The organism is Mumia zhuanghuii, assembly GCF_042681565.1.
GTDB lineage: Bacteria > Actinomycetota > Actinomycetes > Propionibacteriales > Nocardioidaceae > Mumia.
This window is the reverse complement of sequence record NZ_JBHUFT010000008.1, coordinates 1,789,470-1,839,836: the sequence shown is the minus strand read 5'-3', so window position 1 is coordinate 1,839,836 and position 50,367 is coordinate 1,789,470. Positions and strand designations below refer to the sequence as shown.

Annotated in this window: 53 protein-coding genes (1 of these 53 cut by a window edge); 11 read left to right on the top strand and 42 right to left on the bottom strand. The window is 70.0% G+C overall.

All coding sequences use genetic code 11. From position 1 onward, the window contains the following. Positions 1 to 68: 68 nt before the first annotated feature. The 4 genes from infB to ACFSDF_RS17300 all read right to left on the bottom strand — a co-directional run bounded on the left by infB (position 69) and on the right by ACFSDF_RS17300 (position 5,060). Entirely contained in the window at positions 69 to 3,044 is a 2,976-nt protein-coding gene (infB, locus tag ACFSDF_RS17315; RefSeq protein ID WP_167250468.1) for a translation initiation factor IF-2, read from the bottom strand. Positions 3,045 to 3,159: 115 nt separating this feature from the next. Further along, positions 3,160 to 3,522, bottom strand: coding sequence for a YlxR family protein (locus ACFSDF_RS17310; protein ID WP_167003490.1), 363 nt, complete (start codon positions 3,520 to 3,522; stop codon positions 3,160 to 3,162). Between the two features lie 81 nt (positions 3,523 to 3,603). Beyond that, positions 3,604 to 4,602, bottom strand: coding sequence for a transcription termination factor NusA (gene nusA, locus ACFSDF_RS17305; protein ID WP_167003492.1), 999 nt, complete (start codon positions 4,600 to 4,602; stop codon positions 3,604 to 3,606). Beyond that, positions 4,602 to 5,060, bottom strand: a complete 459-nt coding sequence (locus ACFSDF_RS17300; RefSeq protein WP_167003494.1) for a ribosome maturation factor RimP — start codon at positions 5,058 to 5,060, stop codon at positions 4,602 to 4,604. Before ACFSDF_RS17300 ends, nusA begins: the two co-directional genes overlap by 1 nt. A 155-nt stretch (positions 5,061 to 5,215) precedes the next feature. Here ACFSDF_RS17300 and ACFSDF_RS17295 point away from each other — a divergent pair, with 155 nt between their 5' ends. From ACFSDF_RS17295 to ACFSDF_RS17285, 3 genes are read left to right on the top strand one after another with little or no spacing between them, the layout of a single operon-like run. Further along, the gene (locus ACFSDF_RS17295; protein ID WP_377158471.1) at positions 5,216 to 5,770 is read left to right on the top strand and encodes a hypothetical protein; all 555 of its coding nucleotides are present in this window, start codon (positions 5,216 to 5,218) and stop codon (positions 5,768 to 5,770) included. Next, positions 5,767 to 6,213, top strand: a complete 447-nt coding sequence (locus ACFSDF_RS17290; protein WP_377158469.1) for a ferritin-like domain-containing protein — start codon at positions 5,767 to 5,769, stop codon at positions 6,211 to 6,213. Before ACFSDF_RS17295 ends, ACFSDF_RS17290 begins: the two co-directional genes overlap by 4 nt. A 52-nt stretch (positions 6,214 to 6,265) precedes the next feature. Then, positions 6,266 to 7,411: a GNAT family N-acetyltransferase gene (locus tag ACFSDF_RS17285; protein ID WP_377158467.1), complete on the top strand. Its 1,146-nt coding sequence runs from the start codon at positions 6,266 to 6,268 to the stop codon at positions 7,409 to 7,411. A gap of 75 nt (positions 7,412 to 7,486) precedes the next feature. On the opposite strand, the gene ACFSDF_RS17280 is transcribed toward ACFSDF_RS17285, so the two are convergent. The 6 genes from ACFSDF_RS17280 to ACFSDF_RS17255 all read right to left on the bottom strand — a co-directional run bounded on the left by ACFSDF_RS17280 (position 7,487) and on the right by ACFSDF_RS17255 (position 12,551). Continuing rightward, positions 7,487 to 9,247 (bottom strand): proline--tRNA ligase, encoded by a 1,761-nt coding sequence (locus ACFSDF_RS17280; RefSeq protein WP_377158465.1) that lies wholly within the window; start codon positions 9,245 to 9,247, stop codon positions 7,487 to 7,489. Positions 9,248 to 9,310: 63 nt separating this feature from the next. Then, positions 9,311 to 9,874 carry a hypothetical protein gene (locus tag ACFSDF_RS17275; protein WP_377158463.1) on the bottom strand — a complete coding sequence of 188 codons (564 nt, stop codon included), beginning with the start codon at positions 9,872 to 9,874 and terminating at the stop codon, positions 9,311 to 9,313. Continuing rightward, complete coding sequence (locus ACFSDF_RS17270; protein ID WP_167003506.1) at positions 9,871 to 10,437, bottom strand: hypothetical protein; 567 nt, start codon at positions 10,435 to 10,437, stop codon at positions 9,871 to 9,873. Before ACFSDF_RS17270 ends, ACFSDF_RS17275 begins: the two co-directional genes overlap by 4 nt. Then, on the bottom strand, positions 10,434 to 11,009 hold the full coding sequence (locus ACFSDF_RS17265) for a hypothetical protein (RefSeq protein ID WP_377158461.1): 576 nt from the start codon (positions 11,007 to 11,009) through the stop codon (positions 10,434 to 10,436). Before ACFSDF_RS17265 ends, ACFSDF_RS17270 begins: the two co-directional genes overlap by 4 nt. A gap of 124 nt (positions 11,010 to 11,133) precedes the next feature. Then, complete coding sequence (locus ACFSDF_RS17260; protein WP_377158459.1) at positions 11,134 to 11,709, bottom strand: hypothetical protein; 576 nt, start codon at positions 11,707 to 11,709, stop codon at positions 11,134 to 11,136. Then, a complete protein-coding gene (locus ACFSDF_RS17255) occupies positions 11,709 to 12,551 on the bottom strand; it encodes a GNAT family N-acetyltransferase (RefSeq protein ID WP_377158457.1) in 843 nt (280 codons plus the stop codon). The genes ACFSDF_RS17260 and ACFSDF_RS17255 overlap by 1 nt, the downstream gene beginning before the upstream one ends. Positions 12,552 to 12,636: 85 nt before the next feature. Here ACFSDF_RS17255 and ACFSDF_RS17250 point away from each other — a divergent pair, with 85 nt between their 5' ends. Then, on the top strand, positions 12,637 to 13,149 hold the full coding sequence (locus ACFSDF_RS17250; RefSeq protein ID WP_377158455.1) for a DinB family protein: 513 nt from the start codon (positions 12,637 to 12,639) through the stop codon (positions 13,147 to 13,149). On the opposite strand, the gene ispG is transcribed toward ACFSDF_RS17250, so the two are convergent. The 5 genes from ispG to ACFSDF_RS17225 form a co-directional block, all read right to left on the bottom strand. Beyond that, complete coding sequence (gene ispG, locus ACFSDF_RS17245) at positions 13,146 to 14,294, bottom strand: flavodoxin-dependent (E)-4-hydroxy-3-methylbut-2-enyl-diphosphate synthase (RefSeq protein WP_167003516.1); 1,149 nt, start codon at positions 14,292 to 14,294, stop codon at positions 13,146 to 13,148. The genes ACFSDF_RS17250 and ispG overlap by 4 nt on opposite strands. A 62-nt stretch (positions 14,295 to 14,356) precedes the next feature. Further along, positions 14,357 to 15,658: a M50 family metallopeptidase gene (locus ACFSDF_RS17240; protein ID WP_377158453.1), complete on the bottom strand. Its 1,302-nt coding sequence runs from the start codon at positions 15,656 to 15,658 to the stop codon at positions 14,357 to 14,359. Further along, the gene (gene dxr / locus ACFSDF_RS17235) at positions 15,655 to 16,917 is read right to left on the bottom strand and encodes a 1-deoxy-D-xylulose-5-phosphate reductoisomerase (protein ID WP_167003518.1); all 1,263 of its coding nucleotides are present in this window, start codon (positions 16,915 to 16,917) and stop codon (positions 15,655 to 15,657) included. The genes ACFSDF_RS17240 and dxr overlap by 4 nt, the downstream gene beginning before the upstream one ends. Before the next feature lie 109 nt (positions 16,918 to 17,026). Next, positions 17,027 to 17,827, bottom strand: coding sequence for an ABC transporter permease (locus ACFSDF_RS17230; RefSeq protein ID WP_377158451.1), 801 nt, complete (start codon positions 17,825 to 17,827; stop codon positions 17,027 to 17,029). Further along, positions 17,824 to 18,771: an ABC transporter ATP-binding protein gene (locus tag ACFSDF_RS17225; RefSeq protein ID WP_377158449.1), complete on the bottom strand. Its 948-nt coding sequence runs from the start codon at positions 18,769 to 18,771 to the stop codon at positions 17,824 to 17,826. Before ACFSDF_RS17225 ends, ACFSDF_RS17230 begins: the two co-directional genes overlap by 4 nt. Positions 18,772 to 18,911: 140 nt before the next feature. Between ACFSDF_RS17225 and ACFSDF_RS17220 the strand changes: the two genes are divergently transcribed. Beyond that, positions 18,912 to 20,069: a sensor histidine kinase gene (locus tag ACFSDF_RS17220; RefSeq protein WP_377158447.1), complete on the top strand. Its 1,158-nt coding sequence runs from the start codon at positions 18,912 to 18,914 to the stop codon at positions 20,067 to 20,069. Next, positions 20,066 to 20,710 carry a response regulator transcription factor gene (locus ACFSDF_RS17215; protein WP_377158445.1) on the top strand — a complete coding sequence of 215 codons (645 nt, stop codon included), beginning with the start codon at positions 20,066 to 20,068 and terminating at the stop codon, positions 20,708 to 20,710. The genes ACFSDF_RS17220 and ACFSDF_RS17215 overlap by 4 nt, the downstream gene beginning before the upstream one ends. 126 nt (positions 20,711 to 20,836) lie before the next feature. Here ACFSDF_RS17215 and ACFSDF_RS17210 read toward each other — a convergent pair whose 3' ends face one another. Then, positions 20,837 to 22,279, bottom strand: a complete 1,443-nt coding sequence (locus ACFSDF_RS17210; protein WP_167250443.1) for a gamma-aminobutyraldehyde dehydrogenase — start codon at positions 22,277 to 22,279, stop codon at positions 20,837 to 20,839. Between the two features lie 142 nt (positions 22,280 to 22,421). Here ACFSDF_RS17210 and ACFSDF_RS17205 point away from each other — a divergent pair, with 142 nt between their 5' ends. Then, on the top strand, positions 22,422 to 23,798 hold the full coding sequence (locus ACFSDF_RS17205) for an aspartate aminotransferase family protein (protein ID WP_167250441.1): 1,377 nt from the start codon (positions 22,422 to 22,424) through the stop codon (positions 23,796 to 23,798). A 199-nt stretch (positions 23,799 to 23,997) separates the two neighbouring features. Here the strand turns inward: ACFSDF_RS17205 and ACFSDF_RS17200 are convergent, their stop codons facing one another. Genes ACFSDF_RS17200 through ACFSDF_RS17185 form a run of 4 tightly spaced genes read right to left on the bottom strand, consistent with a single transcriptional unit; the run spans position 23,998 to position 27,971 of the window. Continuing rightward, positions 23,998 to 24,816, bottom strand: a complete 819-nt coding sequence (locus tag ACFSDF_RS17200) for an ABC transporter permease (RefSeq protein ID WP_377158443.1) — start codon at positions 24,814 to 24,816, stop codon at positions 23,998 to 24,000. Next, on the bottom strand, positions 24,813 to 25,673 hold the full coding sequence (locus tag ACFSDF_RS17195; RefSeq protein ID WP_377158441.1) for an ABC transporter permease: 861 nt from the start codon (positions 25,671 to 25,673) through the stop codon (positions 24,813 to 24,815). Before ACFSDF_RS17195 ends, ACFSDF_RS17200 begins: the two co-directional genes overlap by 4 nt. Continuing rightward, positions 25,673 to 26,839: an ABC transporter ATP-binding protein gene (locus tag ACFSDF_RS17190; RefSeq protein WP_167003536.1), complete on the bottom strand. Its 1,167-nt coding sequence runs from the start codon at positions 26,837 to 26,839 to the stop codon at positions 25,673 to 25,675. The genes ACFSDF_RS17195 and ACFSDF_RS17190 overlap by 1 nt, the downstream gene beginning before the upstream one ends. Beyond that, positions 26,823 to 27,971: a polyamine ABC transporter substrate-binding protein gene (locus ACFSDF_RS17185; RefSeq protein ID WP_167250435.1), complete on the bottom strand. Its 1,149-nt coding sequence runs from the start codon at positions 27,969 to 27,971 to the stop codon at positions 26,823 to 26,825. Before ACFSDF_RS17185 ends, ACFSDF_RS17190 begins: the two co-directional genes overlap by 17 nt. 234 nt (positions 27,972 to 28,205) lie before the next feature. Between ACFSDF_RS17185 and ACFSDF_RS17180 the strand changes: the two genes are divergently transcribed. After that, positions 28,206 to 28,679 (top strand): Lrp/AsnC family transcriptional regulator, encoded by a 474-nt coding sequence (locus ACFSDF_RS17180; RefSeq protein WP_167003540.1) that lies wholly within the window; start codon positions 28,206 to 28,208, stop codon positions 28,677 to 28,679. A gap of 52 nt (positions 28,680 to 28,731) precedes the next feature. On the opposite strand, the gene ACFSDF_RS17175 is transcribed toward ACFSDF_RS17180, so the two are convergent. Next, a complete protein-coding gene (locus tag ACFSDF_RS17175; RefSeq protein WP_167003542.1) occupies positions 28,732 to 29,208 on the bottom strand; it encodes a MarR family transcriptional regulator in 477 nt (158 codons plus the stop codon). Positions 29,209 to 29,277: 69 nt separating this feature from the next. On the opposite strand from ACFSDF_RS17175, the gene ACFSDF_RS17170 reads away from it, so the two are divergent. Next, positions 29,278 to 29,796: a hypothetical protein gene (locus tag ACFSDF_RS17170; RefSeq protein ID WP_377158438.1), complete on the top strand. Its 519-nt coding sequence runs from the start codon at positions 29,278 to 29,280 to the stop codon at positions 29,794 to 29,796. On the opposite strand, the gene ACFSDF_RS17165 is transcribed toward ACFSDF_RS17170, so the two are convergent. The 11 genes from ACFSDF_RS17165 to ACFSDF_RS17115 all read right to left on the bottom strand — a co-directional run bounded on the left by ACFSDF_RS17165 (position 29,759) and on the right by ACFSDF_RS17115 (position 38,583). After that, a complete protein-coding gene (locus tag ACFSDF_RS17165) occupies positions 29,759 to 30,472 on the bottom strand; it encodes an AMP-binding protein (RefSeq protein ID WP_167250429.1) in 714 nt (237 codons plus the stop codon). The genes ACFSDF_RS17170 and ACFSDF_RS17165 overlap by 38 nt on opposite strands. Further along, positions 30,469 to 30,876 (bottom strand): thiol-disulfide oxidoreductase DCC family protein, encoded by a 408-nt coding sequence (locus ACFSDF_RS17160; RefSeq protein ID WP_377158436.1) that lies wholly within the window; start codon positions 30,874 to 30,876, stop codon positions 30,469 to 30,471. The genes ACFSDF_RS17165 and ACFSDF_RS17160 overlap by 4 nt, the downstream gene beginning before the upstream one ends. Then, the gene (locus ACFSDF_RS17155; RefSeq protein ID WP_167003550.1) at positions 30,876 to 31,604 is read right to left on the bottom strand and encodes an enoyl-CoA hydratase; all 729 of its coding nucleotides are present in this window, start codon (positions 31,602 to 31,604) and stop codon (positions 30,876 to 30,878) included. The genes ACFSDF_RS17160 and ACFSDF_RS17155 overlap by 1 nt, the downstream gene beginning before the upstream one ends. Then, positions 31,601 to 32,473 (bottom strand): HAD-IIB family hydrolase, encoded by an 873-nt coding sequence (locus ACFSDF_RS17150; protein ID WP_377158434.1) that lies wholly within the window; start codon positions 32,471 to 32,473, stop codon positions 31,601 to 31,603. Before ACFSDF_RS17150 ends, ACFSDF_RS17155 begins: the two co-directional genes overlap by 4 nt. Continuing rightward, the gene (rlmN, locus tag ACFSDF_RS17145; protein WP_167003554.1) at positions 32,466 to 33,596 is read right to left on the bottom strand and encodes a dual-specificity RNA methyltransferase RlmN; all 1,131 of its coding nucleotides are present in this window, start codon (positions 33,594 to 33,596) and stop codon (positions 32,466 to 32,468) included. The genes ACFSDF_RS17150 and rlmN overlap by 8 nt, the downstream gene beginning before the upstream one ends. Positions 33,597 to 33,728: 132 nt before the next feature. Further along, positions 33,729 to 34,571 (bottom strand): phosphatidate cytidylyltransferase, encoded by an 843-nt coding sequence (locus ACFSDF_RS17140; protein ID WP_167250423.1) that lies wholly within the window; start codon positions 34,569 to 34,571, stop codon positions 33,729 to 33,731. Further along, positions 34,571 to 35,125, bottom strand: a complete 555-nt coding sequence (gene frr / locus ACFSDF_RS17135) for a ribosome recycling factor (protein ID WP_182397194.1) — start codon at positions 35,123 to 35,125, stop codon at positions 34,571 to 34,573. The genes ACFSDF_RS17140 and frr overlap by 1 nt, the downstream gene beginning before the upstream one ends. Before the next feature lie 36 nt (positions 35,126 to 35,161). After that, entirely contained in the window at positions 35,162 to 35,857 is a 696-nt protein-coding gene (gene pyrH, locus ACFSDF_RS17130) for a UMP kinase (RefSeq protein ID WP_370465448.1), read from the bottom strand. Between the two features lie 113 nt (positions 35,858 to 35,970). Beyond that, positions 35,971 to 36,795 (bottom strand): translation elongation factor Ts, encoded by an 825-nt coding sequence (gene tsf / locus ACFSDF_RS17125; RefSeq protein ID WP_167003562.1) that lies wholly within the window; start codon positions 36,793 to 36,795, stop codon positions 35,971 to 35,973. Between the two features lie 97 nt (positions 36,796 to 36,892). Then, on the bottom strand, positions 36,893 to 37,807 hold the full coding sequence (rpsB, locus tag ACFSDF_RS17120; RefSeq protein WP_167003564.1) for a 30S ribosomal protein S2: 915 nt from the start codon (positions 37,805 to 37,807) through the stop codon (positions 36,893 to 36,895). A 254-nt stretch (positions 37,808 to 38,061) separates the two neighbouring features. Beyond that, complete coding sequence (locus ACFSDF_RS17115) at positions 38,062 to 38,583, bottom strand: CAP domain-containing protein (RefSeq protein ID WP_377158431.1); 522 nt, start codon at positions 38,581 to 38,583, stop codon at positions 38,062 to 38,064. A 122-nt stretch (positions 38,584 to 38,705) separates the two neighbouring features. Here ACFSDF_RS17115 and ACFSDF_RS17110 point away from each other — a divergent pair, with 122 nt between their 5' ends. Continuing rightward, entirely contained in the window at positions 38,706 to 39,638 is a 933-nt protein-coding gene (locus ACFSDF_RS17110; RefSeq protein WP_167003567.1) for a M23 family metallopeptidase, read from the top strand. Between the two features lie 78 nt (positions 39,639 to 39,716). Here the strand turns inward: ACFSDF_RS17110 and ACFSDF_RS17105 are convergent, their stop codons facing one another. From ACFSDF_RS17105 to rplS, 10 genes are all read right to left on the bottom strand, one after another. Then, positions 39,717 to 41,933, bottom strand: coding sequence for an NADP-dependent isocitrate dehydrogenase (locus ACFSDF_RS17105; protein WP_377158429.1), 2,217 nt, complete (start codon positions 41,931 to 41,933; stop codon positions 39,717 to 39,719). A 205-nt stretch (positions 41,934 to 42,138) separates the two neighbouring features. Then, positions 42,139 to 43,059: a tyrosine recombinase XerC gene (locus tag ACFSDF_RS17100; protein ID WP_243842968.1), complete on the bottom strand. Its 921-nt coding sequence runs from the start codon at positions 43,057 to 43,059 to the stop codon at positions 42,139 to 42,141. Between the two features lie 53 nt (positions 43,060 to 43,112). Continuing rightward, positions 43,113 to 44,315, bottom strand: a complete 1,203-nt coding sequence (gene dprA, locus ACFSDF_RS17095) for a DNA-processing protein DprA (RefSeq protein WP_208322889.1) — start codon at positions 44,313 to 44,315, stop codon at positions 43,113 to 43,115. Further along, entirely contained in the window at positions 44,312 to 45,880 is a 1,569-nt protein-coding gene (locus tag ACFSDF_RS17090) for a YifB family Mg chelatase-like AAA ATPase (RefSeq protein ID WP_167003571.1), read from the bottom strand. Before ACFSDF_RS17090 ends, dprA begins: the two co-directional genes overlap by 4 nt. Then, entirely contained in the window at positions 45,880 to 46,248 is a 369-nt protein-coding gene (locus ACFSDF_RS17085; protein ID WP_167003573.1) for a YraN family protein, read from the bottom strand. Before ACFSDF_RS17085 ends, ACFSDF_RS17090 begins: the two co-directional genes overlap by 1 nt. A gap of 137 nt (positions 46,249 to 46,385) precedes the next feature. After that, positions 46,386 to 46,694 (bottom strand): DUF2469 domain-containing protein, encoded by a 309-nt coding sequence (locus tag ACFSDF_RS17080; protein ID WP_167003575.1) that lies wholly within the window; start codon positions 46,692 to 46,694, stop codon positions 46,386 to 46,388. Beyond that, complete coding sequence (locus ACFSDF_RS17075; RefSeq protein ID WP_167003577.1) at positions 46,691 to 47,383, bottom strand: ribonuclease HII; 693 nt, start codon at positions 47,381 to 47,383, stop codon at positions 46,691 to 46,693. The genes ACFSDF_RS17080 and ACFSDF_RS17075 overlap by 4 nt, the downstream gene beginning before the upstream one ends. 11 nt (positions 47,384 to 47,394) lie before the next feature. After that, on the bottom strand, positions 47,395 to 48,108 hold the full coding sequence (gene lepB, locus ACFSDF_RS17070; RefSeq protein WP_167003579.1) for a signal peptidase I: 714 nt from the start codon (positions 48,106 to 48,108) through the stop codon (positions 47,395 to 47,397). 52 nt (positions 48,109 to 48,160) lie between these two features. After that, on the bottom strand, positions 48,161 to 48,859 hold the full coding sequence (gene lepB, locus ACFSDF_RS17065; protein WP_167003581.1) for a signal peptidase I: 699 nt from the start codon (positions 48,857 to 48,859) through the stop codon (positions 48,161 to 48,163). A gap of 106 nt (positions 48,860 to 48,965) precedes the next feature. Next, positions 48,966 to 49,316, bottom strand: coding sequence for a 50S ribosomal protein L19 (rplS, locus tag ACFSDF_RS17060; protein ID WP_167003583.1), 351 nt, complete (start codon positions 49,314 to 49,316; stop codon positions 48,966 to 48,968). 413 nt (positions 49,317 to 49,729) lie between these two features. Between rplS and ACFSDF_RS17055 the strand changes: the two genes are divergently transcribed. Continuing rightward, positions 49,730 to 50,367, top strand: partial view of a helix-turn-helix transcriptional regulator gene (locus ACFSDF_RS17055; RefSeq protein ID WP_208322357.1) — the 5' portion only. The gene runs 199 nt beyond the window's last position; the window shows 638 of its 837 coding nt (coding positions 1-638); its start codon is at positions 49,730 to 49,732; its stop codon lies off the right edge, out of view.

Sequence of the window (50,367 nt, the reverse complement as noted above, 5' to 3'; positions counted from 1 at the left end):
TTCTTACGTGGAGACGGGGTGCCGCACGCGTGCGGCACCCCGTCTCACTCAGCGTTGACCGTACGGTCTCAGCTCCGCGGAATCTCCCGCATCTCGAACGTCTCGACGATGTCGCCGATCTTGATGTCGTTGAATCCCTTGAGCGTCAGACCGCATTCGAAGCCCTCGCGGACCTCGGTGACGTCATCCCTCTCACGCCGCAGGCTCGCGAGGTCGAGGTTGTCCGCGACGACCGCGCCGTCACGCAGCAAACGCGCCTTGGAGTTCCGCTTGATCGACCCGGAGATGACCATGCAGCCTGCGATGTTGCCGATCTTGGAGGAGCGGAAGATCTCGCGGATCTCCGCACGGCCCAGCTGGGCCTCCTCGAACTCCGGCTTGAGCATGCCCTTGAGGGCAGCCTCGATCTCCTCGATCGCCTGGTAGATGACCGAGTAGTAGCGGATCTCGACACCCTCGCGGTCAGCGACCTCGGTGGCCTTGCCCTGCGGACGGACGTTGAAGCCGATGATGACGGCGTTCGACGCGGCAGCGAGCATGACGTTGGTCTCGGTGATCGCACCGACACCGCGGTCGATGACCCGCAGCGCGACGTCTTCGCCGACGTCGATCTTGCTGAGTGCGTCCTCGAGCGCCTCGACCGAACCTGAACCGTCACCCTTGAGGATGAGGAGCAGCTCGTCGGTCTCGCCCTTCTCCATGTGCTGCATGAAGTCCTCGAGCGTCCGGCGGCCGGCACGCTGCGCGAGAGCGGCGTTGCGCTCGCGCGCCTCGCGCTTCTCGGCGATCTGCCGGGCCATCCGGTCGTCGGGGACGACCATGAAGTTGTCACCGGCGCCCGGCACGGCCGTGAGGCCGAGCACGAGGACGGGACGGGAGGGGTCAGCCTGGTCGACGTTGTCGCCGTGCTCGTCGAGCATGGCGCGCACGCGGCCGTGGGCAGGACCCGCGACCATCGAGTCGCCGACCTTGAGCGTGCCGCGCTGGACCAGCACCGTGGCGACCGGACCGCGTCCACGGTCGAGGTGTGCCTCGATCGCGATGCCCTCCGCCGCCTGGTGCGGGTTGGCCCGCAGGTCGAGCGAGGCGTCGGCGGTCAGCACGATGGACTCGAGGAGCCCGCCGATGTTGAGCTGCGACTTGGCCGAGACGTCGACGAACATCGTGTCGCCGCCGTACTCCTCGGGCACGAGTCCGTACTCGGTGAGCTGGCCGCGCACCTTGGTCGGGTCCGCGTCGGGCTTGTCGATCTTGTTGACCGCGACCACGATCGGCACGTTGGCCGCCTTGGCGTGGTTGAGCGCCTCGACCGTCTGCGGCATCACGCCGTCGTCGGCCGCGACCACCAGCACCGCGATGTCGGTCGCCTGGGCACCACGGGCTCGCATGGCGGTGAACGCCTCGTGACCCGGGGTGTCGATGAAGGTGATGCGACGCTCGGTGCCGTCGACGTCCGTCGCCACCTGGTAGGCACCGATGTGCTGGGTGATCCCACCGGCCTCCTTGTCGACCACGTTGGCCTGACGGATGGCGTCGAGCAGCTTGGTCTTGCCGTGGTCGACGTGACCCATGACGGTGACCACCGGCGGACGCGCGGCGAGGTCATCCTCGTCACCCTCGTCCGAGCCGAACTCGATCTGGAACGACTCGAGCAGCTCGCGGTCCTCGTCTTCGGGCGAGACGACCTGGACGTCGTAGTTGAGCTCGTCGCCGAGGATCTGCAGGACCTCGTCGTTGACCGACTGCGTCGCGGTCACCATCTCGCCCAGCGCGAACAGCACCTGGACGAGCGAGGCCGCGTCGACGCCGATCTTCTCGGCGAAGTCGGTCAGCGACGCACCACGCGGCAGGCGGATGGCCTGACCGTCGCCCTTGCGGACGCGGACGCCACCGACGGCCGGTGCCTGCATCTGGTCGAACTCTTGACGCTTCGCGCGCTTGCTCTTGCGTCCGCGGCGAGCGGGACCGCCCGGGCGACCGAACGCGCCCTGCGTGCCACCGCGGCCACCGCGACCCGGACCGGGACGGCCACCGCCGCCAGCGAAACCACCGGGACGAGGACCGCCGCCACCGGCACCGGCACCTGCACCGCCACCGCCGGGACGGCCACCGCCGCCACCGGGACGACCGGCACCTGCCGGGGCGCCACCGCGACCACGACCGCCACCACCGGGACCGCCGCGTGCGGGACCGATGGAGCTCTGCTTGGGCATCATCGCCGGGTTGGGGCGCGGCATGCCCGGACGGGGCGCGGGTGCGCCACCCTCACGAGAGGCAGGCGGACGCGGCGGCATGCCGGGACGAGGAGCGCCCTCGCGCTGGCCGTCGCGCGGAGCACCCTCACGGGTGCCGCCGTCACGGGCGCCACCGTCGCGAGGGGCACCGTCGCCACCGCGACCCGGGCGCTGCATGCCTTGGGTCGACGAGAACGGGTTGTTGCCCGGGCGAGGGCCACCACCGGGGCGACCGCCGCCGGTGCCGCCTGGACGCGGGCCGGGACGGCCCGCCCCACCCGGACGCGGACCCGACGCACCCGGACGCGGAGCGTCCGAGCGTGCGGCGGGCGTCTCGGGGCGAGGCGCGGGGCGTGGTGCCGGACGGGGTCCGGACGGCTTCGGCGCAGGCGCCTCCGTGGGCGGGGCCTGCGGTGCGGACTCCGCCACGGGTGCCTCCGGCGCTGCCGCCACCGGCTCCGGAGCGGGCTCCGGCTCGGGGACGGGCTCTGCCTTGGGGGGCGCCGGCTTCTTGCGGGGCCCGGGCATCGGCGCACCCGGGGTCGGGGTTGCCGTCGCTGTGCCCTCAGCGGGCGCGGCGTCAGCGGGCGCGGCAGACTGTGCAGCCCCCGCGGGCTTCCTCGACGTCTTCTTCGCGCCCTGGGCGCGGAACTGGTCGCCGTACTTCTCGGTGAGCCGGCGGATGACCGGCGCCTCGATCGTGGACGACGCGGAACGTACGTACTCGCCCATGTCGTTCAGCGCTGACAGCACGTCCTTGCTGGTGACGCCGAACTCCTTGGCGAGTTCGTGGACTCGGACCTTGGCCACTGTTCTCCTCTTCAGGGGCGATCCGAGCCCCTGAAAGGGCGCAGACCGCTAGTTGATGTGCATGCTCATCGAACGGAAATCATCGACTGCTCATGAGCGTGTGCTCCACTTCTGTCTACGCACCGCCTGTTGACGGTGCCGGCTGCGTCTGCCTGGTCGATCCTCGTACGTAGGCGTCGAGCGGTCCGATGTCCAACGGCCCCTCCAGGCGGAGGGCCCGTGCGAACGCCTTGCGCTGCGTCGCTCGTTCGAGGCACGCGACGTCGAGGTGCAGGTGCGCCCCACGTCCCGGTGCTGCGCCGCGAAGATCAGGCGTGACGAAGGTAATCGCCTCGCCGTGGATCGCCACGACCCGAACCAGATCGGATTTGTCGCCTCGCTCCCGGCAGCCGATGCACGTACGAACGGGCCGTACACGTACCGGAGCCTCCGGAGCCTCGTCGTGTGACGCGCCACCGGCTGGAGTCGAGTGATTCACCGTCTGTCAGTCTAGCGGGTCGCTCCTGGCGCTGTCGCCCACCCTGCTCGACATCCGTCGCAGCAGGGCGGACGACACCTCTCAGCGCCTCGCCGAGTCCTGCACGACCTCGGTGTCAGGCCGGATGTCGATGCGCCAGCCGGTCAGACGCGCGGCGAGGCGGGCGTTCTGCCCCTCCTTGCCGATCGCCAGCGACAGCTGGAAGTCGGGCACGATCACCCGGGCCGCCTTGGCGTCCGGGTCCACGACCGTGACCGAGCTCACCTGCGCCGGCGAGAGCGCGTGCGCGATGTACTCGGTTGGCTCCTCGGAGAAGTCGACGATGTCGATCTTCTCTCCGTGCAGCTCGGACATCACGTTGCGGACCCGCTGGCCCATCGGACCGATCGAGGCACCCTTCGCGTTCACGCCCGGCGCGGTCGAGCGTACGGCGATCTTGGTCCGGTGACCGGCCTCCCGGGCGATCCCGGCGATCTCAACAGTGCCGTCCTCGATCTCGGGGACCTCGAGGGCGAACAGCTTCTTGACGAGGTTGGGATGGGTGCGCGAGACCTGGACCTGCGGACCACGCGGTCCACGGCGCACGCTGGTCACTAGCGCCTTGATCCGCTCGCCGTGCTCGTACGACTCCCCCGGCACGCGCTCGGCGACCGGCAGCAGCGCCTCGACACGACCCAGATCGACGAGGACGTCACCGGGCTCGCGGCCCTGCTGGATCACGCCGGACACGATGTCGCCCTCGCGTGCGGCGAACTCCCCGAAGCGCTGCTCGTCCTCGGCGTCGCGCAGCCGCTGCAGGATGATCTGCTTGGCAGTCGTCGCCGCGATCCGTCCGAAGTCGTCGGGGGTGTCTTCGAACTCCTCGGTGAGGGTGAAGCCGTCCTCGGTCTCCACCCGGTCGCGCGCCCAGACCACCACGTGGCCGGACCGGCGGTCGAGCTCGACCCGCGCGTTGCTGCGGGCACCCGGCGTGCGGTGGTACGCGACCAGGAGCGCCTGCTCGATCGCCGTCACGACGACGCCGAGAGGCAGGTCCTTCTCGTGCTCCAGAGTGCGCAGCACCGCCATGTCGATGTCCATCAGACGTCCTTCCGCTTCAGCTCGGGCTCGATCTTTGCCTTCTTCACGTCCTCGTACGCCACGTCCCGCTCCCCAGTCTCGGTGCGGATCACAGCACCCGCATCGTCGGCGGAGAGGATGCGGCCCTCGAACACGTCGCCCTCTGCAGGCGTCACCTTGACCCAGCGGTCGACGTTGCGCGACCAGTGGCGAGGCAGGGTCAGCGGGCGGCTCGTGCCACGCGTGGAGACCTCCAGCGTGTACGGAGCCGACCCCAGGTCGTTGTTGTCGTCGAGGGCCGTCGAGACGGCCCGGGTGACCTCGGCGATGTCGTCGAGGTTCAGGGCGTTCTCGGCGTCGACGACGACGCGCAGGACTCGCCCCCCAGTGAGCTCGACGGCGTCGAGGTCCAAGCCGCGCGAGGTCACGACCTCGTCCAGCGCCTGCCGGAGGGTGTCGGGGACCGGTGTCGTTGCCATGGCACGCCTCCGTTTTCTGTTGTACCGCGCGTACGTCGTACGCACGGGGCGCTTCCGAGCCAGGGACAAGTCTAGGGCGTCGCCGAGAACGTCACGCGGCGGCCGACCCGGGTCGCGCAGGACCGTGTTCACGGCGCCTCCGATAGCGTGAGGGCGTGACCATTCTCGGTGCGGCGCCCCGCCACGGGGTCGGCCGCCGAACGCTCCTGCTCGGCTCCGGCGCGGTGGCGCTGTCGGCCGTCGCAGGGTGCTCGTGGCTCGACCGTACGCCCGCGGATCCTGCCGCTGAGGTCCACCCGGACCGCGAGCGCCTGGTCTCCGCGCGCGACGAACAGGAAGCCCTCCTCGCCGCGGTCCGCGCGACCGCGGCGGCCCACGCAGGGCTCGCCGGGTCGCTCGCCGCGTTGGCCGCACGCAGCGAGGAGCGCCTCGCTGCACTCGACGAGGCCCTCGGCGACGACTCCTCCCCTGCGACCGACACCCCGCCATCCCCGGGCGCCACCGCACCAGAACCCACCTCACCCGCTGTCCCGCCCCGTCCGGCGGCCGCGATGAGCGCGCTGATCACCCAGACCCGCACCGCCGAGACCGCCCGCAGCGGCGACTGCGGCACGGCGGTCGACGGCGGGGTCGCGCGCCTCCTCGGCGCGCTGGCGGCCGGCTACGCCCAGGACGTGGTGGTCCTTCGCCGTCAGCGAGGCGCCGCGTGAGGCGCGACGGCGACCATGGCGCCGGCGCCGAGACCGATCCGACGGATGCCTGGCAGAACGCCCTCGCCGGCGAGCACGCCGCGGTCTACGCGTACGGGCTGATCGCGGGTCGGCTCGCGGAGGGCTCTGCCGTGCAGCGCCAGGCCGCGTCCGCGTTCGCCCTGCACCGCAAGCGCCGCGACGACGTGATGGCGCGCCTGGTCCGCGACGGCCAGACGCCCGTGGAGGCACAGCCCGCGTACGAGACCGGGGCGGTCGACAACACGGCGGGCGCCCGGCGCGTCGCGCAGGCGGTCGAAGCCGGGCTGTGCCGCAGCTGGCTCGTAGTGGTCGGGGTGACGACGGGCGCGGCACGCACCTACGCGGCCACCGCGCTCACGGAGTCGGCCGCGACGCTGCTCGCATGGGGCGGGCAGCCCAGCGCGCTCCCCGGCGTCTCCTGAGCCGGGCGAAACCGACGAGACGTCCGCGGACCGGTGTGCGAAGGTGCGGTCCATGACCTTCCCGACAGCGGCCTTCCCTGACGACGTCCCCGTGCTGCGGGACGGCGACGTGGAGCTGCGCGCCCACCGCGAGGACGACCTCGACGCCCTCGTCGAGCAGTGCCTCGACCCGCAGAGCGTGGCGTGGACGATGATCCCCCGCGGGTACGACGCGGCGATGGGCCTCGAGTTCCTGACGACGACCGTCCCGCAGGGATGGCGTACGGGGTCCGAGCGGGCGTTCGCGGTCGTGGCCACCCACCCCGACGGGCGCCGGCGCTACGCAGGCACCGTCTCGTTGCGCGACCTCGGGTCCGGCAGGGCTGACGTCGGCTTCGTCGCCCACCCCGCCGTACGTGGCCTCGGCGTGATGACCCAGGCGCTCGACCTGCTCCTCGACTACGCGTTCGACACGCTCGCGACCCAGACGGTCATCTGGTGGGCGGTACGCGGCAACTGGGGGTCGCGCAAGCTCGCGTGGCGCTGCGGGTTCACCTTCGGCGGCACGGTGCACCGCTGGCTCGCGGAGCACGGCGGCTACCAGGACGCCTGGGTGGCGACGCTGCACCGCGACGACGAGCGGGCACCGCTCGGCCACTGGTGGTCGCTGCCGACGCTGGAGGGTGAGGACGTGGTCGTACGACCGCTGCGCGCGGACGACGACGCACGGATCGTCGAAGGCGGCAACGACCCGGCCGTCCAGCGCTGGATGCCGACGTTCCCCACCCCGTACCGGCTCGAGGACGCCGCGGCGTTCCGCGCGCTGGTGACCGACGCGGCGGCGACCGGTTCGTCCTTCTCGTGGGCGGTCGCCGACCCGCGGACCGACCGCCTGCTCGGAGCGGTGGGCATCCCGCGCCGTACCGACACGAGCGTCGAGATCGGCTACTGGCTGCACCCGGACGCCCGAGGGCACGGGTATGCGCAGGCGGCGACCGAGACCCTCGTCGCGCACGCGTTCACGCCGCGCGACATGGGCGGGATGGGAGCGCTTCGGGCGTACGTGCGCGTCGACGAGCTCAACCGCGACTCGCTCGCGGTGGCGAGAGCATGCGGGTTCGAGATGTCGGGGACCGAGCGGGCCGGTCAGGTGCGGCGCAACGGCACGTTCGCCGACATGCTCGTGCTCGAGCGCATCAACCCCCTGATCGAGTTCTGAGGCACGGGCGCAGGAGCGCGGTCCATCAGTGCCAGGATGTGGCACCGATGGACCGCACAGTGCCCACGACAGGCGTCAGCGCGAGGCGAGCTGCTCGACGACGAGGTCCAGAGGGACGTTCTCGCGGACGCCGGTCTTGCGGTCCTTGACCTCGACGACGCCCTCGGCGAGCCCACGGCCGACCACGACGATCGTCGGGACACCGATGAGCTCGGCATCCTTGAACTTCACGCCGGGCGAGACCTTGGGACGGTCGTCGTACAGCACCTCGACGCCGGCCGCCTCGAGCTCCTCGGCAAGGCGCGCCGCGGTGTCGAAGACCTCGGCGTCCTTGCCGGTGGCGACGACGTGCACGTCGTACGGGGCGACCTCGGCGGGCCACACGATGCCGGACTCGTCGTGGCTGTTCTCGATGATGGCCGCGACCGCGCGCGAGACGCCGATGCCGTACGAGCCCATGGTGACCGTGACGAGCTTGCCGTTCTCGTCGAGCACCTTCAGCCCAAGCGCGTCGGCATACTTGCGGCCGAGCTGGAAGATGTGGCCCATCTCGATGCCGCGCGCGAGCTCGAGCGGACCCGAGCCGTCCGGAGCGGGATCGCCGGGGCGGACCTCGGCGGCCTCGATCGTGCCGTCGGGCGTGAAGTCTCGTCCGCACACGAGGTCGAAGACGTGCTTGCCGGGCTCGTCGGCGCCGGTCAGCCACGCCGTGCCGCGCGCGACGCGAGGGTCGACGAGATAGCGGATGCCGGAGTCGGACTCCTCCCCGAGCGTCTGCGGGCCGATGTAGCCGCGGACCAGTGCGGGCTGCTTGGCGAAGTCGCCGTCCTCGAACGCGTCGATCTCACCCGGGGCGACCTGGGCCTCGAGCCGCTTGAGGTCGACCTCGCGGTCGCCGGGGAGCCCGACGACGAGGACCTCGCGGGAACCGTCGGGCTGGCGGACCCAGAGGACGACGTTCTTGAGGGTGTCGGCCGCGGTCCAAGGACGGTCGTCGCGCGGGAAGCGCGCGTTCGCCAGCGCCACCAGGGTCTCGATCGTGGGCGTGTCCGGGGTGTCCTCGACGTGGGCCGCGGGGAGCGACGCGATCTGCTCGTCGCTCAGCGGCTCCGGCGCAACGGTGGTCACCGCCTCGACGTTCGCCGCGTATCCCCCCGGCGAGCGGACGTAGGTGTCCTCGCCGTTGACGGCGGTCGCGAGGAACTCCTCGCTCGCCGAGCCGCCCATCGCTCCGGAGACGGCCTGGACGATGACGTAGTCGAGACCGAGCCGGTCGAAGATCCGGATGTAGGCCTCGCGGTGCTCTTCGTACGCACGCTTGAGGCCGTCGTCGTCGACGTCGAAGGAGTAGGAGTCCTTCATGATGAACTCGCGCCCGCGCAGCAGGCCCGCGCGGGGTCGCGCCTCGTCGCGGTACTTCGTCTGGATCTGGTAGAGCGCGAGCGGCAGGTCCTTGTAGGACGAGTAGAGGTCCTTCACGAGGAGCGTGAACATCTCCTCATGGGTGGGGCCGAGCAGCATGTCGACGTCGCGCCGGTCCTTGAGGCGGAACAGGTTCGGTCCGTACTCCTGCCAGCGCCCCGTCGCCTCGTACGGCTCCCTGGGGAGCAGCGCGGGGAACGACACCTCCTGGGCGCCGATGCGGTTCATCTCCTCGCGGACGATCCCCTCGACCTTGCGCAGCACCCGCAGACCGAGCGGGAGCCACGAATAGATGCCGGGAGCCGCGCGACGCACGTACCCCGCTCGAACCAGGAGACGGTGCGACGGGACCTCCGCGTCCGCCGGGTCCTCGCGAAGGGTACGGAGGAAGAGACGAGACATGCGGGTGACCACGGGCGTACTCCTGGTTCGGGGTGGGTGTGCGGTGCCCAGCCTAGCGACCGGGCACGAGACGGATCAGCCGCGGCGGACCCACGCGGACAACCCGTGGCGGGCGTCGGGGAAGGTGTCGGACCCGCCCAACACGGCCGCCGAGGCGGGCGCCGGGCCGCGTGTCAGCTCGTCCTCGCGCTCCACGACTTCGGCCCGGACGCGGACCGCCGTGTTGGAGCCGCCGAGGCAACGGTGCGGGATGCGGACCGTGATCGACCGCCTTCCGAAAACGACCTGGTCCCCCCTGCACCGGACCACGGCGCCGACATCGCGGCGTACGAGGGAGGCGCGGTGCCACCGGCCGTCGAAGCGGGCCCTGGTCACCGCGAACATCGGGCGGTGCCGGGGCTTGACGGTGACCGAGACCAGGCCGAGCTGTGAGTTCTTCAGGCCTGGCACCGACAGCCGGACGACGACCGCGTGCTTCTTGTTGGCGACCTTCACCTTCGTGATGTCGAGGGCAGAGGTCGCGTCACCACGTGTGTCGGAGAAGCCGCGCGTCTTGGCTGCCGCCGGTGAGGCGGCTGCACCGACGACGAGCGCCGATGCAGCCATCCCGACCGCGAGCACACGCATCCCGCGGCTCACCGGTAGCGGACCCAGGGCGGCTGCTTGGGCGAAACGAGCGACGGGTAGCCGTCGGCATAGGTGTCGGGCCCGGGCTGGGGCGAGCTGACACCGTCGTTCTGGCGTGAGACCAGCGAGACACTGACGCGCACGGGCTTGCGGTTGCGGTCGAGGCAGCGCTGCGGGATGCGCACGGTGATCGCGCGCGCACCGAAACGGATGCGGTCACCGCGGCACCGTACGGTCGACTCGTCCTGGAAGCTGATGAGGGCCAACGACGACCATGGGCCGTCGGGATAGCGCGCCTTGCTGGAGATGAACAGCGGGCGAGCGCGGGCCTTCGTCACGATCGTGACGGTGACTGCCTCCAGCTCGGACTTCTTGAGCTCGGGGACGGTGATGCGGACGACAAGAGCGCGCTTCTTGTTGGCGACCTTGATCTTGGTCATATCGACCGCGGCCGTCGCGTCGCCCCGCGCGTCCTTGAAGGAGCGTGTCTTCGCCACCGCCGGTGAGGCGGCCGCGCCGACGACGAGCGTCGACACCGCCGCACCGACCGCGAGCGTACGGAGAGTGCGCCTCATCGGTAGCGCACCCAGGGCGACATGCGCTCGGAGGTCAGGCTCGGGTAGACGTCGATCTGCGCCTCCGGACCCTCCTCGGGCTCCTCCTCGAGGAGGATCTCGTCGTCGCGCCCGAAGACGGCGGCAACGACCTTCACGGCCTTCGTGTTGGCGCCCAGGCAGCGCTGCGGGAGGCGGACGGTGATCGACTTCTTGTTGAAGCGGACACGATCGCCCTTGCACGCGACGGCGAGCTCCTCGGAGTCCTCGTCCATGAGCATGAGCGGCATCCAGCCGGCACCCTCCATGCGCATCTTCATCGACACGAACTCGGGGCGGCCCTTGGCCTTGGTGCGGACGCCGACCATGACGCCGCCCACCTTCGACTTGCGAAGCCCCGGCACCGACAGGCGCACGACGACGGCGCTCTTCTTGTTGGTGACCTTCACCTTGGTGATGTCGAGGGCAGAGGTCGCGTCGTCCTTCTTGTCGGTGAAGCTGCGGGTCTTCGCAGCGGCGGGCGAGGCGGTCGCGGTGACGACGAGGGCTGCGGCGGCGCCGGCGGCAGCGAGGGCCCGGAGGGTACGGATCATGGGGTGCTCCTGCGTTGATGGTGGCCGCAGCGTAGCCCGCCACAGGGTCAGGCAGAACGGCTGTCTGCTCGCTGTGACGCGATCGAGATCTCGGGTGAGTAGGCCCCGTACGAGGCCGTCACTGTCAGCGGTAGGCGACCCAGCGCGTCATCTTCGTGCCGCGGACCTTCGGCACCCCGTCGATCGGCAGCGTCGGACCCGGGGACGGGTCGAGCAGCACCTCGTCGGGGACGTCGCCGCGAAGGTAGGCGCGGGTGAACACCGCGACCTGCACGCGCACGGCGGAGCGGTTGGCGTCGAGGCACCGTTGAGGGATCGAGACGACGACGCGACGCGGCTTGACCTGCATCCGCAAGCCCTTGCAGCTCCGCCGCTCGTCGCCGAGACGCTGCCACGTCGTGTCCCAGCCGGAGCCACGCCGCACCTTGGACGCTGCGTACTCGGGGCGCCCCGCGACCTTGCGGCCCACGAAGACCGTGAACCCGCCCAACCGCCGACGCTCGAGCCGCGGGATGCGCAGCGCGACCGTGACCCGGTGCTCGGCGTTGCGCACGCGAAGGGACGAGATGTCGAGGGCGCTGAGCGCGTCGCCGCGGGCGTCGGGCACGTCGCGTACTGCCGCCTGCGCGGGTGCGGCGACGAGGCCGAGCGTGAGCAGGACGGCGATCGCGAGCGTCACCGCCGTACGTCCGGCGCGCATCAGAACAGCACCGACGCGAAGGTCGTGGTCTGGACGAAGCCGACGCGCTCGTACACCCGCCGTGCGGGGATGTTGTAGTCGTTCACGTACAACGACACGACCGGCGCGACCTCACGCTGCGCGCGCTCGACGACAGCGGCCATCCCTGCCGTACCGAGCCCCTTGCCGCGGTGCTCGGGCGACACGTACACCCCTTGGACCTGGCAGCCGCGTGCGGTCGCCGACCCCACCTCGGCCTTGAAGAGCACCTCGCCGTCCTCGATGATCGCGTACGCCCAGCCGCGGCTGACCAGCTGCGTGACGCGCGCGCGGTAGCTGTTGCGTCCGGGCAGCTCGGGGCTCTCGCCGACCTCCTCGGTGAACATCGCGACGCTCGCCGGATAAAGGAGGTCGATCTCGTCGATGAGCACCGGGCGCAGCCGCGGGTCAGGCGTCACCGCCGGTGGCCCGGCGATCTCCAGGAACGGCTGATCGAGCCGCAGGGAGCGCGCCGGCCCCCACTCGGGTGCGAGGTGGTCCCACAGCCGGACGACGGCGTCACGGGGACCGACGATCGACGACGACAGTCGGCCGTGGCTCTCGGCTCGGTAGGCGAAGGCGTCGACCGCGCGGTCGGTCGCCTCCACCGGGACGAGGTTGGCGCCGACGTGGCAGGCGGAGACGAGCGTGCCGTCCTCGAAATAGCCCCAGACCTCACCGCCCAGCCAACGCGCCTGGAGACGTGTCGTCGTCGCGCGGTGGTCGACGAACAGGTTGACTATCGGGTCACGGTCGATGAGCGTCTGCAGGAGCGGGAGATCGTCCTCGTACAGCACGCGAACACCCGTCGTGGTGCTCAGCATGCGTCCTCCTCCCGCCGGTCGTGTGGTGAGCCTATCCGGCTACCCCCGCACGGGCCATGGTCCGCGGACGACGTACGGTCTGGAGATGCCCGACACACCGCTCGGCGAGCCTCCGCAGGCCCTGCGTGACCCCCTCCGGCTCCTGGAAGGGCAGCTCGACCATCTGCGCGACGCCGTGCTGCTCACGCTCGACGCGATGAGCGACGACGAGCGGCGGCGTACGCGAGTCCCGTCGGGGTGGACGCCGATCGGGCTGCTCACCCACCTCACGCACGTCGAACGCCGCTGGCTGGAGTGGGGGTTCCTCGCCGAGCAGGTCGCCGACCCGTGGGGCGACGCCACGCCGGAGGGCGGATGGTCGGTAGCAGACGACACGTCGTACGAGGAGCTACGTCGCCGCTTCGTCGCACGGACCGCCCGATCCCGTGAGATCACGTCGGATGCCTCGTTGGAAGACGTCGCGCAGCTCGGTGGACGGTTCTCGGAGGACCCTCCGAACCTTGCATGGATCCTGCTGCACCTGGTCCAGGAGTATGCGCGCCACGCCGGGCACCTCGACATTGTCGCCGAGCTCGCCGGGGCGGACACCGAAGCCTAGGAGACGGCGACCTCGGGCGACGCGCCCTCGACCGGCTCCATCTCCTCGGCGATCCGCATCGCCTCTTCGATGAGCGTCTCGACGATCTTCGACTCCGGCACGGTCTTGATGACCTCGCCCTTGACGAAGATCTGGCCCTTGCCGTTGCCGGAGGCGACCCCGAGGTCGGCCTCGCGCGCCTCGCCCGGACCGTTGACGACGCAGCCCATGACGGCGACGCGCAGCGGCACCTCCATGCCCTCGAGGCCGGCGGTGACCTCCTCGGCCAGCGTGTAGACGTCCACCTGGGCGCGGCCGCACGACGGGCACGACACGATCTCGAGCTTGCGGGGACGCAGGTTGAGCGCCTGGAGGATCTGGATGCCGACTTTGACCTCCTCGACCGGCGGCGCCGACAGCGAGACGCGGATCGTGTCACCGATCCCTTGGCTCAGCAGCGCACCGAACGCGGTCGCGGACTTGATCGTGCCCTGGAACGCCGGCCCCGCCTCGGTGACGCCGAGGTGCAGCGGCCAGTCGCCCTTCTCGGCGAGCAGCTCGTACGCCCGCACCATCACGACCGGGTCGTTGTGCTTCACCGAGATCTTGAAGTCGTGGAAGTCGTGCTCCTCGAACAGCGACGCCTCCCACACGGCCGACTCGACGAGCGCCTCCGGGGTCGGCTTGCCGTACTTCTCCAGCAGCCGCTTGTCGAGCGAGCCCGCGTTGACGCCGATCCGGATCGACGTGCCGTGGTCCTTCGCGGCCTGCGCGATCTGCTTGACCTGGTCGTCGAACTTGCGGATGTTGCCCGGGTTGACGCGCACCGCGGCGCAGCCGGCCTCGATCGCGGAGAAGACGTACTTCGGCTGGAAGTGGATGTCGGCGATCACGGGGATCTGCGACTTGCGCGCGATGTCGGGCAGCGCCTCGGCGTCGTCCTGGCTCGGGCACGCCACACGCACGATGTCGCAGCCGGCAGCGGTGAGCTCGGCGATCTGCTGGAGGGTCGCGTTGACGTCGACCGTCGGCGTCGTCGTCATGGACTGCACCGAGATCGGGGCGTCTCCGCCGACCTCGACCTTGCCGACCTTGATCTTTCGGCTGGGTCGGCGGGGCCGGAGCACCGGCGGCGGGGCGGCCGGCATTCCCAGGTTGACGTCCATGCGGTTCCAGGTCTCCTCGGTACGGATCGAACGGTGCGGATCGAGATCAGGTGGTGCGACGGTCAGGTCAGGCGTACGGGGTTCACGATGTCGACGTAGACCAGGATGATGCCCATCACCAGGAGGACGGCACCCATGGCGTACGCGACGGGGAGCATCTTGGCGACGTCGACCGGCCCCGGGATCGGCTTGCGCCGCAGCCTCGCGATCGCGTTGCGCAGCCCCTCCCACAGCGCCCCGGCGATGTGGCCGCCGTCGAGCGGGAGGAGCGGGATCAGGTTGAAGATGCCGATGAAGAGGTTGATGCTCGCCAGCAGCAGGGCGACGAAGTGGACGCGGTCGGTCCACGTGGTGCCTTCGGCCGACGTCACCTCGCCGGCCACACGGCTCGCACCGACCGGGCTCATCGGCGTGTCGTCCGCGCGCTCGGCGCCGAACGCGGCCTTGGTGACCTCGACCATCTTCGCGGGCAGCGACCCGATCGCCTTGACGGTGTTGACCGTCATGTCGCCCATCGTGGTGACGACATAGCCGAGGCCTTCGCGCTCGTACGTCGGCGTCGGCGAAACGCCCAGGAAGCCGACGTCCTCGACCTTGTCGGGATCGTCCAGCGACGTCCGTGCCTGGACGGACGTGTTGACGGTGACCGTACGGTCGGTGCCGTCGCGCGCGAACCCGATGGTCGCCGGTGCATTGCCGTTGGCCCGGATCGCGCGCGAGAGCTGGTCCCAGCTCGTGACCGGAGTGCCGTTGAAGGACGTGATCTCGTCGCCGACCTCGAGACCGGCCTGCTTCGCTGGCGCGACCGGGTCGGAGGTGGTGCAGGTGCGTCCGGCCTCGCTCGACGGGATCGCACAGTCCGACACCGCCGACACGGTGGTGTTGACGGTGCTCGCGCCGATCGTCATGAAGACGGCGGCGAACAGCACGAACGCGATGACGAGGTTGACGGCCGGGCCGCCGACCATCACGATCGCCTTCTTCCACCACGGCAGGCGGTAGAACAGGCGCGGCTCGTCCTCCGGCGTCACGTGCTCGTACTCCGCCGAGCGGGCGTCGGAGATGAGTTGGGTGAACATCCCGGTGTTGGACTGGCGGACCTGCCCGGGGCCGTCGCCAGGGTGCGGCGGGAGCATGCCGACGATCTTCACGAAGCCGCCGAGCGGGATCGCCTTCACGCCGTACTCGGTCTCGCCCTTACGGGTGGACCAGACCGTGCGGCCGAAGCCGACGAAGTACTGGGTGACCTTGGCGCCGAACTTCTTGGCCGGGAGCATGTGCCCGACCTCGTGGAGCGCGATCGAGACCGCGAGGCCGATGACCACGGCGACGACACCAAGGGTATAGAGCAGCACCTCCGTCATCGGCGCTCCTTTGCGGCACTCTGGTGGCCCGCGATCAGCTCGTGGGTTCTCGTACGGGCAGTCGTGTCGGCCGCCAGGACGTCGTCGACGGTCAGCGGCTCCTCTTCCGAGAGTACGCGCGCGGCGGTGAGGTGTTCGTCGAGAACGGCGCCGACGGTGTCCACGATCCCGAGGAACGGCAGCTCTCCGGCGAGGAACGAGGCGACGCACGCCTCGTTGGCGGCGTTGTAGACCGCAGGGGCGGTGCCTCCGGCGGTCCCGGCACGACGGGCGAGGCGTACGGCGGGGAACGCGTCGTCGTCCAGCGCGGCGAAGTCCCACTGCGAGGCCTTCGTCCAGTCGCAGCCCGGGCCGGCGTCCGGGACACGGTCGGGCCAGCCCATGCCGAGGGCGATCGGGATCAGCATCGACGGCGGCGACGCCTGCGCGATCGTGGAGCCGTCGACGAACTCGACCATCGAGTGGATCATCTGCTGCGGATGGACGACGACGTCGACGCGCTCCATCGGCACGTCGAACAGAAGGTGTGCCTCGATCACCTCGAGGCCCTTGTTGACCAGGGTCGCGGAGTTGATCGTGATGACCGGCCCCATCGCGAAGTTGGGGTGCGCGAGCGCCTGCTCGGGGGTGACGTCGGTGAGCTCGTCGCGGGTACGGCCACGGAACGGGCCGCCACTCGCAGTGAGGACCAGGCGACGCACCTCGTCTGCCGTGCCGCTGCGCAGCGCCTGGGCGATCGCCGAGTGCTCAGAGTCGACGGGCACGATCTGACCGGGCCGCGCGAGGGCGGTGACGACCGGACCTCCGATGATCAGCGACTCTTTGTTGGCCAGCGCGAGCGTCGTGCCTGCCTCGAGCGCGGCGATGGTCGGGCCGAGGCCCACGGCGCCGGTGATCCCGTTGAGCACCACGTCGCACGGCGTCGCGGCGAGCTCGGTGGCGGCGCGAGGGCCGGCGAGGATGCGCGGGAGCCGGTATTGCCCCTCGGCGTAGCCGCGGCGCTGCGCCTCGGCGTACAGCGCGAGCTGGACGTCCTGGGCGGCGGTGGCCTGCGCGACGGCGACGATCTCGACCTCGTGGGCGATCGCTTGCTGGGCGAGGAGGACCGGGTCACTGCCGCCCGCGGCGATGCCGGTGACGCGGAATCGGTCGGGGTTCGCGGTGACCAGCTCGAGCGCCTGGGTCCCGATCGAGCCGGTCGATCCGAGGACGACGACGTCGCGGCGTCGTGCTGTGGGCACGCTTCGGCTCTGCACCATGGGGACAGTCTTCCAGGTGCCCCTCCCGTCCCCGATTCGGGCGGTTCTCCACCGAACACCGGTCGGAGTTCGGTGGAGAAGTGCCCGAATCGGGGACGAGGCACGCGCGCTACTTGATCTCGCTGCGCAGCACCCGGAACCAGCCGAGGACGAACGGGACGACGAGCCAGATGAGGCCGGAGACACCGAGGTGCGCCCACTCCTCACCGCTGGGCCCGCCGGCCTGGAACAGCGGTGCCTGTGCAGCCGAGAAGTCGATCCACGGCCACACGTCGCCGAACCAGCCGATGAACGCGACCGCAATCCCGAAGATCGTCGGCAGCACGAACGCCCACGCGAAGTACACGACGATCGCCGCCGGGGAGCTCAGAAGCAGCATGCCGAACGTGATCCCCATGAGCAGCGCGAGTGCCTGCCCGGCGTAGAAGCCGACGAACTGGCTGGCGTCGATGCTCCAGCTCGTCTCCCCGGAGCCGAGGACGGCCATCAGCAGCGTGCCGATCGTGGCGGCGACGAGGGCGGCGACGACGGCGAACAGTGCCGTGAGCAGACCCGTGACGACCTTCGCGGCCAGCACCCGGCCGCGGTTCGGCTCGAGGGTGAAGGTGACCAGCGCGGTGCGCTGTGACCACTCGCTGGTCACCGACAGGACGCCCAGGACCGGCAGCAGCACACCCATCGGGATGTTCATCCCGGCGAGGAAGTCAGTGAAACCGAGATTCACGTCCTCGGCGAGGCCGACCCACAGCATGATGATCATGACCAGGAGGCTGATCGCGGCGATCGTGCCGAGGAGCCACTTGCCCGCCCGGGTGTCGGCGAGCTTGCGCAGCTCCACCCGCACCAGCCGGACGAACGGGACGCGGGGACGGGTGAGGTCGATGCCGACCTCGGGAGCGAGCGCGGTCATGCCTGGCCTCCTTGGGGGACGTTCGGGCCGAAGTCGGGGGCGGGAGCCGGCGCGAGCGCGTCGCGCTGGTTGCCGGCGGTGAGCTGCAAGAACAGGTCCTCGAGCCCGGCGCGGTCTCCCGGCCGCAACTCGATCAGGGCGACACCCGCAGCAGCGACGGCCTTGCCGACGTCGGCGGGGTCGGCGTCCGTGACGAACCCGTCCGAGGTCGCGGGCGTGACGTGGATGCCCGCGACCGAGAGCGCGCGAGCCAGCGCATCCGGCTCCAGCGCGCGTACGAAGGTGCCCGCGCCGGCGAGTAGCTCCTCCTTGCGACCCTGGGCGACGATCTGGCCGTTGCCGATCACGATGATCTCGTCGGCGATGACCTCGATCTCGTGGAGCAGGTGCGACGACAGCAGGACCGTGCCACCACGGTCGGCGTAGTGGCGCAGCAGCTGGCGCATCCAGTGGATGCCTGCAGGGTCGAGGCCGTTGGCGGGCTCGTCGAGGACGAGGACCTGCGGGTCCGCGAGCAGCGACTGGGCGATGCCGAGACGCTGGCGCATGCCGAGCGAGTAGTTGCCGACCCGCCGCTTGGCCTCCTTGGCGGAGAGGCCCACGAGCTCGAGCATCTCGTCGACGCGGTTCTTGGGCAGGCCCATCGTGTGCGAGGCGATCGTAAGGACCTCGCGGCCCGTCCGGCCGTTGTGCTGTGCAGAGGCGTCGAGGAGGACGCCGATCTGCGCACCGGGGTTGGGGATGTCGGTGTAGCGGTGGCCGCCGATCGTCGCGGAGCCCGACGTCGGGTGAGTCAGGCCGGCGAGCATCCGCAGAGTCGTCGACTTGCCGGCACCGTTCGGGCCGAGGAAGCCGGTCACCGTGCCCGGGCGGCACCCGAAGGTGATGTTGTCGACGGCGAGGTGGTCGCCGTACCTCTTCGAGAGGTTCTGGACTTCGATCATGCCTCCAGCATCCCCCGCACGAGGGGTCACGGACATCGGCCCATGGGATCGGGACAGATAGCCGAAAGTAGGGGTTCGGCCGAGGATCGGCGACCTTCGGCCGGTACGGGGACGTGAAGGGCTCGCCTAGGCTGGTGAGCGTGGACGAGGTCGACCCCGCGGCGTACCAGCCGCCGCTGCGCTGGTGGAGCCAGGCGTGGCGCCTCGGTCTCGCCTCCGGAGTCGGTGCGATCGTCTGGATCCCGGTCGCTGAGTGGCAGGCCGATCACGCACCGTGGTGGTTCTGGCTCGACCTGCTCGGCGGCGTGATCGCCCTGGCGGCAGTGACGCAGCGCCGCCGGTACCCCGTCGGGGTCGCCGTGCTCACCACGGTCATCGCGATGGGGTCGATGTCGGCCGCCGGCTCCGCGCTGCTCGCCGCTACGTCGCTCGCGACCCGTCGCCGCCTCCGCGAGATCGTGCCCGTCGGCGCCCTCGTACTGGTCCAGACGGTCGTCGTCGTCTTCATCGATCCCTCGATCAGGGACGAGCGGGGATTCGTCCTGGCGATGGGCGTCATGCTCGTCGCGATCGTCTTCGCCATCGGCATGTACGTCGGTTCGCGGCGCGAGCTCCTCTACACGTTGCGTGAGCGCGCCCGCGTCGCCGAGGCCGAGCAGTCCAGCCGCGTCGCACAGGCCCAGATCGCCGAGCGTGCCCGGATCGCCCGCGAGATGCATGACGTCCTGGCCCACCGGATCTCCATGGTCGCGATGCACGCCGGAGCGCTCGCGTACCGGACCGACCTTCCGCCGGAGGAGGTCCGCGCGTCGTCGGAGGTCATCCGCGACCACGCGCACCTCGCCCTGACCGACCTGCGCGAGGTGCTCGGCATCCTCCGCGCCGGCGAGGACGACGGCGATCGACCACAGCCGTCGTGGGCCGACCTGCCCGATCTCGTCTGCGGCGCGCAGTCGGCGGGCATGCGGGTGCGCCTCGACGACGAGGTCACGACGCTCGGTCCGCCCGAGCGGCTCGGCCGTACGGCTTACCGGGTCGTCCAGGAGGCACTCACCAACGCCCACAAGCACGCGCCCGACACCTCCGTCACGGCGACGCTGCGGGGTGCGCCCGAGGACGGCGTCGTCGTCGAGGTCCGCAACCCGCTGCGCGTCGGGTCGGTGCACGAGCGGCTGCCCACGTCGGGGCTCGGGCTGGTCGGCCTCGCCGAGCGCGCCGACCTTGTCGGCGGGACCCTCACCCATCGGATCACCGGCGACGAGTTCGTCCTGACGCTGGCGCTACCGTGGCCGGCATGATCCGTGTGGCCCTGGTCGACGACGACGCCCTCGTACGCGCCGGGCTGCGGCTGATCCTCGGTGGCGCCGCCGACCTGGAGGTCGTGACGGAGGCGGGTGACGGCGCGGCCGCGCTCCAGGCGCTGCGCGAGCATCCGGCCGACGTCGTCCTGATGGACATCCGCATGCCGCGGATGGACGGGCTCACGGCGACCGCCGAGCTGCAGCGCGCCGCTGATCCCCCGTACGTGATCGTGCTGACGACGTTCGACGCGGACGACTACGTGCTGCGCGCACTGCGGCACGGCGCGAGCGGGTTCCTCCTCAAGGACACGCCGCCGGAGGTGCTCGTCGACGCGGTGCGCAAGGTCGCTGGGGGCGAGCCGATGCTCTCGCCGAGTGTGACCGAGCAGCTGATCCGCCGCGTACGCGACCTCGGTGACGGGGACGGCGATGCGCAGGCGCGGTTGGAGGTCCTGAGCGAGCGCGAGCGTGAGGTCGCCGTCGCCGTCGGCCGCGGGATGTCCAACGCGCAGATCGCGACCGACCTCTACATGAGCCTTGCGACTGTCAAGGCCCACGTCTCGCGGATCCTCACCAAGCTCGACGCCGCAAACCGGGTGCAGGTCGCGATCGCCGTCCACGACGCCGGCCTGGTCTGAGGCCCCCCGCTGGTCCTGTCACTTTCCGTGGGGCCCACCGAAGACGCAGTGCCCCACCGGAAGTTTCCGGTGGGGCGCTCACTTTCCGTGGGGCCCAACGGAAAGTGAGGGCGGGCGTACGGAGGCTCAGGCTTCGATGTTGCTCATCACGTGCTTCACGCGCGTGTAGTCCTCGAGCCCGTACATCGAGAGGTCCTTGCCGTAGCCGGAGTGCTTGAACCCGCCGTGCGGCATCTCCGCGACGAGCGGGATGTGGGTGTTGATCCACACGCAGCCGAAGTCGAGCCGCTTGGCCATCCGCATGGCGCGACCGTGGTCCTTCGTCCAGACCGACGACGCGAGGCCGTACTGGACGCCGTTGGCCCAGCGCACCGCCTCGTCCTCGTCGGAGAACTGCTGCACCGTGATGACCGGACCAAAGATCTCGTTCTGGATCGCGTCGTCGTCCTGCCGGAGGTCCGCCAGCACCGTCGGCTCGAAGTAGTAGCCCTGCGCCAGGTCGCCGCCGGATCGCGATCCGCCTGCCGCGACCTTCGCGTGTCCGGGGAGACGATCGACGAACCCGGAGACGCGCTCGAGCTGCGGGGCGCTGTTCAGCGCACCGTACAGCGCGTCCTCGTCGTCGGGGAGTCCGGTCTTGAGCCCCTTGGCCTGCTCGGCGATCGCGTCGACGAAGTCGCCGTACACCCGAGGCGAGGCAAGCACGCGGGTCGCCGCTGTGCAGTCCTGGCCGGCGTTGAAGTAGCCGGCCTCGGCGATCGCCGCCGCAGCCGCCTCGATGTCGGCGTCGTCGAACACCACGACCGGCGCCTTGCCGCCGAGCTCGAGATGGACGCGCTTGACGTCCTCGGACGCCGATCGCGCCACCTCCATGCCCGCCCGCACCGAGCCGGTGATCGCGACCATCGCCGGCGTCGGGTGCGCGACGAGCGCCCGGCCGGTGTCGCGGTCACCGCACACGACGTTGAGCACGCCCGGCGGGAGGATGTCGGCCGCGATCTCGGCGAGCAGGGCCGTCGAGGCGGGGGTCGTGTCGCTCGGCTTGAGCACGATCGTGTTGCCGGCCGCCAGCGCGGGCGCGATCTTCCAGATGCCCATGAGCAGCGGATAGTTCCACGGCGTGACCTGGGCGACGACCCCGATCGGCTCGCGTCGGATCATCGACGTGTGGCCGGCCATGTACTCGCCGGCCGCGCGCCCCTCGAGCACGCGCGCCGCCCCTGCGAAGAAGGTCAACGCGTCGTCGACCATCGGCATCTCCTCGCTGACGGTCAGTCCGCGCGGCTTGCCGGTGTTCTTCACCTCCACGTCGACGATCTCGTCGAGGCGGTCGTGGATCGCCTGGTTGAGCTTGATCAGCGCCGCCTGACGCTCGCGTGGGGTCGTGTCGCGCCAGCCGTTGTCGAAGGCGCCCTGAGCCGCCCTCATCGCCGCGTCGACGTCGGCCTCGCGCGACATCGGCGCGGAGGCGTACGCCTGTCCGGTCGAAGGGTCGATGACGTCGTACGTGGCGCCGTCGAGCGCCGCCACCTTGTCGCCGTTGACGAAGTTCGTGAGGGTCTCGGTCATAACCTCAATCTGGCACAGGCAACGGCCGCTGACAATGGATTGAATGGTCAAGCAGGCCCGTGCCTACGGATTTCGTATCTGTAGCAGCCTCTCGCAACCGAAAACCTTTGCCTGCGGCCGCTTCGTGGGCGATACTCGTTCCATGAGCGAACAGTGGGACGACGCACGTCTTCAGCGCGCCGCCAAGGACCACCTCTGGATGCACTTCACGCGGCACAGCACGTACGAGAGCTCGGACGTGCCCGTGATCGCCAAGGGGGAGGGCGCATATCTCTTCGACACCGCAGGCAAGCGCTACCTGGACGGGCTCGCGGGCCTGTTCGTCGTCCAGGTGGGGCACGGCCGTGAGGAGCTCGCCGAGGCTGCTGCCAAGCAGGCCCGCGAGCTGGCGTTCATGCCGCTGTGGTCGTACGCGCACCCGCCGGCCGTGCAGCTCGCCGAGCGCGTCGCCTCGTACGCACCCGGCGACCTCAACCGTGTCTTCTTCACGACCGGCGGCGGCGAGGCGGTCGAGTCTGCGTGGAAGCTCGCCAAGCAGTACTTCAAGCTCACTGGCAAGCCCACCAAGCACAAGGTGATCAGCCGCAACATCGCCTACCACGGCACCCCGCAGGGCGCGCTGTCGATCACCGGCATCCCGGACATGAAGGCGCCGTTCGAGCCGCTCGTGCCGAGCACGTTCCGCGTCCCCAACACGAACATCTACCGCGCGACCGAGCACGGTGACGATCCCGAGGCGTTCGGCCGCTGGGCCGCTGACCGGATCGCCGAGGCGATCGAGTTCGAGGGCCCCGACACCGTCGCTGCGGTGTTCCTGGAGCCCGTCCAGAACGCGGGCGGCTGCTTCCCTCCCCCGCCGGGATACTTCCAGCGAGTCCGTGAGATCTGCGACGAGTACGACGTCCTGCTGGTCTCCGACGAGGTCATCTGCGCGTTCGGGCGTCTCGGCGAGATGTTCGGCGCGGTGCGCTACGGCTACCAGCCCGACATCATCACGTGCGCCAAGGGCCTGACGTCGGGCTACTCGCCGCTCGGCGCGATGATCGCGTCGGACCGCCTGATGGAGCCGTTCCTGAAGGGCCACGAGTCGTTCCTGCACGGCTATACCTTCGGCGGGCACCCGGTCTCGACGGCCGTCGCCATGGCAAACCTCGACATCTTCGAGCGCGAGGGCATCAACGAGAACGTCCGCGCCAACGAGGACGGGTTCCGCTCCACGCTCGAGAAGCTGCTCGACCTCGACATCGTCGGTGACGTCCGCGGCGACGGCTACTTCTACGGGATCGAGCTGGTCAAGGACAAGGCCACCAAGGAGACGTTCAACGAGGACGAGTCCGAGCGGCTGCTGCGCGGGTTCCTGTCCAAGGCGTTGTACGACGCGGGCCTCTACTGCCGTGCCGACGACCGTGGCGACCCGGTCGTGCAGCTCGCTCCCCCGCTGATCTGCGACCAGGAGCACTTCGACGAGATGGAGCGGATCTTGCGCTCGGTCATCACCGAGGGCCAGAACCTGCTCTGACCTGTACGCCGCGAAGGCCGCCGTCCCCGTACCCCCGGGGCGGCGGCCTTCGTCGTACGTCCTCCGGCGGGCCCGCGCGGCCGTTCCACCACGGCACCCGCTGGGGTACCCGAGCGAAGCGACACCGACCCGACCGTGCACGCTCGGGTCAGTGCACCCCCACACGGGTGCCCCAACCAACCGCGCGCGTCGTACGACGCTAGGCCGCGACCTTCGCCTGGCGGCGGCGGCTCAACTCGTTGGCAAGGACGATCGCGACCGCGATCACGAACATCGCCGTGCCGATGACGTTGACCTGCATCGGGATGCCCCGTTGCGCGACGCCCCACACGTACATCGGGAAGGTCACGGTCTGGCCTGCGTTGAGGTTCGTGATGATGAAGTCGTCGAACGACAGCGAGAAGCTCAGCAGCGCAGCGCCGAGGATGCCGGGGAACACCAGCGGGAACGTGACCCGCCAGAACGCCTGGCTCTCCGTGGCGTACAGGTCCATCGCCGCCTGCTCGAGGTTGTCGTCGAGTCCCGAGAGCCGCGCGCGCACCGTGATGATGACGAACGACAGGCAGAACGTGACGTGCGCGATGAAGATCGTCCAGAATCCGAGCTGGCCCCCGAACCCCGCCGACACGAACAATGCCAGCATCGACGAGCCGAGGACGATCTCGGGGGCCGCCATCGGCAGGATGATCAGCGTGTTGAGCGGGCCACGCCCGGCGAACTGGTGCCGCACCAGCGCGAACGCCGCGAGCGTCCCCAGGATCGTCGCGACCAGCGTCGCCAGCAGGCCGATCTCGATGCTGCGGGCGACGGACGAGCACATGCCCGCCGGCTCACACGGGTTGAGCCAGTTGTGCAGCGTGAACCCGTCGAACTTGTAGACGTTGCGCGACGACGGGTCGTTGAAGCTCATCAGCGCGACGATCGCGATCGGCACGAACATGTAGATCAGCACCAGGACACCGAGGGCGAGGACCAGGTGGTCGCCGATCCACCGACCGAGCTTGTGGAGCGGGCTCATACGAGGTCCTCCGTCCCTACGCGCCGGAGGGAGAACACGACGCCGATCGTGATGATGATCATCAGCGTCATCGACAGCGCCCCCGCCGCGGCGTAGTCGCCTTGGTTGGTGAACAGGTTCTGGATGACGTTGCCGATCATGCGCTGGTTGGGGCTGCCGAGGAGCTCGGAGTTGATGTAGTCGCCGGCCGCCGGGATGAACGTCAGCAGCGTCCCCGCGATCACGCCGGGCATCGAGAGCGGGAGCGTCACCTTGAAGAACGCCCGCCGCGGCGACGCGTACAGATCCCCGGCCGCCTCGATCAGCCGGTGGTCGACCTTGTCGAGGCTCGCGAACAGCGGCAGCACCATGAACGGCAGGAAGTTGTACGTCAGACCCGCGACCACCGCGAACGGCGTCGCGAGCAGGCGCCCTTCGTCACCGAGGATGCCGAGGAACTGCAGCGAGTTCACGATCCAGCCGTCGTCGGCGAGGATCAGCTTCCACGACAGCGTGCGGATCAGGAAGCTGGTGAAGAACGGCGCGATCACCAGCACGAGCATGAGGTTCTTCCAGCGCCCGGCCTTGAACGCGATCGCGTACGCCAGCACGTAGCCGAGGATCAGGCACGCGATCGTCGCGAGCGCCGCGTACCAGAACGACCGCAGCAGAGGCTGCCAGTACGCCTGGATCACGTCGACGTAGTTCGCGAAGTGCCACGTCATGTCGTACCCGGTCAGACTCGAGCCCTGCGGGTCGTAGAGGCTCATCGCGATCAGCGAGTAGAACGGCACCAGGAAGAACAGCCCCAGCCACAGCGCACCCGGCAGCATCAGCCAGTAGCCGGTGAGGCGCCTCCTGCCCCGGGTCTGGGCCATCAGTCGTCCCCGTCCTCGACGCCGGCGCTCGCGTCCTGGCTCGCGTCGAGGAGGAACGCGTACTCGGGTCGCCACGACAGGTCGACCGGGGTGCCGACCGAGAAGATCGGTCGCCGCCCGGTGTTCTGCTCGAACACCATGAGCTCCTGCCCCCACGGCATCCGTACGAGGTACTGGGTGCTGACTCCGACGAAGCTCACGTCGGAGACCACACCGCCCTCGAAGCGGTTGCCCGGGGCGTCGATCTCACCACCGATTCCGGCGATCATGACCTTCTCCGGCCGGATGCCGACCCAGCCGCGGGTGCCGTCAGCGTGGCAGCGAGGGCTCGGGATCGAGACCGTGGTGCCTTGGACCGACACCTTCACGACGTCGTCGTCCGGACCGAGGATCTCCCCCGCGAGCAGGTTGGACTGGCCGAGGAAGTTCGCGACGAACGTGGTCTCCGGGTTGTCGTACAGGGCCTCCGGAGCCCCCATCTGCTCGATCGCGCCGCCGTTCATCACCGCGACCGTGTCGGCCATGGTCATGGCCTCCTCCTGGTCGTGCGTGACGTGGACGAAGGTCAGCCCGACCTCGGTCTGGATGCGCTTGAGCTCGATCTGCATGCCGCGCCGCAGCTTGAGGTCGAGCGCACCGAGCGGCTCGTCGAGCAGCAGCACCTCGGGGCTGTTGATCAGGGCACGGGCGAGCGCGACGCGCTGCTGCTGCCCGCCGGACAACTGGAACGGCTTCTTGTTGCCCTGGCCGCCGAGCTCGACGAGGTCGAGCATCTCGGCGACCTTCGCCTTGGTGTCCTTCACGCCCCGGCGCTTGAGGCCGAACGCGACGTTCTCGGCCACGTCGAGGTGCGGGAAGAGCGCATAGCTCTGGAAGACCGTGTTGACGGGCCGCTTGTAGGGCTTGTCGTACGTGATCTCACGGTCGCCCAGCGCGATCGTGCCCGAGGTTGGCACGTCGAGACCTGCGACCATCCGCAACGTCGTGGTCTTGCCGCAGCCGGACGGGCCGAGCAGTGCGAAGAACGAGCCCTCGGGGACGACCAGGTCGAGCGACTTGACCGCCGTGAACGCACCGTACGACTTGGTGACCGCCGTGAGGCGAAGGTCGCGACCGGAGGTCGAGCCCTCACGCGTGGTCGTGTCGTCGTCAGCCACCAGTGACATCGGCAAAGTCTCCTTCGTACTCACGCATCTGGAACTCCTCCAGGGCCATGAACGAGTGGGTCATGGCGAGGGTCTCGTCGTCGGGGAAGATCAGCGGATTGGCGGCGAGCTCGGGATCGATCTTCTCCATCTCGGCCTGCGCGCCCTGGACGGGGCAGATGTAGTTGACGTACGCGGCGAGCTTGGCCGCGACGTCGGGCCGGTAGTAGAAGTCGACCCACTTCTCGGCGTTCTCTTGGTGCGCTGCCTGGTTGGGGATGAGCATGTTGTCGGCCCAGATCATGAGCCCTTCCTCGGGGACCACGAACTCGATGTTGGGGTCGCCGGCAGCCAGCACGTCGCCGGACCACGCTTCGCACGCGACGATGTTGCCGGCGGCGAGGTCCTGGACGTACTCGTTGCCGGTGAACGCCCGGATCTGACCACCGTCGGCCGCACGCCTCAGGTCCTCGAGCGCGACGCCCCACTCGTCGTCGGTGAAGTCGGCGGGGTCGGCGCCGTTCTTCAGCAGCATGAAGCCCATCGTGTCGGGCATCTCGGTGAGCATCGTGACGCGGCCCTTGAGGTCAGGGCGGGTCAGGAGCTCGGCGTACGAGCGGACCTCGCCGACCTTGGACTTGTTGTACGCGATCCCCGTCAGGCCGGCCTGCCACGGAGCCGAGTAGCCACGATCGGGGTCCCAGGAGAGGTTGCGCAGGGACGAGATGAGGTTCGCATGGAGGTTCGGGACGCGCTCGGGGGCGAGCGGCTGGATCCAGCCCATCTGGATCGTCCGCGCGGCCGCCCAGTCGGTGAGCATGAACATGTCACGGTTCACCGGCTCGCACGCACCGAGCTGGTTGACGATCTTGGCGAAGAACTCGTTGTTGTCGTTGACGTCGGCGGTGTAGCTGACGGTGATGCCCGTCTCCTGCTGGAACTGCTCGATCGTTGTGACGTAGCCGTCCTCGGGCTGGTCGATGTACTCCGGCCAGTTCGACACGATCAGGCGCCCGTCGCTGCTGCGGTCGGGAGCCGCGCAGTCCGCGGGGACCTGGCGGCGGTCGGGCGTGCCGAAGAGTGGGAGCACGGCTGCACTCCCGGCCAGGAACGCCGCAGCCCCCGCGCCCCGGAGCACCGTCCGGCGGCTCATCTGTCTCACCACTCGCGCGACCTCACTCCCTGTCGGGCGCCTGTCGAAGACGCCGCCTGCCGTTCGGCCTGGCCGGAATCGTCACATGTATCGGCACCCTCAGACAAGTGATTCCGCAATTTGTTTACCCTCCCGCAACGAATTCACCTGATCCACTGGGACAGAATGACCGAAATCCGTATCGGATGTGCGGGTCGCGGCGCCATGAGCCGACCACTCGGGCAGGATGAGCCCATGACGGAGCGCAAGGCGGGCAACGGGGCGATCCTCGACGACGTGTCCAAACGCATCATCGCCGAGCTGCAGGTCGACGGACGGCGCTCGTACGCGGCGATCGGCAAGGCGGTGGGCCTCTCGGAGGCGGCCGTGCGGCAGCGGGTCCAGAAGCTCACCGATGCCGGGATCATCCAGATCGTCGCGGTCACCGACCCCTTGGAGCTCGGATTCGCGCGACAGGCGATGGTCGGGATCTGCGTGGACGGGGACGTCTTCGCGGTGACCGACTCCCTCGCCGCCATCCCCGAGCTCGACTACCTCGTCATCACGACCGGACGGTTCGACGTGCTCGCCGAGATCGTCTGCGAAAGCGACGACGACCTGCTCGACGTCATCACGAGCAAGATCCGCGCGATCCCGGCGGTCACGAACACCGAGACCTTCGTCTATCTCCGACTCCGCAAGCAGACGTACGCCTGGGGCGTGCAGTAGCCCACACCGATTCCGGTGGTCGAGAAGGGCGAGGAAGAGCCCGTATCGTGACCTACTCCTGCGCGATCGCGGCCGCCTGCTGTCGCATCACACGCGTCGTCTCGCGGACCCACCGGTCGATCACACCGAGCTCCTCGTCGGCGAACTGCGCAGTGACGCCCGCCATCGCGCGCTGCAACCCCTCGAAGGCGCGGCGCACCTCGGGCGGTGCAGACGCGCGGGCCTCGATGACCTGGCGCCGCCGGTCGACCGGGTCACGCGTGCGCCGGACGAGTCCGGCCTCTTCGAGCCGGTCGACCAGACCCGTAACCGCCCCCGCCGTCAGCGCGGTGCGCTGCGCGAGCTCACCGGCCGCCATCGGGCCCTCGCGGCGGATGATCCCGAGCGCCTTGTGGTCGGCGGCGGACAGACCCATGAGCGAGCCGATCGCCTCGTGGAACAGCACGACGGCGTCGCTGAACTCCATGCCGAGCCTCGCGCCATACGCCTCGACGTCCTCGGTGTCGCGGTGCCGCGCGTGGGTACTCATGTGCTCCATCATGCCGCTCACCACCAGACCTTCCTTGCCCCTTTTACTTCGGCATGCTAAACCTTTTATATGACTAAAGCATTCGGGGTTGCGCGGTCCCTGCTCGCTGCCGCGTGGGGCTTCTTCGTCCACCACTACCCCGTCGTCCTGGCGTTCGGCGCCCTCGCATCGGCGCAGCGCTTCGTTGCCGTCGGCGACATCGATTTCCCTCTCGCGGAGAGCTGGGTCGGCGAGACCTTCACGATGCTCGTCCGCATCGCCTTCGTGGTCTGGGTGGTCCGCCGCGTCCTCCGCGATCGGCCAGCACCCGCCGTCGGGTCGCACGTCACCGGCACGGTGGTCGCGAGCACGGTCTACCTGATGGCGCTCTCACTGGTGTCCAAGATCGGTCTCGACGCGATCGGCTCCCAGCTCGTCTCCGAGGAGCACCAGTCGACCTACTTCTCGTGGGAGCTCGCGATCAAGAACGTCACGGTCATCCCGTTCGTCCTGGTCTGGGTCGTCGTGCTGGTCACCGCCGTCCGCGATCGACGACCGGACGAAGCCGTCCTCAGTGCGTCGGCAGAGCGAGCCCGCGACCAGACATGAGCCCGGCCAGGACGGCGATCACGGTGGTCTCGTCCCACACCGGACCCACCTGCGCGGGCTCCTCGTACGTGACGGCGAGGCTCGGGTGCTCGTGCACCAGCGACACACCGTCCGTCGTCACGGCCAGCGCGGTCCCACCGGCGACCGGCACGACCGGCGCAGGATCGGTCGCCCCTGCCTTCAGTGCCGGCTCCCACGCGACGTCGCGGGTCTCGACCAGCGGCCACTCCCCCGGTCGCACCACCACCACCGCGCGGGGGCGCGCAGCGTCGAGCGCGGCGACCGCGTCCGCGACCTCGGACATCTTCGCGCCGTCGGCCACCACGAGAGCCGGGTCGCTCCGCTCGATGAGAGGCGCGGGCCGCTCACCGAGCCACGCCGTCGCACCGACCCGGCCGGCGGCCAGCAGGGCGACGACCGACTCGCGCGACGGCTCGCAGGTCAGCGCGACCGCGTCCCGCTCACGGACGCCCAGGGCACGCATCAGCCCGCCCATCGAGGCGACCTGCTCTAGCAGCACCACGTACGAGGTCGTCCCGTTCGCCGAGCGCAGCGCCGGCGCGTCGGCAAACCCGGCGACGACCAGACGGTCGAGCGCGTCGTAGACGACGTTCAGCCGACCCGTCGACGGATCGGCGGGGTCCTTGGGCGGGGAGAACCAGCGTGGTCCACTCATGAGGCTGTCTTTCCGCCAGGACCGTGCCCCGGCTCACGTGCGGTCGAAGGCAGGGCGCACTGTGGCGTGCCGCCCGGAAGCTTGTCGCGGTGCGCAGCGATCCACCGGTAGACCGGCCACGCCACGCCCCGTACGGGCGCGCACGCGAGGACCCGACCGGCGACTCGCCAGGGCGCTCCCGCGGTACGGAGGTACGCGGCGATCGCCTCGGGGCCTGCCGCCCGCGCGCTGTCGTCGATCCACTGGACCGCCGTATCGACGTCCGCGACGGTGACGTGCAGCGCCTCGAGGTCAGTGAGCTGCCACGCCAGCACCTCGGCCCGCGCCGGCGCCCAGCGCTGCAGCCAGCGTGCGCAGCTCGAGCAGAACGCGCAGTCGCCGTCGTACAGCAGGACAGCCGTCATCATCGCCCTCGGAAGACGGGCGGACGCTTCTCCGTCCGCGCCAGCGCGGCCTCGCGAACGTCCTCGCTCCCCCAACACGCCTCCCAGCCCTTGCGGATGCGCGCGTCGGCATCGGCGTTGCCGGGAGCGGCGTTGAGGACGAGCTTGTTGTACGCCAGCGTCAGCGGCGCGAAGGTCGCGATCTCCTGCGCCCACGCGGTCGCCGACTCGAGGTCTCCGAGCCGGTCCGCGAGCCCACGAGCGTACGCGGTGTCGGCGTCGAGGAGGTCTGCACCGAGCATCAGTGCCTTGGCCGTGCCCGCTCCGGCGACCGCGGCGAGCGTCCGGATGGTCCAGGTGTCGACCGCCATGCCGTTGCGGGCGGTCGGGACTCCGAACTTCGCGGTGGGCGCAGCGACCCGGAGGTCACAGGCGAGCGCCAGCTGCGTGCCGGCGCCGATCGCGGGGCCGTTCACCGCGGCCACAACCGGGATCTCGACCTCGGTCAGCGCCGTGAGCATCCCGTACAGCGCCTCGAGGAACGCGTCTCCGTACACGCCGGTCAGGTCTGCGCCCGCGCAGAAACTGCTGCCCTGCCCGGTCACGACGACCGCGCGCGTGCCATCGCCGTCGGCAGCCAGCACCGCCTCGCGGACCTCGACGCAGGTGTCGAGATCAAGGGCGTTGCGGCGCTCCGGGCGGCGCAGCTCGATCTGCGTGACGTCACCCGTACGGGTCACCTCGATCACGGTCGCTCCTCGTGGTCGTCGGGGACGCTCGCGCGCACGGCGGCGCGTCCCCGGTCGCGGCTGATGCGGTCCAGGATGGCAGCCACCCCGTCCTCGTCGTTCGTCGCCACCACCTCATGGACGCTGGCGAGCACGTCGCGGTGCGCGTTGGCGACCGCGAACGCGCGCCCTGCCCACCGCAGCATCGGGAGGTCGTTGGGCATGTCGCCGACCGCCCACACGGTCTCGCGGGCGTAGCCGTGCTCAGCGCTCCACGACGCGAGCCCGGACGCCTTGGTGACACCGCGCGCGGTGATCTCGGCCAGGCCGATGGCCCCGGAGAACCCCAGCTCGGCGCGTCCCGCGAGGACCTCATCCACGCGGCGGTGGAAGTCGTCGGGATCGCTGCCCTCGAGCTTGGCGAGGAGCTTGCCGGCCGGACGCGAGGCGATCTGGGCCCAGTCGTCGAGGCTGTCGTCCGCAGGCGCCTCGCGGACGTACGCGAACCGTTCCTCACGACGCATGCCGTCAGCGCGCTCGACCGCGAAGGCGATGCCGGGGATCGCGGACCGCAGCAGGTCACCGAGCTCGTGCAGCACGTCGGGGGACATCGTGCCCATCTCGGTGACCGTACGACTCGCGACGTGATAGACGAACGCACCGTTCGCGCTGAGCGCCACTCCCCCGGTCGCGTCGCCGACGGCGCTGGCCAGGTCGTCGAGCCACCGGGGCGGACGGGCGGTCACGAACACCGTCGGGACGCCGGCCTCCTCCGCCGCGGCGATGGCCTCGCGGGTGCGTGCGGAGAGCGTGCCGTCCGAGCGCAGCAGCGTGCCGTCGAGGTCGGTCGCGAGCAGCGCCGCCCTTGGTGAGCCCGTACGGTCAGGCATCGGCGGCCGCGAGCTGGCCGCAGGCGCCGTCGATCTCCTGCCCACGTGTGTCTCGTACGGTCGTCGGGATGCCCTTCGCCTCGAGCCGGCGGACGAACTCGCGCTCGTCCTCCGGTCGCGACGCGGTCCAGATCGAGCCGGGCGTCGGGTTGAGCGGGATGAGGTTCACGTGGACCCAGCCCCAGTCGCCGTAGGACCGCAGGAGGTCGCCGAGCATGTCCGCGCGCCATGCCTGATCGTTGATGTCCTTGATCAGGGCGTACTCGATGGACACCCGACGCTTGGTCGTCCGGGCGTACTCCCACGCCGCCTCGACCGCCTCGGCGACCTTGAAGCGGGTGTTGATCGGCACGAGGTCGTCGCGCAGCTCGTCGTCGGGCGCGTGCAGCGAGAGCGCGAGCGTCACCGGGATGCCCTCCGTCGTGAGCTGCTTGATCCGCGGGACGAGACCGACGGTGCTGACAGTGATGTTGCGCGCCGACATCCCCAGGCCGGACGGGCCGTCGTCGACCATCCGGCGGACGGCGCCGATGACGGCCTTGTAGTTGGCCATCGGCTCACCCATGCCCATGAACACGACGTTGGAGAGCCGCCCGGGACCGCCGGGGACCTCGCCGCGCGCCATCGCCCGAGCACCGTCGACGACCTGCTCGATGATCTCGCCGGTGGACATGTTGCGCTGCAGGCCGCCCTGGCCCGTGGCGCAGAACGGGCACGCCATGCCGCAGCCGGCCTGGCTCGACACGCAGATCGTCGCGCGGTCGGGATAGCGCATGAGCACCGACTCAACGAGCGCGCCGTCGAACAGGCGCCAGAGCGTCTTGCGCGTCGTGCCCCGGTCGGCCTCGAGCGTGCGTACGGGGTTGATCAGCGTCGGGAGCATGCCCTCGACGAGCTGGTCACGGATCCCGGCGGGGAGATCGGTCATCTCCGACGGATCGGAGACCAGCCGGGTGAAGTAGTGGGTCGACAGCTGCTTGGCGCGGTATCCGGGGAGCCCGAGGGCCTCGACCGCCTCCTTGCGGGCATCGAGGTCGAGGTCGGCGAGGTGCCGCGGCGGCTTGCCCCGCCCCTTGGGCTGCTCGAAGACGAGTGGGAGCGGGTTCGGATTCACGTCAGACATGTCGACCCCAGTGTCCCATCACGCACCAACCCCGCGCACAGTCGTCCGCCTCGTCCGCGATTCGGGCGGTTCCCCACCGAATCCCGGCACGAGTTGCGTGGAGAACTGCCCGAATCGGGGACGGGCAGGAGGTCAGCTGACAGGGACGAGGAAGTGCAGCACCAGCCAGCAGACGGGCGCGACCGCAAGCAGCGAGTCGAGGCGGTCCATGAGGCCACCGTGGCCGGGGAGCAGGTCGCTCATGTCCTTGATGCCGACGTCGCGCTTGATCATCGACTCCGACAGGTCGCCGAGCGTCGCCATCGCCACCGCGACCACCCCGAGGATCACACCGACCCACCAGCGACCGTCGAGCGCGAACGTCACGCAGAGCACGCCGGCGAGGACACACCCGACGACCGAGCCTCCGAAGCCCTCCCAGGACTTCTTGGGGCTGATCGTCGGAGCCATCGGATGCTTGCCGAGCTTGTAGCCCGCGGCATAGCCGAAGATGTCCGAGGCGATCGTCACCACGATGAACGTGACGATGCGCCAGGCCCCGTCGTCCTCCGCGGACATGAGCACGACGAAGGACCCCAGCACCGGGACGTACCCGAAGACGAAGACCGCGGCGGACACGTCCCTGACGAAGCCGTCGGCGCCGCCCGGCATCCGGTAGACGAAGATGCCGAGGACGGTCAGGGCCGTACCGATCGCGATCGCCTCGGTGCCGCCGACGTACGAGGCTGCGAGCGTCGCGAGCCCGCCAGCCATCAGCGGTGGCAGCGGGATCGCGATGCCCGCCTTGCCGAGCGCGCCCGTCAGCTCCCAGATCGCCACCGCGGCCGCAACCAGGACGACGACCACGAACAGGGCTTTGACGAAGAAGAGCGACAGGACCACGGCGGCGGCAAGGCCGACGCCGACGCCGATCGCCGCAGGCAGGTTGCGCCCGCCACGCTGCCGAGGCGCTGCGGGGACGTCAGGTGCGCTCATCAGACTTCGAGCAGCTCCTGCTCCTTGTTCTTGACGAGCTCGTCGATGTGGTCGACGTGCTTCTTGGTGAGCCCGTCGAGACGCTTCTCACCGCCGGTCACGTCGTCCTTGCTGATCTCGCCGTCCTTCTCGGACTTGTCCATCGCCTGCTTCGCGGCGCGGCGGATGTTGCGGACGGCCACACGGCCCTCCTCCGCCTTGGACTTGGCGAGCTTGATGTACTCCTTGCGGCGCTCCTCGGTCAGCTGCGGCAGCACCAGCCGCAGGACCTTGCCGTCATCGGTCGGGTTGACGCCGAGGTCGGAGTCGCGGATCGACTTCTCGATCGCCGACTTCGCGCCCAGGTCGTACGGGCTGATGATGACGACGCGCGGCTCGGGGATCTGGAACCCGGCGAGCTGCTGGATGGGCGTCGGCGTGCCGTAGTAGTCGGCCGTGATCTTCGCGAACATCGCGGGATGCGCGCGTCCGGTGCGGATCGCGGCGAACTCCTCGCGCGCGTGCTCGACAGCCTTGTCCATCTTGGTGTCGGCGTCGCGCAGGATCTCGTCAATCACTGGCCTGCTCCTTCGTCTGAGGTCTCTGGTCGGTCAGTCTGCGTAGACCAGCGTGCCGATCTTCTCACCTCTCAGGACCGCGGAGATGTTGCCCTCTCCCTCGATCCCGAAGACACGCATCGGCAGCTTGTTCTCCATCAGCAGCGCGAACGCCGTCGCGTCGGCGACCCGCAGACCACGCTGCAGAGCCTCGGCGTACGAGATGGAGTCGATCTTGGTAGCGCTCGAGTCCTGGTGCGGGTCGGCGGTGTAGACGCCGTCGACTCCGTTCTTGCCCATCAGGACCTCGTCGGCCCTCACCTCGAGCGCGCGCTGCGCCGAGACGGTGTCGGTCGAGAAGTACGGCATGCCCGCACCCGCACCGAAGATGACGACGCGGCCCTTCTCGAGGTGACGGATGGCCCGCCGCGGGATGTAGGGCTCGGCGACCTGTCCCATCGTGATCGCGGTCTGGACGCGGGTGTCGATGCCCTGCTTCTCGAGGAAGTCCTGGAGCGCGAGGCAGTTCATGACAATGCCGAGCATCCCCATGTAGTCGGCTCGCGCGCGGTCCATCCCCCGCTGCTGGAGCTCGGCCCCGCGGAAGAAGTTGCCGCCACCCATCACGATCGCGATCTCGATGCCGGCGGCGACGCCCTCGGCGACCTGGCGCGCGATCGTGTTGACGACGTCGGGGTCGACCCCGACGCTCCCTCCACCGAACGACTCGCCGGAGAGCTTCAGGAGCACTCGACGAGGTCGGTCCTCCGCAGACACGGAGGCCAGCGGGTCGACTGTCTCTAGTTGGTCCACCACACCGGCCTCCGTCTCGTACGTCGTCAGAACATCTCGCCGATCAGGCGTCAGGCGCCGATCTCGATGTGCGCGAAGCGCGTCACCGTGAGGCCGGCCTCGTCGAGGACCTGCTTGACGGACTTCTTCTGCTCGGTGACCGAGGGCTGGTCGAGCAGGACGAAGTCCTTGTAGAACGCGTTGACCTTGCCGTCGACGATCTTGGAGATCGCCTGCTCGGGCTTGCCCTCCTCGCGGGCGGCCGCCTCGGCGATCTCGCGCTCCTTGGCGATGACGTCCGCGGGGACCTCGTCGCGGGACAGGTAGCGCGGACGCATCGCCGCGACCTGCATGGCCACGCTGCGCGCGACCTCCTCCTCGCCGTCGCCCTCGAACTCGATGAGGACGCCGACGGCGGGCGGCAGATCGCTCGCACGGCGGTGCAGGTAAGTCGCGATCTTGCCGGTGCCCCCGAGGACGGCCACGCGGCCGAGCTCGAGCTTCTCACCGATGATCGCGGCCAGGGCCGAGATCTTCTTGGCGACCGTGACGCCGTCGCCGGCGTCGGTGGCGGCGAACGCCGCGGCGTCAGCCGGCTTGGTCGCGTCCGCGAGCACCGCGAGCTCCTCGGCGAGCGCGACGAACTGCTCGTTCTTGGCGACGAAGTCGGTCTCGGCGTTGAGCTCGACGATCGCGTTGCCCGACGCGGCGACCAGACCGGCCGTCGCCTCGCGCTCAGCGCCGCGCTTCTCGGCCTTGGCCTGGCCGTGGACGCGCAGGAACTCGACTGCCTTGTCGTAGTCGCCGTCGGCCTCGGTGAGCGCCTTCTTGGCGTCCATCATTCCCGCGCCGGTCGCGTCGCGGAGCTTCTTCACCTCTGCTGCGGTGATTGCCATCTGTGTCTCTTCTCGTCTGAGTGTCCGTGGCCGGCAGACCGGCCGTTGTTGCGGGCCGGACAAGCCGGCCGAGGTGTCGTCCCGAGCTGCGGGACGATCAGGCGTCGGCGGGCTTGCCCTCTGCGAGGTTCTCCTCGGCCACCGCGGTCTCCTCTGCGACCTCGGCCGGGGTGTCGTCGGCGCTGGCCGACTCCTGGACCTCGGCCTCGGCGGCCTCGGTGGTCACGGGGTCGGTGCCCTCGGCGAGCTCGCGCTCCCACTCGGCAAGCGGCTCGCCGGCGGCGACAGCCTCGGTGGCCTCAGCAGCGTCCTCACGACCGGCGCCGCGCGCGATCAGGCCCTCGCCGACGGCGTCGGCGACGACGCGCGTGAGCAAGGTGACCGAGCGGATCGCGTCGTCGTTGCCCGGGATCGGGTAGTCGACGTCGTCGGGGTCGCAGTTGGTGTCGAGGATCGCGACGACCGGGATGCCCAGCTTCTTGGCCTCGTCGACCGCCAGGTGCTCCTTCTTGGTGTCGATGATCCACAGCGCCGACGGCGTACGGCCCATGTCGCGGATGCCGCCCAGGGTGCGGTCGAGCTTGTCGTGCTCGCGCTTGAGCTGGAGGAGCTCCTTCTTGGTGCGGTCGGAGCCGGCGACGTCGTCGAAGTCGACCTCGTCGAGCTCCTTGAGGCGCTTGATCCGCTCGTGGACCGTCTGGAAGTTGGTGAGCATGCCGCCCAGCCAGCGGTGGTTCACGTACGGCATGCCGACGCGCGTGGCCTGCTCGGTGATGGCCTCCTGCGCCTGGCGCTTGGTGCCGACGAACAGGATCGTCCCGCCACGCGCGACCGTGGTCTTGACGAAGTCGTACGCGCGGTCGATGTAGGCCAGCGACTGCTGCAGGTCGATGATGTAGATGCCATTGCGCTCCGTGAGGATGAAGCGCTTCATCTTGGGGTTCCAGCGGCGGGTCTGGTGTCCGAAGTGGACACCGCTCTCGAGCAGCTGGCGCATGGACACGACGGCCATGACGTTCCTCTTTCTTTATTGGGCGCACGGGTGCACCCGATCCTGGTTGACGTGCCGGCGGCGCCGACACCCTGGCGCCTTTGCGCGGACCACCTCGCCGTACGGAGAGGACCAGGACCACGCATCCCAGCAGGGCTGGGCAGAAGGCGCGCGAAGTCACCCGTCGCGTCGCAAGACGGTCGAGGTGCGCGGTCCAGTCTAGGCCACCGCCCCCACCGGACGAAACCCGCCCACCAGCCCGTCGCTGTGCGCCGTCAGCGCCGGTAGGCAAAGACCTGACTCACCCACACGACACCGCGGCTGTCACGCCGCACACCGACCCCAATCCGGCGGTAGCGCGGCTCGAGGATGTTGGCGCGGTGTCCCGGCGAGTCCATCCACGCGTCCACCACGTGGCGCGGCCACCGGTAGCCGTACGCGATGTTCTCGCCGACCTTCCACCCGCCGCACCTGCGAAGGACCGGCTTCAGGTTCTGGTGGACCAGTCGCCCACTGGCCGCGATCCGGTTGGCCGCGCGCTGGGCGTACCGGTCGAGACATCGTGACCGCGACAGAGCACGACGGTCGTACGCCCGTCTCTCCAGGTTGGTGTGCCTGACGACCCGCCGCTCGTAGACCCGCGGTCCGGGCGGTGTCGACGCCTTCGACGGCAGCGCCGCGCTGGCCTCGGTGACTGCCGTTGCCGCCGTCGGTGTGGCTCCCGCGGCGCCCGTGACGGCGCCCGGCCCCACGACCATGGCAGCGGAGAACAGCATGGCGGCACTCAAGACTCGCATGGGATCTCCCACTCCCCCGCAGCCGCGCCCCAGGTTTTCCCCAGATCGTCGGCTGTCGTGTTCATCCCCAGTTCGGTGTCTTTGACCCACGCTAGTCACGATCGATGGGATTGCATTTCGGGATGAGTTCTCGCCTTGTCCCCGCGCTCATGAGGCGCGCCCGGCTTCTCGTCGCGCTGGTGATCCTCGTCATGCCGTCCGCCCTCCCCCACGACACCGACCCCACCTGGTCTTGGCCGCTCGACCCGCGACCAGAGGTCGTGAGGGCGTACGAGGCTCCCCCTCACGCCTACGCCGCAGGTCATCGGGGCATCGACCTTGCCGGGAAGGCCGGAGCACCGGTGCGCTCGGTCGACGACGGGGTGGTTGCCTTCGCTGGCGCCGTTGCCGGAGTCGAGGCCGTGAGCGTCGACCACGACGGCGTCCGGTCGACCTACCTGCCTGTCGCCGCCTCGGTGAGACAAGGGTCACCCGTTGTACGGGGCCAGGTGCTGGGCTCCCTCCTCATCGCCGGGGGCCACTGCTTCCCGGCCGTGTGCCTGCACCTCGGGCGTCGGCACGGCGCGCCGTACGCCGACCCCGAGGAGCTGCTGGCGGGGACCGCACGCATCCGCCTGGTGCCACCGAGCGGACCGCCTCCAGTCCCGCCACCGGTCGCCACCGCCGCACCGGGCGCCTCGCTCGCCGCGCCCGTGGAGGCCCCGGTCAGCTCGCCGTACGGGATGCGCGTCCATCCCGTCACTGGGCTTCTCAAGCTCCACGACGGGACCGACTTCGCAGCCCCCTGCGGCACTCCCGTGCGCGCGTCGGCCGACGGCCGGGTCGTGGCCGTCACGTACGACCCCGCGTACGGGCAGCGGGTCGTGGTCGACCACGGCGGAGGTCTGGTGACGAGCTACAACCACCTCGAGAAGGCGTCGGTGCGCAGCGGCGCGACCGTACGGGCGGGGGCGTCGCTCGGTGCTGTCGGGAGCACCGGGATGTCGACCGGGTGCCACCTGCACTTCATGGTCGTCGTCGCAGGGGCGCCGGTCGATCCGATGCTCTTCCTGTGATCGCCGGCCTCCGTCCCTCCCCCGGACGCGACGGAGCCCGCCGGATCGATCCGGCGGGCTTCGTCGTACGGGAGGACCTCAGCCCAGCGACGCGATCGCGTCGTTGAGCGTCTTGGACGGCCGCATGACCTGCTCGGACAGGTTGTCGTCAGGACGGTAGTAGCCACCGATGTCGACCGGCGAGCCCTGGACGGCGATCAGCTCGTCGTTGATCGTCTGCTCGTTGGTCGCGAGCGTCTCGGCCAGCGGAGCGAAGGCGGCCGCAAGGTCGGCGTCGTCGGTCTGACGGGCCAGCTCCTGCGCCCAGTACAGCGCGAGGTAGAAGTGGCTGCCACGGTTGTCGAGGCCTCCGACGCGACGGCTCGGCGACTTGTTCTCGTCGAGGAACGTCGCGGTCGCGCGGTCGAGCGTGTCCGCCAGCACCTGCGCCCGGGCGTTGCCCGTGACCTGGGCGAGGTGCTCGAAGCTGACCGCTAGCGCGAGGAACTCACCGAGGCTGTCCCAGCGGAGGTAGTTCTCCTTGACGAGCTGCTGGACGTGCTTCGGTGCCGAGCCGCCAGCGCCGGTCTCGAAGAGCCCGCCACCGTTGATCAGCGGGACCACCGAGAGCATCTTGGCGCTCGTGCCGAGCTCGAGGATCGGGAACAGGTCGGTCAGGTAGTCGCGCAGCACGTTGCCGGTGACCGAGATCGTGTCCTCGCCCTTGCGGATGCGGTCGAGCGAGAACTGCGTCGCCTCGGCCGGGCTCATGATCTCGATCTGCAGGCCCTCGGTGTCGTGCTCGGGGAGATACTGCTTGACCTTCGCGATCAGGTTCGCGTCGTGCGCGCGCGACGCGTCGAGCCAGAACACGGCCGGGTCGCCGGTCGCACGGGCGCGGGTGACGGCGAGCTTGACCCAATCACGGATCGGGACGTCCTTGGTCTGGCAGGCGCGCCAGATGTCGCCCTGGCTGACCGCGTGCTCGATCAGCACGTCGCCGTTCGAGGCGACGACGCGCACGGTGCCGTCAGCCGGGAGCTCGAACGTCTTGTCGTGGCTGCCGTACTCCTCCGCCTTCTGCGCCATGAGACCGACGTTGGGCACCGAGCCCATCGTCGACGGATCGAACGCACCGTGGGCACGGCAGTCGTCGATGACCGTCTGGTAGACCGAGGCGTACGAGCTGTCCGGGATGGTCGCGATCGTGTCGGCCTCGGCGCCGTCGGGACCCCACATGTGGCCCGACGTGCGGATCATCGCCGGCATCGACGCGTCGACGATCACGTCGCTGGGCACGTGCAGGTTGGTGATGCCGCGGTCGGAGTCGACCATCGCGAGCGCCGGGCCGGCGGCGATGGCCGTGTCAATGGCGGCGCGGATGTCGTCGGCGTTCGGGAGCTGGTCGAGACCGGCGAGGATCGCGCCCAGGCCGTCGTTCGCGCTGAGACCGGCCTCGGCGAGCTGGTCTCCGTACGTGTCGAACACCGGCTTGAGGAACGTCTTGACGACGTGGCCGAAGATGATCGGGTCCGAGACCTTCATCATCGTGGCCTTGAGGTGCACGCTGAAGAGCACACCCTCGCGCTCGGCGCGGGCGATGGTGTCGGCGAGGAAGGACTGGAGCGCCGCCACGTCGAGGTAGGTCGCGTCGACGACCTCACCGGCGAGGACCGGCACCGAGTCGCGCAGGACGGTGGTCGCGCCGTCGGTGCCCACGAACTCGATCCGCAGGGTGTCGTCGGCCGGGATGACGACGGACTTCTCGTTGGACTTGAAGTCGCGCTCGCCCATCGTCGCGACGTTGGTCTTGGAGTCCGACGACCACGCACCCATCGAGTGCGGATGCTTGCGGGCGTACTGCTTCACCGACGCAGGTGCACGCCGATCGGAGTTGCCCTCGCGGAGCACCGGGTTGACGGCGCTGCCCTTGACCTTGTCGTACCGGGCACGGACGTCTCGGTCCTCGTCCGTGGACGGGTCGTCGGGGTAGTCCGGCAGGGGGTAGCCCTGGCCCTGGAGCTCGGTGATCGCTACCTTGAGCTGCGGGACCGACGCGCTGATGTTGGGCAGCTTGATGATGTTGGCCTCAGGCTGCTTCGCCAGCTCGCCGAGCTCGGCGAGCGCGTCACCGACACGCTGGTCCTCGGTCAGACGCTCCGGGAACTGCGCGAGGATCCGGCCCGCGAGCGAGATGTCACGGGTCTCGACGCTGACGCCGGCCTTGGCCGCGTATGCCGAGACGATGGGGAGGAACGAGTACGTCGCCATCAGCGGCGCTTCGTCCGTGTGCGTGTAGATAACCTTCGAGTCCAACTCCGAGGCTCCGTTCCTGCGTTCGACCGTCCTGCTCGCCAGGACGGCTCGTCGTGCTGGTGGCCTGTCCTACAGGGATGCGTCCGTCACCGGAAGGGACTCGTCGCATGCTCGCGGTCCACCTGTAGGAAGGTGCTCCGTCCATGAAGCCTACTTGCTTCCCGACGAGCGCCCGGACGCGGGCAGGCGCCGGTCGTGCCCACGGTCAGGCGCGGGGATGCGCCTGCGCGTAGGCCTGACGCAGCCGCTCGGAGCTGACGTGGGTGTAGAGCTGCGTGGTGGCGAGCGAGGCGTGGCCGAGGAGCTCCTGCACGCTACGGAGATCGGCGCCGCCCTCCAGGAGGTGCGTCGCCGCGGTGTGCCGGAGGCCGTGGGGTCCGAGGTCGGGCGCACCCTCGACGTCCTCGATGCGTGCGTGGACCATGCGACGCACCGTGCGCGGGTCGACACGCGCGCCCCGTTGGCCGAGGAACAGGGCCGGCCCGCTCCCGTCGACGACGAGTGCCCCGCGCGCCGCGAGCCAGCGGTCGAGCGCACGCGATGCGGGGCGCCCGAACGGCACACTCCGCTCCTTGTCACCTTTGCCGACCACCCGGACGACCCCGCGCGCGTGGTCGACGTCGTCCACATCGAGCCCGCACAGCTCACCCACGCGGATCCCCGTGGCGTAGAGAAGCTCCAGAACCGCGACGTCTCGTACGCCGACGACGTCCCCGTCGGCACGGGCGGTCGCGGCGTCGAGCAGGGCACGGACCTCGTCCTGGCGCAGGACCGCGGGGAGCTCGCGGTGACGGCGCGGGTTGGCGAGCAGGGCCCCCGGGTCGTCGTCGGCACGACCGGTGCGGGCCAGCCAGGCGGTGAAGCGGCGGACGGCGGCCGCCCTCCTCGACAGGGTGCTGCGTGACCGGCCCCTCACCTGCTGGGCGGCAAGGAAGCTGCGCAGCGCGCGAAGATGAAGCCCAGCGGGGTCGGCGATGCCCATGGCCTCGGCATGAGCGGACAGCTGGGCGAGGTCACCCGCGTACGCCCTGACGGTGTGCTCGCTGAGGCCACGCTCAGCTCGCAGGTGGCGTTCGTACGCCTCGAGTGCGTCATGCCAGGCGGGACTCCGGTCGGTCGCGGTCACCCTGCGAGTCTCGACCTCGGGGGCCGCCTCGTCCAAGTCGGCACGCCGCACTGTCACCGCCCTCCCTCCGTGGGCGGGGCAGGCTCGAGGTCGGCCCGGCGGGCGAGGGACCATCCGTCGTCCACCTGCCGGACGAATCCTTGGCTCTCCAAGCGGCCCAAAGAGCTGGCGACAAGCTCCAGCGGTGCCCCGACCCGCCAGGCCAGCACGTCCACCGTGGTCGTTCCGCGACCCGGCAGCGCCTCGAGCACCTCGCGCGCGACGGAGGGCAGCACGTCCCATGCGGTCTGGGGTGCAGGGGGCGGAGTGGCGTCGCGGCGACCCAGGGCGTCGAGGTCCTCCAGCGCCTCGGCACCGTTGGAGACCAACGTCGCTCGCCCCGTACGGAGGGCGTGGTGGACGCCGACCGAGGCCTGGCTCGTGACCGGGCCGGGCACGGCGAGCGCGATGCGCCCCAGTTCGTTGGTCCAGCCGAGGGTATTGAGGGCGCCGCTGCGCCGCGCTGCCTCCACGACCACCGTGCCCTGAGCGAGCGCCGCGATCACCCGGTTGCGGGTGAGGAAGCGGCCCTTCGTCGGCGTCGAGCCCGGCGGGTGCTCACTGACCACCGCACCCGCCTCGGCGATCCGTCGCAGGAGCCCGGCATGCGCCCTTGGGTAGTCGACGTCAGCACCGCATGCGAGAACGGCGACAGTCGGGCCGTCGACGGACAGCGCACCGCGGTGCGCCGCAGCATCGATCCCGTATGCCGCCCCGCTGACGACTGTCGTCCCGGCGTCGACGAGGTCGGCCGCAAGGTCGCCCGCGACGTCACATCCGTACGTGGTCGCGTCGCGTGCCCCGACCACCGCGGCGGCCTGCTCCGCCAGCCCGTCGAGCCGCCCTGCACCTCGAACCCAGAGACCGAGCGGACGGCCACCGACGCCGGCGAGGCCGTCGATCTGATCGAGGTCGTCCAGCTGAGCAGGCCACTCCGCATCACCGGGGCACACCCACCGGATGCCCCTCCCGCGGGCGGAGGTGAGGATGCCGCCGATCCTCCCCTCGAGACCGACGGCACGCGACCGCCACGACTCAGGGAGATCGTCCGCTCCTGCGACGACCGCGGACAGCAGGTCGTTCGTGGAGCGCTCGGAGAGCTGTGCCGCGATCCGCGGATCGCCCGGCTCGGCGATCAGGCTCATCGCCAGCCGTGCCCGGCGCTCGGCCCGACGGGCGCGTGCGGCGGGCCGTGTCGTCGCTGCCTGGTCGCTCACGCGACCACCCGCTCCCACAGACTCCCCGGCAACGAGGCGCCCTGACGCAGCGCCATCGCCGTCGCGAGGTCATCGGGGTCCGGGGTGTCTCTCCGGCGAAGGTCGGCGACCGTCCATGCGACGCGCAGCAGCCGGTCTGCGGTGCGCGCGTTGATCGCCCCGGAGCGGGTCGGACGGTCGACCTCCGCGAGGACGTTGGCCGGCGTCGACATCTCGCGCCGCAGGACCGCACCAGGAACCTCTCCGTTGGTATGCCACGGCGTGGACGCGAGGCGGAGTCGCTGACGGTCTCTCGCCTCTGCGACCCGTGCTGCCACGACGTGGGTCGGTGTCCGCTCGGTGTCAGGGGTGCCCTGATGCTGGGCAGAGACCGGGCCGACGACGGGATGGAGGTCGATCCGGTCGCGGATCGGTGCCGAGAGCCGCTCGGCGTAGCGCCGCTTGACGAGGGGCAGACAGGTGCAGAGGTCGGCCCTCCCGGCCTTCTGTCCGCACGGGCACGGGTTGGAGGCCAGGACGAGCAGGAAGCGGGCGGGGAACTCGGCAGTCTGTGCGGCACGCGACACCGTCACGCGACCGCTCTCGAGCGGCTGGCGGAGCGCCTCGATGACGTCGCGGCGGAACTCCGGCGCCTCGTCGAGAAAGAGCACGCCGTTGTGGGCGAGGCTCATCGCCCCCGGCCGCACGACGCGGCTGCCTCCACCGACCAGCGCCTGGGCGGAGGCAGTGTGGTGGGGGTCGATGAACGGGGGGCGTTCGAGCAGCGGCGCCTCGGGCGAGAGGAGCCCCGCCACCGAATAGACCGCGCTGGTCTCGAGCGACTCCTGCCGGCCCAGGTCCGGGAGCAGGCCGGGGAGACGCTGGGCGAGCATCGTCTTGCCCACGCCAGGCGGACCCGTGAGGAGGACGTGATGCAGGCCCGCCGCAGCGATCAGCATCGCGGTCCGCGCATCGTCCTGCCCGACGACGTCGGTGAGGTCAAGGCCGTCGAGCCGACCACCGCCCGCCGTCGGCTCCGCGAGCGGATCAACCGGCGGATCGTCCGGAGGCTCGTCTCCTCGAAGCAGCGCGACCGCATGCCGCAGCGAACGGACACCGAGCACGTGTGCCCCCTCGACGATCGCCGCCTCACCCGCGTTGGGCTCTGGGACGATCACCCGCTCGCACCCCGCGGCCACCGCCGCCACCGTCGCGGGGAGCACGCCGGCGACCGCACGCAACCGGCCGTCGAGCCGCAGCTCACCGAGGACGGCGGCGCTCGCGAGCCGCTCGTGCGGAACCACCTGCTGGCTCGCCAGCACCGCGAGCGCGATGCCGAGGTCGAAGTGCGCGCCGGACTTCGGCAGGCCCGCGGGCGAGAGGTTGATCGTCACCTTCTGGTCCGGCCACGAGTGCCGGCTGTTCACCACCGCCGCACGACACCGGTCACGGGCCTCCGCGAGCGAGGCGTCGGGCAGACCCACGAGCGTCGTCCGGGGAAGCCCCGCACTCACGTCCACCTCGATCTCGACCACCCGTCCACGCATGCCCTCGAGAGAGACCGACCGCGTCCGTCCGAGCGCCATCACGACACCCCCGCCACGTAGGTGACCTCCGCGGCGCCACGCGTCGGCACGAGGACGCCGACCACGTCGATCCGGACCAGCACCGCACTCACGTCGTGCTCGGCCAGGTAGAGCCCGGCGAGCCGACGCAGCCGCGCCGCCTTCTGCGGGGTCACTGCCTCCAACGGCGTCCCGTACGCGGTGCTCCGCCGGGTCTTGACCTCGCAGAACACCACCGTGTCGGCATCGCGGGCCACGATGTCGATCTCGCCCCACCGGCACCGCCAGTTGCGGGCGAGCACCTCCATCCCCTGCGCCTGCAAGAACTCCACGGCGACGTTCTCCCCGTGGACCCCGACGGCCTGCCGCTGCTCGTAGGTCGACGCCATCTCCACCACCTCCGGCGAGAGTGTGGGTCGCCCGGAACGGCACGGGCTGCATGGCGGACGCGGATGTGGATCAGCCCCGGTTGTGCACGAGCCGTCGTTCGATCACGCCTTCGGCGGCTCGCTGCGCCGTCGTTCGCTCACGCCTTCGGCGGCTCGAAGTCACTCGTCGCCAGCTCTTCGACGTTCACGTCTTTGAAGGTGAGGACCTTGACGTTCTTCGCGAAGCGGGCAGGACGATAGATGTCCCACACCCAGGCGTCCGTCATCGTGACCTCGAAATAGGCGTCGCCCGTCTCCGAGCGCACCTTCACGTCGACGGCGTTGCACAGGTAGAAGCGCCGGTCCGTCTCCACGACGAAGGTGAAGATGCCGACGACGTCGCGGTACTCGCGGTAGAGCGCGAGCTCCATCTCCGCCTCGTACCGCTCCAGTTCCTCCGCGCTCATCGCACTCCCTCGCTCGGTGCCACCTCAGCGTAACGACCGCGCGCCGCCGCCGCGCGCACGTTCTGGTAGCGCAGACGGTGCACGGGCGACGGGCCGTACGCGGCCAGACGCTCCTCGTGCAAGGTCGTCACATAACCCTTGTGGATCGCGAACTCGTACTCGGGATACTCCGTGTGGAGGTCGCACATCATGCGGTCTCGCGTCACTTTGGCGACGACCGAGGCAGCGGCGATCGAGGCAGAGACCCGGTCGCCCTTCCACACTGCGAGCGCGGGGACACCGAGCCCGTCGACCCCGAACCCGTCGCTCAGGACGTAGTCCGGCTTCGTGGCCAGACGCGCGAGCGCTCGCCGCAGAGCAGTGATGTTGACGTGGTGCATGCCCAGAGCGTCGCACTCGGCGGGGCTCATCACGACCACCGACCACGCCACGGCGCGGCGGACGACCTCGGCGTAGCAGGCCTCACGTCGCGCCGGCGTCAGCAGCTTGGAGTCGGCCAGCCCGGGGACCTCGCCGCGCCGCCCGTCGGGCAGGATCACCGCTGCCGCCACCAGCGGGCCGGCACACGCCCCGCGCCCGGCCTCGTCGACTCCGGCGATCGCGTCAAAACCGGCCCGTCGCAGGGCGCGCTCATAGCCGTACAGTCCCGCGTCCTTGCGGATCGTTGCCCCGCGTGCCACCCGCGTCATCGCGACCCGCCTCAGTCGGGATCGGGGACGTCCGCAAAGGGTTCGTGGTCCGAGCCCGCCGTACCGGCCCGCTTCAACGGCCACACCACGACCCAAGCCTTGCCGAGCACCGCGTCCGTACGGACGAAGCCGCCGCCCGGCCCGCCCTGGTGAGCGCGCGAGTCGGTCGAGTTGCCACGGTTGTCGCCCATCAGCCACAGCCGCCCCTCGGGGACCACCACGTCGAAGCGTGCGTCGGCGGTGGCAGCGGGGTCGGGCACGTACGGCTCGTCGATCGAGACGCCGTTGATCTGGAGCCGCCCGTCGGCGTCGCAGCACACCACACGGTCGCCGCCGACGCCGATGACGCGCTTCACGAGGTGACCGCCGGTCGGGAACAGGCCGAAGACCGACAGCACCTGCTGGACGGGGCCGACCTCCTCCTCGTACCCGACGCCGAGCCAGTCGCCCGGATCGTCGAACACGACGACGTCACCACGCTGCGGCTCGCCCGCCCAGTACGACACCTTCTGGACGAGGATCCGGTCGTCGACCTGGAGGGTGTCCTCCATCGACCCGGACGGGATCCAGAACGCCTGCACGAGGAACGTCTTGACGATCAGCGCAAGCACCAGCGCGACCACGACCAGCAGGATTGTCTCCTGCCAGAGGGGTAGGGGTTTGCGCTTCGCCTTGCCGGAACGGCCTGTGGCCGACGTCTCGGCGGTCTCTTCGTGCGATGTCACGTCCACAGCCTAGCGCCGCGCTCCACGCGCACTGCGGCGCGTCGACCTGGCGTCAGTCGAGCGAGGCGAACGCCCCGGGGTCGTGCAGAACAGCACGGTCCTTCCACGGCCAGACCACGAACGCGACCTTGCCGACCACCCTGTCGTCCGGAACGTAGCCGCCGCCCGGAGAGTCCATGTGAGCCCGCGAGTCGGCGGAGTTGCCGCGGTTGTCCCCCATCACCCAGAGGTAGCCGTCGGGGACGGTGACGTCGAAGGGGAGACGCGCCGTCGCAGAGGCGTCCTTGACGTACGGCTCCTCGATCGCGACCCCGTTGACCTCGATGCGACCGCCGGTGTCGCAGCACTTCACCGTGTCGCCGCCGACACCGATGACGCGCTTCACCAGATGGCCGCCGGACGGATACAGCCCTGCCGTCGACAGCAGCTTCTGGGCGGCGTTCGTCGGGTCGTCGAACCCACCCGACCCGAGCCACCCGCCCGGGTCCTCGAAGACGACGACCTCGCCGCGGTGCGGGTCACGTCCCCAGTAGGACACCTTCTGGACCACGATCCGGTCCTGCGCACCGTCCGGGTTGCCGGTGAGGGTCGGCTCCATCGACTCCGACGGGACATAGAACGTCTGGAGGAACAGCGACTTGACGACGAGCGAGAGCAGCAGCGCCACCACAAGCAGCGCGACGACCTCGAGCCAGAGCGGGACGGCACGGTCGCCCCAGCGACCCACCACCGTCCGTACACGCGGACGCACCGGGCTGCCCGTCGTACGGGCTGCCCGGTGCGTCCCCGGTGCTACGTCGTCGGGCCGATCCGCAGATCGGTCAGCGCGCTCATCCACAGTCGCCCCCCGGCACTGCTCAGGACTCGCGCTTCTCCTTGATCTTGGCGGCCTTGCCGCGGAGGTTGCGCAGGTAGTAGAGCTTCGCGCGACGGACATCGCCGCGGGTCGCGACCTCGATCTTCTCGATGATCGGCGTGTGGAGCGGGAAGGTCCGCTCGACACCCACGCCGAAGCTCACCTTGCGAACGGTGAACGTACGGCCGACGCCGGAGCCCTGGATGCGGATGGCAACACCCTGGAACACCTGGACGCGCGAGCGGTTGCCCTCGATCACCTTCACGTGGACCTTGACGGTGTCGCCTGCGCGGAACTCCGGGACGTCGTCGCGGAGCGACTGGCTCGCGACGGCATCGACTACGTTGGTCATCTCATCTCTTCCTCGTCAGTGCCACAGGTCACCCACGACATGTGCGGTGTGCGAATGCTAGGACGGTGCTGCGAGCCGTCGCATCGCGACGGTCTGGCGGCTCGACACCCCTGTGGCAGCAGAGCCCAGCACCGACTCACCAGTCTGCCACACCCACCCTCGCGGCCGTTAATCGCCGTCGGCCTGGCGCAGGAGGGGTCCAGCACCGCGTCTCGCGGCATCACCCCCGTTGATGTCGACGACCCGCCGTGCTGGACCCCGATGCGAGCGTAGGACAAACAAAGGTTGCGACGAAATACGTAAGGGTACGTAGGCGAGGGCGGTCGCCCGCGGCAGGTCTCCGTCCGGCGTCTCATTCACATGCTCGGTCACGGTGCCCCAAAACGGCTTCGTTACGCTCACGCCATGAGCACGTGAAGGGGGAACACATCGTGCCGGAGTCCACACGCTGGATCAAGGTCGCTTCGTCGGTCCTCCTCGAGGACGACCCGACGGCGGCGCGCCTCTGCCTCACCGACCACCTGCTGAGCGAGTTCGACGCTCGCGCAGGTGCTCGTGTGACGTACGACCAACGGTCGAGGACGCTGTCGCTCCACGGATTTCCGCAGGACGTCGGGTTCGACGCCCGCCGCTGGCCGTACGGGGTCCGGACGCTTGAGCAGACCCATCCGCTGCTCAAGCACTACCTCCGTACGGGGTCGCTCGAACCGCGCATGCTCCTCGGTCCCGGACAGACCTCCCGCATGCTCCCCGCGCCGCTCGTCAGCCTCCTGCGCTCGCTCGACCTCGGGGTCCACCAGATGGCCATCCCGATCCGCAACGAGCCGGGCGCACTGATCGAGGGGTACGTGCTGGTCCGCGACGAGCCGTTCCCGCACTGGGCGCTGCCGCGCGTGAGGGCCCTCCATGCATTCGTACGGGGTCTTGAGGTGCACCTGCGGCTTCTCACGGCCACCACGGCGATGACAGCACGAACGGCCGAGGACGAGGCCGGGCTGACGCCGCGGGAGCGCACCATCCTCGCGATGGTGGCCGAGAGCCGCAAGGCGGA

Excerpts from the sequence above, each read along its gene's own strand:
- nusA (WP_167003492.1), bottom strand. The coding sequence starts at position 4,602 with ATGGACATCGACATGGCGGTGCTGCGCACTCTGGAGCACGAGAAGGAC.
- ACFSDF_RS17300 (WP_167003494.1), bottom strand. The coding sequence starts at position 5,060 with ATGGCAACGACACCGGTCCCCGACACCCTCCGGCAGGCGCTGGACGAG.
- ACFSDF_RS17285 (WP_377158467.1), top strand. The coding sequence starts at position 6,266 with ATGACCTTCCCGACAGCGGCCTTCCCTGACGACGTCCCCGTGCTGCGG.
- ACFSDF_RS17270 (WP_167003506.1), bottom strand. The coding sequence starts at position 10,437 with ATGAGGCGCACTCTCCGTACGCTCGCGGTCGGTGCGGCGGTGTCGACG.
- ACFSDF_RS17265 (WP_377158461.1), bottom strand. The coding sequence starts at position 11,009 with ATGATCCGTACCCTCCGGGCCCTCGCTGCCGCCGGCGCCGCCGCAGCC.
- ACFSDF_RS17260 (WP_377158459.1), bottom strand. The coding sequence starts at position 11,709 with ATGCGCGCCGGACGTACGGCGGTGACGCTCGCGATCGCCGTCCTGCTC.
- ACFSDF_RS17255 (WP_377158457.1), bottom strand. The coding sequence starts at position 12,551 with ATGCTGAGCACCACGACGGGTGTTCGCGTGCTGTACGAGGACGATCTC.
- ACFSDF_RS17250 (WP_377158455.1), top strand. The coding sequence starts at position 12,637 with ATGCCCGACACACCGCTCGGCGAGCCTCCGCAGGCCCTGCGTGACCCC.
- ispG (WP_167003516.1), bottom strand. The coding sequence starts at position 14,294 with ATGGACGTCAACCTGGGAATGCCGGCCGCCCCGCCGCCGGTGCTCCGG.
- ACFSDF_RS17240 (WP_377158453.1), bottom strand. The coding sequence starts at position 15,658 with ATGACGGAGGTGCTGCTCTATACCCTTGGTGTCGTCGCCGTGGTCATC.
- dxr (WP_167003518.1), bottom strand. The coding sequence starts at position 16,917 with ATGGTGCAGAGCCGAAGCGTGCCCACAGCACGACGCCGCGACGTCGTC.
- ACFSDF_RS17230 (WP_377158451.1), bottom strand. The coding sequence starts at position 17,827 with ATGACCGCGCTCGCTCCCGAGGTCGGCATCGACCTCACCCGTCCCCGC.
- ACFSDF_RS17225 (WP_377158449.1), bottom strand. The coding sequence starts at position 18,771 with ATGATCGAAGTCCAGAACCTCTCGAAGAGGTACGGCGACCACCTCGCC.
- ACFSDF_RS17215 (WP_377158445.1), top strand. The coding sequence starts at position 20,066 with ATGATCCGTGTGGCCCTGGTCGACGACGACGCCCTCGTACGCGCCGGG.
- ACFSDF_RS17210 (WP_167250443.1), bottom strand. The coding sequence starts at position 22,279 with ATGACCGAGACCCTCACGAACTTCGTCAACGGCGACAAGGTGGCGGCG.
- ACFSDF_RS17205 (WP_167250441.1), top strand. The coding sequence starts at position 22,422 with ATGAGCGAACAGTGGGACGACGCACGTCTTCAGCGCGCCGCCAAGGAC.
- ACFSDF_RS17200 (WP_377158443.1), bottom strand. The coding sequence starts at position 24,816 with ATGAGCCCGCTCCACAAGCTCGGTCGGTGGATCGGCGACCACCTGGTC.
- ACFSDF_RS17195 (WP_377158441.1), bottom strand. The coding sequence starts at position 25,673 with ATGGCCCAGACCCGGGGCAGGAGGCGCCTCACCGGCTACTGGCTGATG.
- ACFSDF_RS17190 (WP_167003536.1), bottom strand. The coding sequence starts at position 26,839 with ATGTCACTGGTGGCTGACGACGACACGACCACGCGTGAGGGCTCGACC.
- ACFSDF_RS17185 (WP_167250435.1), bottom strand. The coding sequence starts at position 27,971 with ATGAGCCGCCGGACGGTGCTCCGGGGCGCGGGGGCTGCGGCGTTCCTG.
- ACFSDF_RS17180 (WP_167003540.1), top strand. The coding sequence starts at position 28,206 with ATGACGGAGCGCAAGGCGGGCAACGGGGCGATCCTCGACGACGTGTCC.
- ACFSDF_RS17175 (WP_167003542.1), bottom strand. The coding sequence starts at position 29,208 with ATGAGTACCCACGCGCGGCACCGCGACACCGAGGACGTCGAGGCGTAT.
- ACFSDF_RS17170 (WP_377158438.1), top strand. The coding sequence starts at position 29,278 with ATGACTAAAGCATTCGGGGTTGCGCGGTCCCTGCTCGCTGCCGCGTGG.
- ACFSDF_RS17165 (WP_167250429.1), bottom strand. The coding sequence starts at position 30,472 with ATGAGTGGACCACGCTGGTTCTCCCCGCCCAAGGACCCCGCCGATCCG.
- ACFSDF_RS17160 (WP_377158436.1), bottom strand. The coding sequence starts at position 30,876 with ATGACGGCTGTCCTGCTGTACGACGGCGACTGCGCGTTCTGCTCGAGC.
- ACFSDF_RS17150 (WP_377158434.1), bottom strand. The coding sequence starts at position 32,473 with ATGCCTGACCGTACGGGCTCACCAAGGGCGGCGCTGCTCGCGACCGAC.
- rlmN (WP_167003554.1), bottom strand. The coding sequence starts at position 33,596 with ATGTCTGACGTGAATCCGAACCCGCTCCCACTCGTCTTCGAGCAGCCC.
- ACFSDF_RS17140 (WP_167250423.1), bottom strand. The coding sequence starts at position 34,571 with ATGAGCGCACCTGACGTCCCCGCAGCGCCTCGGCAGCGTGGCGGGCGC.
- tsf (WP_167003562.1), bottom strand. The coding sequence starts at position 36,795 with ATGGCAATCACCGCAGCAGAGGTGAAGAAGCTCCGCGACGCGACCGGC.
- rpsB (WP_167003564.1), bottom strand. The coding sequence starts at position 37,807 with ATGGCCGTCGTGTCCATGCGCCAGCTGCTCGAGAGCGGTGTCCACTTC.
- ACFSDF_RS17115 (WP_377158431.1), bottom strand. The coding sequence starts at position 38,583 with ATGCGAGTCTTGAGTGCCGCCATGCTGTTCTCCGCTGCCATGGTCGTG.
- ACFSDF_RS17110 (WP_167003567.1), top strand. The coding sequence starts at position 38,706 with ATGAGTTCTCGCCTTGTCCCCGCGCTCATGAGGCGCGCCCGGCTTCTC.
- ACFSDF_RS17090 (WP_167003571.1), bottom strand. The coding sequence starts at position 45,880 with ATGGCGCTCGGACGGACGCGGTCGGTCTCTCTCGAGGGCATGCGTGGA.
- ACFSDF_RS17085 (WP_167003573.1), bottom strand. The coding sequence starts at position 46,248 with ATGGCGTCGACCTACGAGCAGCGGCAGGCCGTCGGGGTCCACGGGGAG.
- ACFSDF_RS17080 (WP_167003575.1), bottom strand. The coding sequence starts at position 46,694 with ATGAGCGCGGAGGAACTGGAGCGGTACGAGGCGGAGATGGAGCTCGCG.
- ACFSDF_RS17075 (WP_167003577.1), bottom strand. The coding sequence starts at position 47,383 with ATGACGCGGGTGGCACGCGGGGCAACGATCCGCAAGGACGCGGGACTG.
- rplS (WP_167003583.1), bottom strand. The coding sequence starts at position 49,316 with ATGACCAACGTAGTCGATGCCGTCGCGAGCCAGTCGCTCCGCGACGAC.